Annotated in this window: 51 protein-coding genes, 1 tRNA gene and 1 riboswitch; of the genes, 26 read left to right on the top strand and 26 right to left on the bottom strand. The window is 59.6% G+C overall.

From position 1 onward, the window contains the following. Positions 1–179 precede the first annotated feature (179 nt). Positions 180–650, top strand: coding sequence for an RNA methyltransferase (locus QMX93_RS12050; RefSeq protein ID WP_007911337.1), 471 nt, complete (start codon positions 180–182; stop codon positions 648–650). A gap of 81 nt (positions 651–731) precedes the next feature. Next, positions 732–1,109, top strand: coding sequence for a DUF2892 domain-containing protein (locus QMX93_RS12045; protein ID WP_008087099.1), 378 nt, complete (start codon positions 732–734; stop codon positions 1,107–1,109). A gap of 112 nt (positions 1,110–1,221) precedes the next feature. Here QMX93_RS12045 and QMX93_RS12040 read toward each other — a convergent pair whose 3' ends face one another. Together QMX93_RS12040 and QMX93_RS12035 are read right to left on the bottom strand one after the other, a co-directional pair. Beyond that, positions 1,222–2,451, bottom strand: a complete 1,230-nt coding sequence (locus tag QMX93_RS12040) for a hypothetical protein (protein WP_282356047.1) — start codon at positions 2,449–2,451, stop codon at positions 1,222–1,224. Between the two features lie 86 nt (positions 2,452–2,537). Further along, positions 2,538–2,987: a YcgN family cysteine cluster protein gene (locus QMX93_RS12035; protein WP_053118104.1), complete on the bottom strand. Its 450-nt coding sequence runs from the start codon at positions 2,985–2,987 to the stop codon at positions 2,538–2,540. A gap of 165 nt (positions 2,988–3,152) precedes the next feature. Here QMX93_RS12035 and QMX93_RS12030 point away from each other — a divergent pair, with 165 nt between their 5' ends. After that, the gene (locus tag QMX93_RS12030) at positions 3,153–3,746 is read left to right on the top strand and encodes a nitroreductase family protein (protein ID WP_282356045.1); all 594 of its coding nucleotides are present in this window, start codon (positions 3,153–3,155) and stop codon (positions 3,744–3,746) included. Positions 3,747–3,869: 123 nt separating this feature from the next. On the opposite strand, the gene QMX93_RS12025 is transcribed toward QMX93_RS12030, so the two are convergent. The 4 genes from QMX93_RS12025 to QMX93_RS12010 form a co-directional block, all read right to left on the bottom strand. Then, the gene (locus QMX93_RS12025) at positions 3,870–4,802 is read right to left on the bottom strand and encodes a D-2-hydroxyacid dehydrogenase (protein WP_282356043.1); all 933 of its coding nucleotides are present in this window, start codon (positions 4,800–4,802) and stop codon (positions 3,870–3,872) included. A 105-nt stretch (positions 4,803–4,907) separates the two neighbouring features. Then, positions 4,908–5,201, bottom strand: coding sequence for a YcgL domain-containing protein (locus QMX93_RS12020; RefSeq protein WP_007911350.1), 294 nt, complete (start codon positions 5,199–5,201; stop codon positions 4,908–4,910). Then, positions 5,198–6,331, bottom strand: coding sequence for a ribonuclease D (gene rnd / locus QMX93_RS12015; protein ID WP_212545197.1), 1,134 nt, complete (start codon positions 6,329–6,331; stop codon positions 5,198–5,200). The genes QMX93_RS12020 and rnd overlap by 4 nt, the downstream gene beginning before the upstream one ends. A 243-nt stretch (positions 6,332–6,574) precedes the next feature. Then, positions 6,575–8,224, bottom strand: coding sequence for a phosphoethanolamine--lipid A transferase (locus QMX93_RS12010; protein WP_282356034.1), 1,650 nt, complete (start codon positions 8,222–8,224; stop codon positions 6,575–6,577). Between the two features lie 387 nt (positions 8,225–8,611). On the opposite strand from QMX93_RS12010, the gene QMX93_RS12005 reads away from it, so the two are divergent. Together QMX93_RS12005 and QMX93_RS12000 are read left to right on the top strand one after the other, a co-directional pair. Next, positions 8,612–9,796, top strand: a complete 1,185-nt coding sequence (locus QMX93_RS12005) for a cyanate transporter (RefSeq protein WP_282356032.1) — start codon at positions 8,612–8,614, stop codon at positions 9,794–9,796. 185 nt (positions 9,797–9,981) lie between these two features. Further along, on the top strand, positions 9,982–10,917 hold the full coding sequence (locus tag QMX93_RS12000; RefSeq protein WP_053118090.1) for a LysR family transcriptional regulator: 936 nt from the start codon (positions 9,982–9,984) through the stop codon (positions 10,915–10,917). A 3-nt stretch (positions 10,918–10,920) separates the two neighbouring features. On the opposite strand, the gene QMX93_RS11995 is transcribed toward QMX93_RS12000, so the two are convergent. Together QMX93_RS11995 and QMX93_RS11990 are read right to left on the bottom strand one after the other, a co-directional pair. Further along, on the bottom strand, positions 10,921–11,286 hold the full coding sequence (locus QMX93_RS11995) for a 5-carboxymethyl-2-hydroxymuconate Delta-isomerase (protein WP_212545200.1): 366 nt from the start codon (positions 11,284–11,286) through the stop codon (positions 10,921–10,923). A 217-nt stretch (positions 11,287–11,503) separates the two neighbouring features. Next, on the bottom strand, positions 11,504–12,424 hold the full coding sequence (locus QMX93_RS11990) for a LysR substrate-binding domain-containing protein (RefSeq protein ID WP_053118087.1): 921 nt from the start codon (positions 12,422–12,424) through the stop codon (positions 11,504–11,506). 237 nt (positions 12,425–12,661) lie between these two features. Here QMX93_RS11990 and QMX93_RS11985 point away from each other — a divergent pair, with 237 nt between their 5' ends. Together QMX93_RS11985 and QMX93_RS11980 are read left to right on the top strand one after the other, a co-directional pair. Continuing rightward, positions 12,662–12,853, top strand: a complete 192-nt coding sequence (locus QMX93_RS11985) for a DUF1508 domain-containing protein (protein ID WP_053118085.1) — start codon at positions 12,662–12,664, stop codon at positions 12,851–12,853. Between the two features lie 154 nt (positions 12,854–13,007). Continuing rightward, positions 13,008–13,214: a hypothetical protein gene (locus QMX93_RS11980; protein WP_053118083.1), complete on the top strand. Its 207-nt coding sequence runs from the start codon at positions 13,008–13,010 to the stop codon at positions 13,212–13,214. 150 nt (positions 13,215–13,364) lie between these two features. Here the strand turns inward: QMX93_RS11980 and QMX93_RS11975 are convergent. The 5 genes from QMX93_RS11975 to dapA form a co-directional block, all read right to left on the bottom strand. Next, a tRNA-Ser gene (locus tag QMX93_RS11975) sits at positions 13,365–13,454 on the bottom strand. 83 nt (positions 13,455–13,537) lie between these two features. Next, positions 13,538–14,251 (bottom strand): phosphoribosylaminoimidazolesuccinocarboxamide synthase, encoded by a 714-nt coding sequence (gene purC / locus QMX93_RS11970; protein WP_077571533.1) that lies wholly within the window; start codon positions 14,249–14,251, stop codon positions 13,538–13,540. A gap of 28 nt (positions 14,252–14,279) precedes the next feature. Further along, positions 14,280–15,041 carry an MBL fold metallo-hydrolase gene (locus QMX93_RS11965; RefSeq protein ID WP_159814173.1) on the bottom strand — a complete coding sequence of 254 codons (762 nt, stop codon included), beginning with the start codon at positions 15,039–15,041 and terminating at the stop codon, positions 14,280–14,282. A gap of 6 nt (positions 15,042–15,047) precedes the next feature. Next, on the bottom strand, positions 15,048–16,163 hold the full coding sequence (gene bamC / locus QMX93_RS11960) for an outer membrane protein assembly factor BamC (RefSeq protein WP_053118076.1): 1,116 nt from the start codon (positions 16,161–16,163) through the stop codon (positions 15,048–15,050). 17 nt (positions 16,164–16,180) lie between these two features. Next, positions 16,181–17,059 carry a 4-hydroxy-tetrahydrodipicolinate synthase gene (dapA, locus tag QMX93_RS11955; RefSeq protein WP_282356018.1) on the bottom strand — a complete coding sequence of 293 codons (879 nt, stop codon included), beginning with the start codon at positions 17,057–17,059 and terminating at the stop codon, positions 16,181–16,183. Positions 17,060–17,386: 327 nt separating this feature from the next. Between dapA and QMX93_RS11950 the strand changes: the two genes are divergently transcribed. Both QMX93_RS11950 and QMX93_RS11945 read left to right on the top strand, forming a co-directional pair. Then, complete coding sequence (locus tag QMX93_RS11950) at positions 17,387–17,947, top strand: glycine cleavage system protein R (protein ID WP_053118073.1); 561 nt, start codon at positions 17,387–17,389, stop codon at positions 17,945–17,947. Positions 17,948–17,957: 10 nt separating this feature from the next. Next, positions 17,958–18,431: a peroxiredoxin gene (locus QMX93_RS11945; protein WP_282356014.1), complete on the top strand. Its 474-nt coding sequence runs from the start codon at positions 17,958–17,960 to the stop codon at positions 18,429–18,431. 108 nt (positions 18,432–18,539) lie between these two features. Here the strand turns inward: QMX93_RS11945 and QMX93_RS11940 are convergent, their stop codons facing one another. Then, complete coding sequence (locus QMX93_RS11940) at positions 18,540–19,610, bottom strand: AI-2E family transporter (RefSeq protein WP_282356012.1); 1,071 nt, start codon at positions 19,608–19,610, stop codon at positions 18,540–18,542. A gap of 33 nt (positions 19,611–19,643) precedes the next feature. Further along, positions 19,644–19,883 (bottom strand): sulfurtransferase TusA family protein, encoded by a 240-nt coding sequence (locus QMX93_RS11935; protein WP_134178123.1) that lies wholly within the window; start codon positions 19,881–19,883, stop codon positions 19,644–19,646. 98 nt (positions 19,884–19,981) lie between these two features. Between QMX93_RS11935 and QMX93_RS11930 the strand changes: the two genes are divergently transcribed. Then, complete coding sequence (locus QMX93_RS11930) at positions 19,982–21,415, top strand: M48 family metalloprotease (RefSeq protein ID WP_282356003.1); 1,434 nt, start codon at positions 19,982–19,984, stop codon at positions 21,413–21,415. A gap of 81 nt (positions 21,416–21,496) precedes the next feature. Here QMX93_RS11930 and QMX93_RS11925 read toward each other — a convergent pair whose 3' ends face one another. The 4 genes from QMX93_RS11925 to rpoE all read right to left on the bottom strand — a co-directional run bounded on the left by QMX93_RS11925 (position 21,497) and on the right by rpoE (position 25,310). After that, complete coding sequence (locus tag QMX93_RS11925; RefSeq protein WP_159814177.1) at positions 21,497–22,930, bottom strand: DegQ family serine endoprotease; 1,434 nt, start codon at positions 22,928–22,930, stop codon at positions 21,497–21,499. 209 nt (positions 22,931–23,139) lie between these two features. Further along, positions 23,140–24,102, bottom strand: coding sequence for a MucB/RseB C-terminal domain-containing protein (locus QMX93_RS11920; protein WP_282355996.1), 963 nt, complete (start codon positions 24,100–24,102; stop codon positions 23,140–23,142). Between the two features lie 8 nt (positions 24,103–24,110). Beyond that, the gene (locus QMX93_RS11915) at positions 24,111–24,698 is read right to left on the bottom strand and encodes an RseA family anti-sigma factor (protein ID WP_053118059.1); all 588 of its coding nucleotides are present in this window, start codon (positions 24,696–24,698) and stop codon (positions 24,111–24,113) included. Positions 24,699–24,728: 30 nt separating this feature from the next. Then, a complete protein-coding gene (gene rpoE, locus QMX93_RS11910) occupies positions 24,729–25,310 on the bottom strand; it encodes an RNA polymerase sigma factor RpoE (protein ID WP_003172477.1) in 582 nt (193 codons plus the stop codon). Positions 25,311–25,868: 558 nt separating this feature from the next. Between rpoE and nadB the strand changes: the two genes are divergently transcribed. After that, on the top strand, positions 25,869–27,485 hold the full coding sequence (nadB, locus tag QMX93_RS11905; RefSeq protein ID WP_212545213.1) for an L-aspartate oxidase: 1,617 nt from the start codon (positions 25,869–25,871) through the stop codon (positions 27,483–27,485). Here the strand turns inward: nadB and QMX93_RS11900 are convergent. Next, positions 27,454–27,906, bottom strand: coding sequence for a protein YgfX (locus QMX93_RS11900; RefSeq protein ID WP_282355992.1), 453 nt, complete (start codon positions 27,904–27,906; stop codon positions 27,454–27,456). The genes nadB and QMX93_RS11900 overlap by 32 nt on opposite strands. Then, complete coding sequence (locus QMX93_RS11895) at positions 27,890–28,144, bottom strand: succinate dehydrogenase assembly factor 2 (RefSeq protein ID WP_053118052.1); 255 nt, start codon at positions 28,142–28,144, stop codon at positions 27,890–27,892. The genes QMX93_RS11900 and QMX93_RS11895 overlap by 17 nt, the downstream gene beginning before the upstream one ends. A gap of 150 nt (positions 28,145–28,294) precedes the next feature. On the opposite strand from QMX93_RS11895, the gene QMX93_RS11890 reads away from it, so the two are divergent. Together QMX93_RS11890 and QMX93_RS11885 are read left to right on the top strand one after the other, a co-directional pair. Next, positions 28,295–29,236, top strand: coding sequence for a folate-binding protein YgfZ (locus tag QMX93_RS11890; protein ID WP_282355988.1), 942 nt, complete (start codon positions 28,295–28,297; stop codon positions 29,234–29,236). Positions 29,237–29,270: 34 nt separating this feature from the next. Further along, complete coding sequence (locus QMX93_RS11885) at positions 29,271–30,092, top strand: HDOD domain-containing protein (protein ID WP_212545216.1); 822 nt, start codon at positions 29,271–29,273, stop codon at positions 30,090–30,092. A gap of 106 nt (positions 30,093–30,198) precedes the next feature. Here the strand turns inward: QMX93_RS11885 and QMX93_RS11880 are convergent, their stop codons facing one another. Together QMX93_RS11880 and QMX93_RS11875 are read right to left on the bottom strand one after the other, a co-directional pair. Next, on the bottom strand, positions 30,199–31,584 hold the full coding sequence (locus QMX93_RS11880; RefSeq protein ID WP_282355984.1) for a sensor histidine kinase: 1,386 nt from the start codon (positions 31,582–31,584) through the stop codon (positions 30,199–30,201). Then, positions 31,577–32,248 carry a response regulator gene (locus QMX93_RS11875; protein WP_053118046.1) on the bottom strand — a complete coding sequence of 224 codons (672 nt, stop codon included), beginning with the start codon at positions 32,246–32,248 and terminating at the stop codon, positions 31,577–31,579. Before QMX93_RS11875 ends, QMX93_RS11880 begins: the two co-directional genes overlap by 8 nt. A 236-nt stretch (positions 32,249–32,484) precedes the next feature. Here QMX93_RS11875 and QMX93_RS11870 point away from each other — a divergent pair, with 236 nt between their 5' ends. The 5 genes from QMX93_RS11870 (at position 32,485) to QMX93_RS11850 (ending at position 37,917) form a co-directional block, all read left to right on the top strand. Beyond that, a complete protein-coding gene (locus QMX93_RS11870; protein WP_282355979.1) occupies positions 32,485–33,777 on the top strand; it encodes an OprD family porin in 1,293 nt (430 codons plus the stop codon). 104 nt (positions 33,778–33,881) lie between these two features. Further along, positions 33,882–34,859, top strand: coding sequence for a tripartite tricarboxylate transporter substrate binding protein (locus QMX93_RS11865; protein WP_159814190.1), 978 nt, complete (start codon positions 33,882–33,884; stop codon positions 34,857–34,859). Between the two features lie 56 nt (positions 34,860–34,915). Beyond that, positions 34,916–35,374 carry a tripartite tricarboxylate transporter TctB family protein gene (locus tag QMX93_RS11860; protein WP_053118040.1) on the top strand — a complete coding sequence of 153 codons (459 nt, stop codon included), beginning with the start codon at positions 34,916–34,918 and terminating at the stop codon, positions 35,372–35,374. Position 35,375: 1 nt separating this feature from the next. Continuing rightward, positions 35,376–36,890: a tripartite tricarboxylate transporter permease gene (locus QMX93_RS11855; RefSeq protein ID WP_053118038.1), complete on the top strand. Its 1,515-nt coding sequence runs from the start codon at positions 35,376–35,378 to the stop codon at positions 36,888–36,890. Next, positions 36,883–37,917: an AbrB family transcriptional regulator gene (locus QMX93_RS11850; protein ID WP_282355972.1), complete on the top strand. Its 1,035-nt coding sequence runs from the start codon at positions 36,883–36,885 to the stop codon at positions 37,915–37,917. Before QMX93_RS11855 ends, QMX93_RS11850 begins: the two co-directional genes overlap by 8 nt. Positions 37,918–38,062: 145 nt before the next feature. Here QMX93_RS11850 and ung read toward each other — a convergent pair whose 3' ends face one another. Then, positions 38,063–38,758, bottom strand: a complete 696-nt coding sequence (gene ung / locus QMX93_RS11845; RefSeq protein ID WP_282355970.1) for a uracil-DNA glycosylase — start codon at positions 38,756–38,758, stop codon at positions 38,063–38,065. Between the two features lie 132 nt (positions 38,759–38,890). On the opposite strand from ung, the gene QMX93_RS11840 reads away from it, so the two are divergent. Next, a complete protein-coding gene (locus QMX93_RS11840; RefSeq protein ID WP_212545219.1) occupies positions 38,891–40,003 on the top strand; it encodes an enoyl-CoA hydratase/isomerase family protein in 1,113 nt (370 codons plus the stop codon). 54 nt (positions 40,004–40,057) lie between these two features. On the opposite strand, the gene QMX93_RS11835 is transcribed toward QMX93_RS11840, so the two are convergent. Both QMX93_RS11835 and QMX93_RS11830 read right to left on the bottom strand, forming a co-directional pair. Beyond that, positions 40,058–40,465, bottom strand: a complete 408-nt coding sequence (locus QMX93_RS11835; protein ID WP_212550568.1) for a hypothetical protein — start codon at positions 40,463–40,465, stop codon at positions 40,058–40,060. 180 nt (positions 40,466–40,645) lie between these two features. Then, positions 40,646–40,918, bottom strand: coding sequence for a hypothetical protein (locus tag QMX93_RS11830; RefSeq protein ID WP_282355963.1), 273 nt, complete (start codon positions 40,916–40,918; stop codon positions 40,646–40,648). Positions 40,919–41,203: 285 nt separating this feature from the next. Beyond that, positions 41,204–41,304, top strand: a riboswitch (guanidine-I (ykkC/yxkD leader). Between the two features lie 63 nt (positions 41,305–41,367). On the opposite strand from QMX93_RS11830, the gene QMX93_RS11825 reads away from it, so the two are divergent. From QMX93_RS11825 to atzF, 7 genes are all read left to right on the top strand, one after another. Next, positions 41,368–42,435 carry a putative urea ABC transporter substrate-binding protein gene (locus tag QMX93_RS11825; RefSeq protein ID WP_282355961.1) on the top strand — a complete coding sequence of 356 codons (1,068 nt, stop codon included), beginning with the start codon at positions 41,368–41,370 and terminating at the stop codon, positions 42,433–42,435. An 18-nt stretch (positions 42,436–42,453) separates the two neighbouring features. Then, positions 42,454–43,269, top strand: a complete 816-nt coding sequence (locus tag QMX93_RS11820; RefSeq protein WP_282355959.1) for an ABC transporter permease — start codon at positions 42,454–42,456, stop codon at positions 43,267–43,269. Next, entirely contained in the window at positions 43,266–44,054 is a 789-nt protein-coding gene (locus tag QMX93_RS11815; RefSeq protein ID WP_053118025.1) for an ABC transporter ATP-binding protein, read from the top strand. The genes QMX93_RS11820 and QMX93_RS11815 overlap by 4 nt, the downstream gene beginning before the upstream one ends. Before the next feature lie 25 nt (positions 44,055–44,079). Continuing rightward, positions 44,080–44,805, top strand: a complete 726-nt coding sequence (locus QMX93_RS11810; protein WP_282356051.1) for an urea amidolyase associated protein UAAP1 — start codon at positions 44,080–44,082, stop codon at positions 44,803–44,805. Positions 44,806–44,816: 11 nt separating this feature from the next. Then, positions 44,817–45,458 carry an urea amidolyase associated protein UAAP2 gene (locus tag QMX93_RS11805; protein ID WP_053118023.1) on the top strand — a complete coding sequence of 214 codons (642 nt, stop codon included), beginning with the start codon at positions 44,817–44,819 and terminating at the stop codon, positions 45,456–45,458. A 253-nt stretch (positions 45,459–45,711) separates the two neighbouring features. Further along, on the top strand, positions 45,712–49,374 hold the full coding sequence (gene uca / locus QMX93_RS11800; RefSeq protein ID WP_282355953.1) for an urea carboxylase: 3,663 nt from the start codon (positions 45,712–45,714) through the stop codon (positions 49,372–49,374). A gap of 24 nt (positions 49,375–49,398) precedes the next feature. After that, positions 49,399–51,171 (top strand): allophanate hydrolase, encoded by a 1,773-nt coding sequence (gene atzF / locus QMX93_RS11795; protein ID WP_282355951.1) that lies wholly within the window; start codon positions 49,399–49,401, stop codon positions 51,169–51,171. The last annotated feature ends 77 nt before the right edge of the window (positions 51,172–51,248 follow it).

Genomic DNA, 51,248 nt, shown 5'->3' with positions numbered 1-51,248 from the left:
CTGACGGGCCCCTTCGCGAGCAAGCCCGCTCCCACATTGGATCTGTGGCGTACACAAAACCAATGTGGGAGCGGGCTTGCTCGCGAAGGCGGCCGTCCAGACACCGCCAATCCATGATCTGACCACAACCGCCCAATCCCCGTATAATCGCGCTCTTTTTTCCCGAAGGCACCTCGCTCGTGGCAGACAAACGGTACAGCTGCATTGGTTTGTATAACCCCAAATCACCGGAGAACGTCGGTTCGGTGATGCGCGCCGCAGGCTGCTACGGCGTCGCATCGGTGTTCTACACCGGCAAGCGTTATGAACGCGCCGCCGACTTCGTCACCGACACCAAACGCGTGCACTACGACATCCCGCTGATCGGCATCGATGATCTGAAAAAAATCCTCCCGCTCAACTGCGTGCCGGTCGCCGTGGAACTGGTCGAAGGTGCCCGTCCGCTACCTGAATACACCCACCCGGATCGCGCCCTGTACATCTTCGGCCCCGAAGACGGTTCGCTGGATAAAGAGATCCGCGACTGGTGCGAAGACGTCGTGTACATCCCGACCACCGGCTGCATGAACCTCGCTGCCACCGTCAACGTCGTGCTCTACGACCGCATGGCCAAAGGCCTGAATACCCGCTCCGGGCCGAAATTCCGCTGAAGCGTCGCACATCCGATGGAACAAGCTGACCGCTCGCGCAGTCAGCTTATTTATCCATTACTCATAGCCTGGAGAAAGATCATGACCGAGCTCAAACGCGTCGAACGTATCGAATCCACCCCGTTTCAGAGCCGTTCCGAGCAGAACGTCGAAGGCTGGGAGCGCATCGGCTCGCTGGCCGGTGGCGTGATCATGGTCGGGAAGGGCCTGCGCCGTGGCGGTGTGTTCGGTTTGATTCAGGTGGCGATTGGCGGCGTGGCCATGGCTCGCGGTATTACCGGGCACAGCTCGGTGAAAAGCCTGATCGAGAAAAGCCGTCAGGACATGAATAACGTGCGGGCGAAGATCGAGCGTGCCGGGGAAGAGTTGAGCAAGCTGAAGGCGAATGCCGAAGCGGCGACCAGCTCGGCGACGGTGACCGGCAATGATTCAGTGAAATCGCCGAAAGCCGGGGTTTGATCCAGCATTTGCGCTGGGGCTGATGGCCCCTTCGCGAGCAAGCTCGGCTCCTACAAGGTTACTGCGTGCGCCACACATGCCGTAGGAGCAAAGCTTGCTCGCGATGGCGGTGTCACTGAAGTAACTCGGTATCAAGGACTTTAGAGGACTCGCCGAGCACGCTCTCAGCCAATTGCACAAACTCTTTAGTACTCACCGTCCCCAAATGCATCGCTCCCCGCAATACGTCATCCAGCGAACGTTTATTGCGGGTCTTCAAACGAATCTCGCGATCCAGTTCCTGCAACACAATCACGGCTTTTGCTACCTGCGCCGGGCTGATCTGTTCACCGCGCAGTGTCGTGACTTTCTGGCTGTCCCTGGCCAGTTTCGCCTGCAGACTCTGATAGCGCTCATCACTCATGCCACCGGCACGGCGCAGCAATTCGATCGCGTAATACTCGGCAAAGCCTTCGCTGATCCAGTCGCTGCGCTGCTCGTCGTGAATCCGCCCAAACACCTGCGCCAGTTCACGCACCAGCGCACTGCTGCCGCTTTCACTGACCAGCGGCAAGCGCGTGTTCACGTAGATCGATTCATGCGCACCGAGGCTGCCGCGCCACATCGGGTCGTTGGCGCCGACGATCAGCAGCTTGACCGGATGACGTGGATAAACCGCCTGCACCTGCGGCCAGACGAAGGTCAGCAACGTCAGTACGTCCATGCGCCTCATGCCCTGCCCTTGCGGTGAGGCGACGGTGACTTCGGTTTCGCCCAGACGCGTGCGACGGCTGCCGAGCTTGCCGACGAGCATCCAGCCGGTCGGGCGGTCGAACAGGCGTGAAGGGTTGTCGATGCGGAATTTGTTTTTGCCGATTCTTGGCCAGGCGGTTTCGACGCTTTTCCAGCCATCGGGCAATTCGAATTGCAGGCGCGAGACCAGTTCCGTGCCGTCCTGCTGATCGAGTTTGGCTGGCGGCACCAGTTCATCACCGCGCAGCAGCGCCCAGCTCGGCGTCATGCGGGTGTCGAAGCTGCCGTTTTTGCGACCGTGGCTGATGCGTACGCGGTAGGTCAGGCTGGCCTTGGCACTGGTCGGGCGCCAGACGCCGCGCGCGTGTTTGCCTGGAGTCAGCAGCCATTGGCCATCGGCTTTGAAGTCGCTGTAATGGCTGCCGTCGCCGAGGTCGAAATCGAGGCTGCGCACGGCTTCGCCTTTGGCCAGGGTCAGGCGCACTTCGGCCTGATCGCTCTGTGGCAACAGGCGTATGTGGTAATCGAGATCGACTTTTTTTGCTGCCCAGACGGGCGCACTGAACATCAGCAGGCCGATCAGCAACGCTCGCAGCAAACCCACAGCCATACCCACTCCTTGTGGCAGTCAGAATTATTGTGTGAGTGCTGCGCACTCAATATCGGGAGCAAGCTCCCTCGCTACAGGTTATCCCGTTAGCCAGCGCGGAAAATCAGGTGATCTTCCCAGTCATCTTCCGGCACGCTGCCCTCGGCGAGCATACGCCCGGATTGTGAAATTCGTTCGTGGTGCACCGCCTCGCGATCGCCACTCACCAAGTGATGCCACGACGGCAGATCCTTGCCCTCGCTGACCAGTCGATAACCGCAGGTCGGCGGCAGCCATTTGAATTCTTCGGCCTGGCCCGGCGTGAGCTGGATGCAATCCGGGACAAACTTGATGCGATTCGGGTAATCGCTGCACTGGCAGGTGTTCAGATCCAGCAGTTTGCAGGCGATGCGCGTGTAATAAACGCTGTTGTCTTCTTCATCCTCGAGTTTTTGCAGGCAGCACAGACCACAGCCGTCGCACAGCGACTCCCATTCCTGGTGATCAAGTTGATCAAGGGTTTTGTGTTTCCAGAACGGTTCGACTTCGGCGGCCATGGCTCAAGCATCAACATCAGGTGGTGAAAGGCCGCCAGTCTAGTGCCCCGGGCCGCGCGGGCCAAGCGCTGGCGACTGTCGGTAAATCGCGCTTGTCAGCCTCAGCGCTGCCGAGTAGGGTTTTGCCTCAAATTCATTTACTCAAACGTAGCCAGGAATCTCTTGATGAGTGCCAACCCTCGCGTTGCCGAATACGCCATTCACCCGCAGTTCACCGCCCGTTGGTCGCCGCGCGCCTTCACCGGTGAAGCGATCCCGGAAGAGACCCTCCTGAGCTTCTTCGAAGCCGCCCGCTGGGCACCGTCGGCGTACAACTCGCAGCCATGGCGTTTCCTCTACGCGCGCCGTGACACGCCGAACTGGGAGCGTTATCTGGGTATGCTCAATGAATTCAACCGGAGCTGGGCGCAACATGCGTCGGCACTGGTGATCGTGATTTCGAAAACCACCTTCACTGCACCGGGCGCCACCGAAGAAACCCCGGCGCTGTGGCACACCTTCGACACGGGTTCGGCGTGGGGCCATCTGGCGCTACAAGCGAGCATCAGCGGCTGGCACACCCACGGCATGGCCGGCTTCGATCAGGAGCTGACGCGCAAGGAGCTGAATATTCCTGAAGGTTATGCGCTGCATGCCGCTGTTGCGGTAGGCAAGCTGGGAGACAAGGCGACGCTGGCGGATTACCTGCAGGCACGCGAAGAGCCAAGCCCGCGTCGCCCGCTGAGCGAACTGGCAGCTGAAGGCGACTTCACCCTCTAAGCCACACCGCAAAACCAATTGTAGGAGTGAGCCTGCTCGCGATGAGGCCGTAACATTCAAAATCATCATTGACTGTTACACCGCTATCGCGAGCAGGCTCACTCCTACATTGTTTGTGGTGAATCAATACCCGCGATTGAAATCCACTTCCCCGCGCAACGCCTCGCTCGCCTGATAGGCCTTCAGGTTGTCGACAAACAGTTGCACCATCAGCGCCGGTGAAGTCGGTGCCGAGCTGTGCCCGGTCAGCAGCAAGCCCCACGCCGTCCAGAACGGGTGACGCTGCGGCAACGGCTCCTGACGGCAAACGTCAATCACCGCACCCGCCAGGTGCCCTTCCTTCAGCGCCTCGACCAGATCCGCATCAACCACCGCCACACCGCGCCCGACGTTGATGAACAATCCGGTCGGCTTGAATTGCTTGAACAGCGCCGCGTCGTAGATATCGTGGGTATGTTCGGTGTTCGGCAGCAGATTGACCACGTAATCCACTTCGCCAACCAGCCGTGGCAGATCCGCCATCGAAGCGACTTCAACGAACGGCGCCTGCTCGCGCGCGCTGCTGGCGATGCCGTACAACTCGACGCCGAACGGCAGCAGGAACTGCGCCACGCTCTGGCCGATGTCGCCAGTTCCGACGATCAAGACTTTGCGCCCGACCAGACTCTGGCCGGTGCGGTTGTCCCACTTGCGCTCGACCTGGCTGACCAGTCGCGCCAATACCTCGCGCTCGTGACCGAGCATATAGGTCAAAACGTATTCAGCCATCACTTGGCCGAAAATGCCTACGGCGCGGGTCAGGCGATAATCGCGGCGCAAGCCATCGGCAAGCAGCGGCGTGATGCCGGCCCAGGTCGATTGCAGCCATTGTGGCTGGTGGCCCTGACGCAACAGGGTCGCCAGCAGATCCGGCTGCCCCAGCCACACCGGGCAATCAGCGGCCAGCCGCGCCAGTTCGGCGGAGTCGCCGCTGGTCAGCACTTCAAGCTCGGGCACTGCCTGACGCAGCAGCCGGGCGTATATCGCGTGGTCGTGTTCGGCAATCAGAACGCGCATCTTCAAACCTTTCGCAAACCGTGCAGACGGTCGCCGGATGTCGGGCGAACGTCGCGGTAAAAACAGTTCCTGGGTTAATCGAGGCCCAGAACAGGGCCTCGCAGATCAGACCGGGTCGTTGCGTCGCAGCAACTCTTCGGGCAAGTGCTCGATGTACTCGTCCTCGGCCGGCGGCATTTGCAGGTGATAGCCCTGCTTGTCGAGGTTTTCCAGCACGACGACGATGTCTTCGCTGGCCAATTTGCGCTCAGGCGACAGCACCAGGTCAAATGAATGTTTCGGCTTGCCGAACGCCAGCATCAGCGCTTCCGGCACGCGCTCGAGTGCATCACTTTTCAGCACGTAAAGGTACATGCCGCTGCGCTTCGAGCTTTGGTAGATGGAACAAATACGTTTCAAGGCTGTTCTCCGGCGGTGGCCAAGCTGTCGAGCAGCGTCTGACCCATGAGTTCGCGGCGCCAGCCACGCAGCGACTCAGGCAATTGGTAAGGACCCTCGGGGTAGCCACTTTTGACCAGCGCTTCGAGGGTTTTCTTGCGTAGCATCAGTTCCGGCGCGATGTCGAGGCGCTCGGCCTCGGCCTGACCCAGCGCACGCAGTTGTTTGATCAACGCAGCAGCTTCGATCGGCAACGGCTCCGGCACGGCAGGCGGCCATTGATCAGGGCCCACACTGCCAGAGCGCTTGATCAGATCAAGCAGAAATTGACCGTCCTGACGCACGGTACGCGGGTGCATGTCTTCGATCTTGCCCAGCGCGGCGAGGTTGTCCGGTTGCGTGCGAGCCAACGGCCACAGCGAATGCTCACGAACGATGCGGTTGCGCGGCAAGTCACGTGCACGCGCTTCGGTTTCACGCCATGCGCACAGCTCACGCAATACCGCGAGCTGAGCACGGGAGAGTTTCCACGCCAGTTTGGCTTCGCGGTAAACCTCGTACGGATCGGTTTCGCGGCGCAGGTTGGCCACCAGTTCGGCGCCGTCCTCCAGCACCCAGGCGAACTTGTCGTCGGACAGCTTCGGTCGCAGCTGTACGAAAACTTCCGCGAGATGCACGGCATCTTCAGCGGCGTAGCTGATCTGTGTGTCGGACAACGGACGCTGCAACCAGTCGGAACGGGTTTCGCCCTTCGGCAGTTCGATGCCCAGCACCGCTTGCACCAGACGCGAGTAGCCCATGGAGAAACCGAGGTTCAGATAAGCCGCGCCCAATTGTGTGTCGAACATCGGTGCCGGCAGGCTACCGGTCAGACGCAACAGCACTTCGAGGTCTTCGCTGCAGGCGTGCAGGACTTTCAGCACCGCCGGATTTTCCAGCAGTGCTGCCAGCGGTTGCCAGGCATTGATGGTCAGCGGATCGATCAGGTAGGCGCGTTTACCGTCGCCAATCTGCAACAGGCCGGCAATCGGGTAGAAGGTGTCGACCCGCATGAATTCGGTGTCGAGGGCAACGAACGGCAGCTGCTGCCACTCGGCGCAAAACTGCGCGAGGCTTTCGTTGTCGCGAATCCAGTGAATATCGATGGCCACACGGCTCTCCCTTGAAGAATGGCGCGCAGTATATATCGCCACCGGCGATTTACGCGCCTGCGAAGGGCAAGAGCTGTAACGAAATGTCCTGCCAATTAGCAAGAATAGTCTGACAGAAGGATCAAACGGGGCCATTACCTGTAGGAGCTGCCGCAGGCTGCGATCTTTTGATCCTGTTTTTGAAGATCAAAAGATCGTCCGATCGCGGCCCGAGCCTTCGGCAGCTCCTACAGCGGGAATGCTTCAGTCCTTGGCTAACACGCCGTCGATCACTGACCCGCGGCAACCGGCAAATATGTCCAGATCCGGTTGATACACCGAACTCTTCACTTCGAGCAAACCGAGCATCGAGTGGAACAGGTTGTCCTGACTCAGCGGTTTATCGCGGCTCATTTGCAGGCAATGGGTGTCGACCGAGTAGGACTTTTGATAGTTGTCGGAGAACCACGCCAGCATCGCCACGTGCTTCTGTTGTTCCGGCGCCAGCATATACGGCGTGCCATGGAGGAACAGGTTGTACTCACCCAGCGACTCGCCGTGATCGGACAGGTACAACATCGCGGTATCGACTTTGTCCTGATTATTGCGCAGCACATCGATCAGACTCGACAGCACATGGTCGGTGTACACCAGCGTGTTGTCGTAACCGTTGACGATACTTTCGCGGCTGCAATTGTTCAGGGCGTTACTTTCACAGACCGGCGTGAAGTGCTCGTACTCCTTTGGATAACGCTTGAAGTATTCCGGACCGTGACTGCCCATCTGGTGCAGAACCAGCACGGTGTCTTTGTCCAGGTGATCGATAAAGCTTTGCAGCCCTTGCAGCAGAATTTCATCGCGGCATTCGCTGTTGGCGCACAGCGTCGGGTCTTTCAAGTTGCTGACATCCTGCACGGTGACGCGATCACACGTGCCTTTGCAGCCGGACTGGTTATCGCGCCAGATCACATCGATGCCGGCCCGTTTGAGTACGTCGAGCAGGCCTTCCTCGTTCTTTGCCTTGCTCGCATCGTAGTTCTTGCGGCCCATGTTAGAGAACATGCACGGCACCGAGACGGCAGTTTCCGTGCCGCAGGAATGCACGTCGGTAAACGCGATAAGCCCGGCTTCCTTGTCGAGTTTTGGTGTGGTGTCACGGTTATAGCCGAGGATGCCGAAGTTCTCGGCGCGGGCACTTTCGCCGACCACCAATACAGTCAGGGATTTGCGCGGCTCAAGTTTTACATCGGGATTGCGCTCGGCGTCCTCGCCGATTTTGACGAACGGTTGCTCTGCCGACGCCACTTGCTCACGCAGGTAACCGGCCGCCGCACCAATGTAGTTGCTCGGCACCAGCATCAAGCGAATTTCGTGGTGATTACGAAACAACGATGACAAACCCTGGTAGTTGGCCAATGCCACACCACCAATCACCGCCACCGACGCCACACTGACAATAACCTTGCTCAACAATTCGCGGTGCCAGCGTCGATAATTAATCGGCAATTTCCACAACAATAAAGACGGTAAAACACCGAGAAAGAAAATATAAATAAACAACTTCAACGAGAGCAGATCGCGCACTTCCGTGGCATTGGTTTCGGCAAAGTTACGTAACATGCCCGGGTCAATCATGACGCCATACTGGCTCATGAAATAAGCCACGCCAGCGCTTATCAAAAACATCAGCGTCAGCACGGGTTTAAGCAGCGGGCGGAAGGCCAGAAAGGTCAGCACGATGTTGAACGCCGCGAAGATCATCACCCCAAACGCCACGCGCATGGCAATGCCCTTGCCGTCTGACGCGGTGATGTCGAACAGGTGCTGCCAGAGCACAACGTTAAAACCGATCAAAAGAAAGGCACTGGCAATCAACGTCACCCATTCCGGGCGCACGGCTTTTAACTTCAACATGATGAGGGGCAGTTCCTGAAAAGAACCCTCGGTTAGTTGTGAAAAATTCATTAACCAAGGCATGACAAACTTTAGGCAGGCAACCATCAATTTTTTGTGAAAAAGACGCCAACGATTAGTTGGACTGAGAGCAAAGTCTGAAACTTGTGGAGTATTTGGGAATGGTTCAGCTTTTATTCAGCCAACAACCCCTGTAGGAGCTGCCGAAGGCTGCGATCTTTTGATCTTGCCGTTAAGACAAAGTCAAAAGATCGCAGCCTCGTTTCACTCGACAGCTCCTACAGGAACCGGTGGGTATTTGATTTTTAGGTAAGGGCCTGGATTTTCTGGTTTGCCCGAATCATAGGGCGCCGCGCCTAATCATCTGCCCTGCCCCAAGGTTTGATGATGGAAAACGTCCGCGCCACTGCCCGCCCCGCTGTCTGGCTGATGCTCGCCATCATGCTGGTAACCCTCAATTTGCGCCCTTCGATGGCGGCGGTCGGGCCATTGCTGTCGGCGATTCGCGGCGACATCCCGTTGAGCTTCAGCCTCGCCTCACTGCTGACCATGCTGCCGGTGATGGCGATGGGACTGGCGATGTTTTTTGGCATCGGTATCAGCCAACGACTGGGCGAACGACGCACGGTGCTGTGGTCGCTGTTGATCATCGGTCTGGCAACGTTTTCACGGCTATTTATCGATTCCGCCGCCGAGTTGATTGTCAGCGCAATTCTGGCCGGTATAGGCATTGCGCTGATTCAGGCGTTGATGCCGGCGTTGATCAAATCGCGTTTCCCCGACAACGTCGCCCTGTGCATGGGTTTGTACGTCACCTCGATCATGGGCGGCGCCGCCATTGCTGCGTCGTTCGCGCCGCTGGTGCTTATCAGTACCGGCAGTTGGCGGATGGCACTGGCCGTTTGGGCAATCCTGGCAATGTTGGCTTTGCTGTTCTGGTGGGCACAACGCGGCAACTTGCCTGCGACCGCGAACACTTCAGTCAGAAAAGAAACCTTCTTCAAACATCCCCGCGCCTGGTTACTTGCAATCTTCTTCGGTCTCGGCACCGCGTCCTACACCTGCGTCCTCGCCTGGCTGGCGCCGTACTACGTGGAGAAAGGCTGGAGCGAACAAAACGCCGGGCTGCTGTTAGGTTTTCTGACAGCCATGGAGGTGATTTCCGGCCTGGTAGTGCCAGCCATCGCCAATCGCAGCCGCGACCGACGCATCGTACTGATGGCCCTCCTTGGACTGATCATCGCCGGTTTCTGCGGCCTGATCCTTAGCCCGCAACACTTCAGCCTGCTGTGGCCCTGCCTGTTGGGTTTGGGCATCGGCGGACTGTTTCCGATGAGCCTGATCGTCTCGCTCGATCACCTCGACAACCCGCAACGCGCTGGCGGCCTGACCGCTTTCGTGCAAGGCATCGGCTATCTGATTGCCGGCCTGTCGCCGCTGCTCGCCGGGATGATCCGCGATCAACTGGGCAGTTTCGAATGGGCATGGTGGTCGCTGACCGGCGTGATGCTGATCATGGCGTTGATGGTGTTGCGCTTCGATCCGCGACATTATTCGCAACACTTCCAGTGATCGGGCTACAGGCCTCTGGCCAGCTTTCCACGGTTTCATCGGTAACGTCGTATTGCTAAAACTATCTGTCCCACAACTGTCCGTGAAACGTCCTACAAGCCTTTGTCCTTGCACCATCGTTCCGTTAGGATCGTTCGCACACGTTTGCGCAGATTCAGCGCAAGGAGCACAGCGGGACGGAACGGATGCTGAACAGTAACTTGCTTCGAAAGCTCGACATGCAGGATCTCATGGTGTTTATCGCCGTGTATGAGCAGAGCAGCGTCACCGAGGTCTCGGAAACGTTGTTCGTCAGTCAGTCCACCGTCAGTTACTGCCTGAAAAAACTGCGCACCAGTTTTGAAGACGAACTCTTCATCAACACCCGCACCGGCATGCGCCCGACCTACAAGGCCAGCAGCATGTACGGCCATGTGCAGAAAATCCTCGAAAGCATCAACCTCTGCCACGCCGGCGCACCGACATTTGACCCGAGCCAGCAAGCGGTCACTTTCAACATCTGCGCCCCGGAATACTTCGAACAACTGATTTTGCCGCGCCTGTTGAAGCGCTTCGACTTCGATGACTTGCCAGTGATGGTCAACATGCACAAGTTCGAAACCGATGTGCCCGCCGATGAGTTGCGCGATGGCAGCCTCGATCTGGTCATCAGTTTCGGCCCCAACTTTCACCGCCACCACACGGACTTGAAGTCACGCATGTTGCTGGAAGATGACCTGGTCTGCGTTTTCGATAAACGCGCGACGCCGCTGGAACCGCGCCTGAGCCTGCAAGCGTTTACCGAGCGCAGGCATGTGTTCCCGACGCCGTGGACGTCGACGACGAATATGGTTGATGGCTGGCTGGCGCGACAGGCGCAAAAACGTCAGATCGTCGCGCGTTCGAACAGTTACAGCGCGGCGTTGAAGATGATCACTGGCACCGACTTCATCCTCACCCTGCCCCGGCGGATTCAGCGGTTACTGACCAACGATGCGGTGTTCAATCACTGTGAGGCGCCGAACGGTTTGCCGGGGTTCACCCTCGACATGCAATGGAGCCAGAGCGTTGATCAGGACAGCGCCAACGTCTGGCTGCGCGAACAAGTGGTCAAGGTGTGCAGTGAACTGCAAGCGGCCTGATTCCTACACGCCGATGGCAGTTTTTGTGTAGGACTCGCGATCGATATCGATCAGCTCGACACTCAACTGCACCTCGACACCGGCCGGCCATTCACAAAGATCCTGCAGCACGGCCAAGAGACTTTGCGACAGCTGTTTTTTGGTCTCCGCTGAACGCCCGCTGAGCAACGCCAACTTCACCGCCACAAAACCGCGCTCGCTCATGGCCGTGCCAACCTTGAAGGTTTCGACCTTCAACGCACGGCTCTTGATATCAAACTCCGCCGCGAACTGACCAGAACCCACCAGCGTGTTATTGAGGCGAATCAACGCGACGTCGGCGTTCAGCTGCGGCAGGTTGGCGGTGTATTCCATGTGCAGGTGTGGCATCGGGAGGCTCCAGTCGAGCGGCAGAAAGGTCGTACGTATAACACAGCTGACTTATCGCAATTCGCCGTGTTGCAAACGCGAGTTAGCTACGCCGGCGGCGATGTGCCAAAGGCCATCTATCACGGTAGGAGCTGTCGAGTGAAACGAGGCTGCGATCTTTTGATCTTTCAAATGCCAAATCAAAAGATCGCAGCGTGCCGCAGCTACTACCTGTCAATCAAAAGGCGGTGACGGGCCGTTCACTCATGAACTGCTCCAGCCGGGAACGCAGCCAGCGCTCGGCCGGGTCGCTGTCGACGTGGCTGAGCCAGACCATCGACAAGTCCAGCGTCGGCGTCTTGAACGGGAACGGCTCTTTGAACAGCAACCCCGAAGTGGCCATCGCTGCCGCCGTGTAATCCGGCAGGCTGGCGATCAGATCGGTGCCCGCCAACAACGCCGGCAACGCGCTGTACTGCGGCACCGACAGCACCACCTGCCGGGTGCGGCCCAGTTCCGCCAGCCATTCATCCGCAAACCCACTGACATTCGCCGTGTGGGAAACCAGCACATGCGGCCGCGCACAATATTCATCGAGGGTCAGCGGCGTGTCAGACGCATCCGCACGCAGGATGCTCGGTTGAATGTGCCGCAGCAATTTGCGCTTGGCATTCGCCGGCAAGCCACGGGTCTGGCTGATGCCGACGGTGATGTCACCGGCGGCGAGCAGATCGGGAATGCGCCAGTAATCGACGTGCTGTACCACAAACACCACGTTCGGCGCTTCCTGACGCAAGGCGCGCAGCAGCGGTGGCAGCAGACCGAACTCGACGTCATCGGACAGACCGATACGGAAGGTCATGGTGCTCACGGCGGGATCAAAATCGCGGGTCAGGCTCAACGCCACTGAAAGCGAATCCAGCGCCGGTTTGAGGTGGCGGAAAATATCTTCAGCGCGAGCCGTCGGTTCCATGCGATGGCCGACGCGGATGAACAGCGGATCGTTGAGCATCGTGCGCAGGCGATTGAGTGCCGAACTGATGGTCGGCTGGCCAAGAAACAGCTTCTCGGCCGCCCGGGTTACGTTGCGTTCCAGCATCAAGGTCTCGAACACCACCATCAGGTTGATGTCGGCCTTGCGTAGTTCATTGCGGTTCATCCATTGCTCCCCGATCCCCAGACTGCCGGCAGTGTAGAAAGCAGTTGGGGGCGGCGTCCATCGCCACGATGCGTCCGCTGACCGTCAACCGGTTCGAGGGCTCTGGTCTGTGCCTTTCAGAAACATCCGCCAACGATTGGAAACAAATGTCCGGTAGCCAAAAAACCCGCCTGCGCTAGGCTTGCGTCGATGCGCCACACAGGCTGGCGCACACGTCTATCGCATGGAGCGAACTGAATGTATTTCGAGATTTACAGGCAATCCCGCGGCACCCCGACCACCGGCAAAGGCCAATGGCGCTGGAGGCTGCGCGCGGGCAATCACGAAACCATCGCCAGCGGCGAATCGTACGTGAACAAAGCGGATTGCTTGCACGTGATCGAGCTGATCAAAGCGGTACAGGGCGAAACCCCGGTCAAGGAAATTTAAGCGCGTGAATCGGAAAAAGGCAGCGTCCTACAGCTCCTTCCTTTTTTGACCGAATGACTGGCGGGCTCCGTTTGCACCCCTACGCTCAGCAACGCAGGGGGCCATCCGGCCCTGTTTTCTCCCGATCATTCACACTCAAAAAGGAGCCGCAGACATGGCCAGAGACAAAGCGAAAGACGACATGCACTTTAACTGCACACAAGCACACGAAGCCGACTACGTCGCCAGCCTCTACCCGCACGCCAAGGAAGAAGTGAAAACCTTCCTCAGCTCGGCCTGCAAGGACAAGACGCTGCACAACTCGACGCATAAGGATGTGTATGAACTGATCAAGCGCAAGTTGGGCCACTCGCAGCCTTGACGGGCTGGAAGTGCGGGGTGATGTAGATCCCGCAGAAATGCAAAAGCCCCACAGGCTTTGGGTCTGTGGGGCTTTTTCATATTTACTCGTTAACGCGATGCAAACAAAAAAGCCCCGTAGATTTTCATCTACGGGGCTTTTTCTATGTAATGGCGGAGAGATAGGGATTCGAACCCTAGGTACCGGTGAAGGTACAACGGATTTCGAATCCGTCCCATTCGGCCACTCTGGCATCTCTCCAACGGCGCGCATCATAACAACACTTTTACCGAAAGCAAACCCTCTTTCGAAAATTTCTTCGTGCTATCAGATGCTTGCGTCGATTAAAGCGGTACGCCCAGACGATTGGCGACTTCTTCGTAGGCTTCGATGACGTCACCGAGGCCCTGACGGAAGCGGTCTTTGTCCATCTTCTTCTTGGTGTCCTTGTCCCACAGACGGCAGCCGTCCGGGCTGAACTCGTCGCCGAGGACGATGGAGCCGTCGCTGAACACGCCGAATTCAAGCTTGAAGTCGACCAGCAACAGACCAGCGTCATCGAACAGCTTGGACAGGACTTCGTTGACCTTGAGCGACAGTTCTTTCATGCGAACCAGTTGCTCGGCAGTGCCCCAACCGAATGCCACAACGTGGGATTCGTTGATGAACGGGTCGCCTTTGGCGTCGTCCTTGAGGAACAGTTCGAAGGTGTAAGGATTGAGCTTCAGGCCTTCTTCGACGCCCAGACGCTTGACCAGGCTGCCGGCGGCGTAGTTACGCACGACGCACTCGACCGGGATCATGTCGAGTTTCTTCACCAGGACTTCGTTGTCGGCCAGCAGTTTGTCGAATTGGGTCGGAATGCCGGCCGCTTCGAGTTTCTGCATGATGAAGGCGTTGAACTTGTTGTTGACCATGCCTTTGCGGTCGAGCTGCTCGATGCGCTTGCCGTCGAACGCCGAGGTGTCGTTGCGAAACAGCAGGATCAAGCGGTCAGCGTCGTCGGTCTTGTAAACCGATTTGGCTTTGCCGCGGTAGAGTTCTTCACGTTTTTCCATGATGGGCTCCGCTTGCTAAGTAGGTGGGCTAGGCGATGTGGCGCCAGTCGAGCCCTGAATCTTGATCGGCCAGTTGCAGCCAGTCCGGGTCGCACCCGAGGGTGTCGACAAAACATTGCCGGGCCAGCTGCGGCATGTTGTTCTTGCTGCTCAGATGAGCCAGGACAAGGTGTTGCAAGCCCTGCCAGCCCAACTCGGACACCAGGAAAGCCGCCTGATGGTTGTTCAAATGTCCCAGCTCGCCGCCCACCCGCTGCTTGAGAAAGTACGGGTAGTGCCCACGGGCCAGCATGTCACGACAATGGTTGGACTCGATCATCAACGCATCGAGATCCCGATAACCGTCCAGCACCCGCTCGCAGTAGGAACCCAGATCGGTCAGCAGGCCGAAGCGCCGCTGCTCTTGATCACTGAACACATACTGGGTCGGTTCCTGCGCATCGTGGGCCACGGCAATGACCCCGATGTTCAGTGCACCGATCTGCAGTTGCTCGCCGCCGGCCAGCAAGCCTGCGGGTTCAATCGGTTTGCGCATCCCGCGCAGTGTGCCGCGACTGAGGTAGACCGGCAGATTGTAGCGCCGAGACAGTAAACCCACGCCATGCACGTGGTCGGCATGTTCGTGGGTTACGAGTATCGCGCTCAGTTGCGCCGGGTTCACACCCAGGCGCAACAGGCGTTTTTCGGTTTCCCGCAGGGAAAAACCACAATCCACCAGCACATACGTATCAGCACTGGCGATCAGCGTGCCGTTCCCTTGGCTACCGCTGCCGAGAACGGCAAAACGCATGGTTGATCAGCCCAGGTTGTCCTGAATCACGCTCAGCACTTTACGCGCCACTTCAGCCGGCGCGACGGTGTTGATGTTTTTCTCGACGGTCACCTGAATGTTCTCGCCAACCTTGCTCAGGCGAACCTGATAACGCTCGGCACGGGATTCAACTTCTTCCTTGGTCGGCGCACTGCCGAACAGGCTGCTGAAGAAACCAGGCTTGTCGTCTTTCTTCTCGGCTTTTTCGGCCAGGTTGATGTAGTACAGACCGAGGCTGCGGTTGATGTCTTCAACGCGCCATTCGCCTTGTTCCAGTGCACGGCCAACGCTCGACCAGGCACGATCCAGATCGGTACCGACGTTCAACACCGGGTTGCCGCTGCCGTCTTCGCTGAGGCTGACGCGGCTCGGCGTATCGAAATCACGCGAAGCGAGCATCGACACCGAACCGCCCTTCTCGGAGATACGGCTCATGCTTGCGAGCATGTCGTCGACCAGCGCAGCGTCCAGGCCAGTGTTGACCGAGCGGTTGGTGAAATCGACATCGGCGGTGCTGCCGGCAGGACGCTCGGCGCTGACCACGTAGATTTCACTGGTGTTGCGCTGCACGCCTGGCTCGATACGCACACGGACGCGGGTTTCGCTGTCGGTGGCGACGCCAGCCGCGCTCAGGCGCTTGGCCATCGACGCAGACAGCTCGTCGGAATGCTGCCAGGTGGTGGTGAATTCGCCGGTTTGCGGACGCTGTTCATCCAGACGGAAACCGTTGTCCTGGAAGAATTGCACCGCCACTGGCCAGACTTCGGCCGGTGGATGCTGGGCCATGACCCAACGCGAATCGCCGCTCTTCTGCAACGAGTAGTCGGTGGCATCGGCGATGGCCGACAGTGGCTGAGGACGTGGAACCACGTATTCGCCCTTGGCGGTGTCATCAGCGACGTTGCGCGGGATCGGCAGCAGCGGATCCAGACGCTTGGAGGTGCTGACATCCGGTGGCAGTTGCATCGGTGCAGTCTGTTGCGCTTCCAGGTAATCGCTACCACGGTCACGGAAATAACCTTCCGGGCCCCAGACCCATCCGCAGCCACTGGTGCTGGAGATAATCAAGGCAAGTGCGGAAAGTCCGGCCATTCGCTTCATGCGTTGTACTTCCTCAATTAAACCAGGACGCTGCACTGGCGCAGGGCCGAGCGCAGCGTTTCATGACAAGGTGTGCTCAGCCAGGTCAGCGGCAAGCGGATGCCTTCGTGCATCAGGCCCATTTCAACCAAAGCCCACTTCACCGGAATCGGGTTGGCTTCGATGAACAGGTCTTTGTGCAGCGGCATCAGTTTTTCGTTGATGGCCCGTGCGGTGTCGGCGTCGCCTTTCAGCGCGGCCTCACACAGATCGGCCATTTCGCGCGGCGCGACGTTGGCGGTCACGGAAATGTTGCCTTTACCACCCAGCAGGATCAGTTCAACGGCGGTTGGATCATCGCCGGACAGCACGATGAAATCTTTGCTCACACCATTGATGATCGCTTTGGCGCGTTTCAGATCGCCGGTGGCTTCCTTGATACCGATGATGTTCGGCACGGTGGACAGGCGAATCACGGTCTCGGCCTGCATGTCGCAAGAGGTGCGGCCCGGAACGTTGTAGAGAATCTGTGGAATGTCGACCGATTCAGCAATGTGTTTGAAGTGCTGGTACAGGCCTTCCTGAGTCGGCTTGTTGTAGTACGGAACGACCAGCAGGCAGGCATCGGCGCCGGCTTCTTTGGCGTTGCGGGTCAGCTCGACGGCTTCACGGGTCGAATTGGCGCCAGTGCCGGCGATGACCGGAATGCGCCCGGCAACCTGTTTGACCACGGCTTTGATGACGGCGATGTGTTCTTCTACATCAAGGGTTGCCGACTCGCCGGTAGTACCGACCGCGACAATGGCATGGGTGCCGTTCTTGAGATGGAAGTCCACGAGTTTGCTGAGGCTGTCCCAGTCAAGACGCCCTTGTGCATCCATGGGAGTGACCAGTGCCACCATACTGCCCGCAATCATGAAACCGCTCCTGCCGGAAAAAGAGAGCGGTAATGGTACTGGCGCCAAGATGCTTGCACAAGCGAAGTACTGCGCTGCCGCCATTCCCCTTGGCCGCGCTTTTCGCTACCCTTCAGACTTTGATCGGTACCGATCAGCTTGTACGCCGGGTTTCAGCCTCCCTTTTCGGCCTCCCAGACCCCGTTCCTGCGTCGCATCGACGCGCTCCCGCTATAGTGGAGCGAGCCGCGAGCGCTTGCCGGGTCTATTGCATGGCAGCCAGAACAGGCGCGCCCCGGCCGCTAGCGTCCGTCACCTACCGACCGCTCATCGCTTTAGGAATGCTGCATGTCCACCCCCACAGTTCGCGAACAATTCCTTGTCATCAGTGCCCTCGGCGCCAACCCCATGGAGCTGACTAACGTCCTGTGCCGCGCCAGCCATGAAAATCGCTGCGCCGTGGTCACCTCCCGCCTGACTCGCCACGGCGAGTGCAGCGCGTTGATCCTCGAGATCACCGGCAGTTGGGACGCCCTCGCCCGCCTCGAAGGCAGTCTGCCGAGCCTGGCGAAGAAACACGCTTTCACCGCCAACGTGGTGCGCAGCGCGCCGCTGGAAAATCGTCCACAAGCCCTGCCGTACGTGGCTTATGTGAGTTCAGCGTATCGCCCGGACATCATCAATGAGCTGTGCCAGTTCTTCATGGATCACAACGTCGAGCTGGAAAACCTGACCTGCGACACCTATCAGGCGCCACAGACCGGCGGCACCATGCTCAACGCCACGTTCACCGTGACCCTGCCGGCAGGCACCCAGATCAGTTGGCTGCGCGACCAGTTCCTCGATTTCTCCGACGCAATGAATCTCGACGCACTGATCGAGCCTTGGCGCCCACAGAACCCAATGTAAGGAAGCTTTAATGGCCGTTGTCATCGACCAACCGGTTGCCGATTTCGAAGCACCTGCCACCAGCGGGCAGACCGTCAAGTTGTCTGCCCTCAAGGGCAAGCAAGTGGTGATCTACTTCTATCCGAAGGACAGCACCCCGGGCTGCACCACTCAAGGTCAGGGCTTTCGTGATCAGTACGCCGCGTTCCAGGCAGCCAATACCGAGATTTTCGGTATTTCCCGCGACAGCCTGAAGTCCCACGAGAACTTCAAGTGCAAGCAGGAGTTTCCGTTCGAACTGATCAGCGACAAGGATGAAGCCGTTTGCCAGTTGTTCGACGTGATCAAGTTGAAGAAGCTGTACGGCAAGGAATACCTGGGCGTTGATCGCAGCACCTTCCTGATTGATAAGGACGGTGTGCTGCGTCAGGAATGGCGCGGTGTGAAAGTGCCGGGGCATGTGGATGCTGTTCTGGCTGCTGCTCAGGAACTGAACAAGGCCTAAGATCAAAAGATCGCAGCCTGCGGCAGCTCCTACAGGAGTCGTGCCATCGCGAAATATGCGATCGGGTATCGAATCTGTAGGAGCTGCCGAAGGCTGCGATCTTTTGCTTTAAAGCAGCGGCGCCACTTCCGGTTCCTTGCGCGGCCAAGCATCCAACACTGCTTTAAACAGCGTCGCCAGCGGAATCGCAAAAAACACACCCCAGAATCCCCACAACCCGCCAAACAACAGCACCGCGCAAATAATCGCCACCGGATGCAAGTTGACCGCCTCGGAAAACAGCAACGGCACCAGCACGTTGCCATCCAGCGTCTGGATGATCCCGTACACCGCCATCAAATAGATGAACTGATCGCTCCAGCCCCACTGGAACAGCGCAATCAGCAGCACCGGCACGGTCACCACCACCGCACCCACATACGGCACCACCACCGAAATCCCGACCAGCAACGCCAGCAGCGCCGCGTAATTGAGCCCGAGCGCGACGAACGCGATGTAGGTCACGCCGCCGCAAATCACGATCTCGATGACCTTGCCGCGAATGTAATTGGCGATTTGCCGGTTCATTTCCTGCGCGACCCGCGTAATCAACGCGCGCTCACGCGGCAGATAACCGCGCACCCACTCGCCGATCATGGCCCGGTCTTTAAGGAAGAAGAACACCAGAATCGGCACCAGCACCAGATAGATCATGATGTTCACCAGCAGCGGCAAACTCGACAGCGAAAACGTCAGCGCCCACTGACCGAACTTGCCGATCTCGCCGCGCGCCGCTTCGATGGCTTGCAGTACTTGCTCGTCGGAGACCAGATGCGGATAGCGCTCCGGCAGCAACAGCAGCAGCGACTGCCACTTGGCAAGCATGCCCGGCAGTTCATTGAACAGCGTGATCAACTGATGCCAGAGCAGCGGCATGACCACGACAATAAACAGCATCAACACGCCCATAAACAGCGCAAACACCAATCCCACGGCCACGCCACCCGGCACGCGCAGGCGTTCGAGCGTGACCACCAGGCCTTGCATCAGATACGCCAGTACCATCCCCGCCAGCACCGGCGCGAGCATGCCGCCGAGGGTGAGCACGGCGGTGAAGGCAAGAATCAGCAACACTGCCAGCACCACGGCTTCTTCGTCGGAGAAGTAGCGCTGAATCCAGTCGCGTAACACTTTGAACATCAATAATCCTTAGGTTGTTTTACGCTGTCGGCTTCAGGCTTTTTTCAACCAGTAACGGTAAACGCCCGCGTCGTCTTCTTCGAGCAGCAGCGTATGACCGGCCAATTTGGCAAAGGTGCGGAAGTCGCGTTGCGAGCCGGCGTCGGTGGCGATCACCTTGAGCACCGCGCCGCTTTGCAGTTTATTTAATTCCATTTTCGCCTTGAGCAACGGCAACGGACAATTCAGGCCACTGGCGTCCAGTTCCACGTCATGGGCTACAGCGTCAGTCATTGCGTCACTCCGATCGAGATAGTCGAGCTGCCTAGAATATCTGGTCGCAAGCCCGGTGTCCGGCTACAGTAAGGTCTTTGTCTTCTAAGGCTTTGTGCATGACTTTTCTGCGCCCTACCCTGCTGACGCTCGCTTGCCTGCTCGCCTCACCAGGCTTTGCCGACGATCTGCCGTCACTCGGCGACGCCAGTTCTGCCATCGTCTCACCGCAACAGGAATACCAACTCGGCCGGGCCTGGCTGGCGATGTTGCGCAGCCAGGTCTCGCAGCTCAACGATCCGCAACTCAAGGATTACGTCGAGTCCAGCGTGTACAAGCTGGTCGAGACCAGCCAGGTCACTGACCGACGCCTCGAATTCATTCTGATCAACAGCCCGCAGCTCAACGCCTTCGCGGCGCCGGGCGGCGTGGTCGGGGTCAACGGTGGTTTGTTCCTCAATGCCCAGACCGAGGGCGAATACGCTTCGGTACTCGCGCACGAATTGGCTCACTTGTCGCAACGCCACTTCGCGCGCGGCGTCGAAGCCTCGCAGCGTATGCAAGTGCCGATGATGGCCGCGCTGCTGGCCGGTATCGTCATTGCAGCGGCCGGTGGCGGTGATGCCGGAATCGCGGCCATCGCCGGCACCCAGGCAGCGGCGATTCAGTCGCAACGCACGTTCTCGCGCCAGAACGAACAGGAAGCCGACCGCATCGGCATCCTCAATCTGGAAAAGGCCGGTTACGACCCACGCTCGATGCCGACAATGTTCGAACGCTTGATGCGTCAGTACCGTTTCGACGCCAAGCCACCCGAATTTCTGCTGACTCACCCGGTGACAGAATCGCGTATCGCCGACACCCGCAACCGCGCCGAACAGGCGAAACCGGGCGGCATCGAAGACACCATGCGCTATCAATTGATTCGTGCGCGCGTGCAGTTGATCTACGAAGAAACCCCGGGCCTTGGCGCCAAGCGTTTCCGCGCGCAGCTGGACGAAAACCCGAAAAACGATGTGGCGCGCTACGGTCTGGCCATCGCGCAGATCAAGGGTGGACAGTTGAATGAGGCTCGCGAGAATCTGAAACAACTGCTGACTAAATCGCCGAACGAGATCATCTACAACCTCGCGCAGGTTGATCTGGACATCACCAACAATCGCCTGCCTGACGCGCAATCGCGTGTTGACCGCATGCTCACGCAGTATCCGGGCAACTATCCGCTGAATCAGGTTCGCGTAGATTTACTGTTGAAGCAGAATCGCTCTGCCGATGCCGAGAAAGCACTGGAAGGTCTGTTGAAGTCGCGCCCGAACGATCCGGACGTCTGGTACCAGGTTGCCGAGACCCGTGGTTTGTCCGGCAACATCATCGGTTTGCATCAGGCTCGCGCCGAATACTTCGCGCTGGTTGGCGATTACCGCCAGGCGATTCAGCAGCTCGACTTTGCCAAGCGCAAGGCCGGCAACAACTTCCCGTTGTCGTCACGCATCGATGCCCGTCAGCGCGAGCTGATGGAGCAGGAGCGCATGATCAAGGACATGATGGGCTGAGTTTCATCCAGCGACACAAAACCTGCAGACACAAAAAAACCGCCTCTTTCGAGGCGGTTTCTTTTTTACCTTGCCGCTGGCTTATTCAGCCAGTTTGAAGGTGATGAAGCTCGCACGACCCTGACGCAGAACGCGCATCGACACCGAACGATTCTTCGGCAACGCTTTGGCGATCTCGCCGAACTCCTTGGTGGAGCCGATGGCCTGGTTGTTCAGGTGCGTGATGACGTCACCCGGTTGCAGACCGATCAGGGCAGCCGGGCCGTCCTGCACCTCCTTGATCACCACACCACCTTTGAGGTCGTAGGTTTTCTTCTGCTCGGCGGTCAGCTCGCCCACGGCAACACCGAGACGGTTGCTGGTGGTTTCAGCGCCGGACTTCGGCAGTGCATCCAGTTCTTTGTCTTCGTCCGGGATAGCGCCAACAGTCAGTTCGACGTTCTTGCGCTTGCCTTCACGAATCACTTCCAGATTGGCTTTGGCGCCAGCCTTCAGTGCGCCGACCAGGTGCGGCAGGTCAGCGGACATAACGATCGGCTGACCGTTCATGCTCAGAATCACGTCGCCGACTTGCAGGCCGCCCTTGGCTGCCGGGCCGTCATCCTGAATCTGTGCAACCAGCGCACCGGCCGGTTTTTCCAGACCGAACGACTCGGCCAGATCCTTGTTCACTTCCTGGATGACCACACCCAACCAGCCACGGCTGACTTTGCCGCCGCTTTTCAGCTGATTGGAAACATCCATCGCCACATCGATCGGGATGGCGAACGACACGCCCATGAAGCCACCGGAACGGGTGTAGATCTGCGAGTTGATGCCGACCACTTCACCGTTCAGGTTGAACAGCGGGCCACCGGAGTTGCCCGGGTTGATCGGCACGTCGGTCTGGATGAACGGCACGTAGTTTTCGTTCGGCAGGCTGCGGCCGACGGCGCTGACGATGCCTTGGGTCACGGTGTGGTCAAAGCCGAATGGCGAACCGATCGCGACAACCCACTGGCCGGCTTTCAGATCCTGGGATTTGCCGAGTTTGAGTACTGGCAGGTCTTTGCCTTCGATTTTCAGCAGGGCCACGTCGGAACGCGGGTCGGTGCCGATCAGCTTGGCTTTCATTTCGCTGCGATCAGCCAGACGCACGAGAATTTCGTCTGCATCAGCGATCACATGGTTGTTGGTCAGGATGTAGCCATCCGGAGAGATGATGAAGCCCGAGCCCAGCGACGTCGCTTCACGCTGACGACCACCACCGCCCGGCGAGCGCTGCTGAGGCGGCATGCCGCGCTCGAAGAACTCGCGCAGCATCGGCGGCAAGCCTTCCAGATCCGGCATCTGCTGGTTCACTTTGCGATCCGGCAGTTTCTGCGTGGTACTGATGTTCACCACAGCCGGCGACGCTTGTTCGACCAGTTGCGTGAAGTCCGGCAAGTCGGCCGCTTGCGCAGCAGGCACTGCCTGACCGAGCAACAGCACGGTGGCGAAAATGGACAGATAAGATTTCAAGCTAGGTATCGACATACAGCTCCCGTTACGACGAGCAGGTTTAAGCGATATGGAACAAGAATCACCGGCAACCACAAGCTGGCGCTTTTATTCCAGGAACAACAACAAGGCCAGAGCCGTGAGGCTCTGACCTATAAAAAATTTTCGGGTTATTTGCAAATGAAAATGCTCAGCAAACATTTCATCCCCGTCTCGACGAAGAAGTGGTAGTGACTGGAATCAGCTCACTGCTTGCTGGTGGCGGCACTGTCGTTTCGCATCGACAAGGCGATCCGTTCGGCGGTGCCGATTGGAATCTCGCCAACCACGGTCACCATCATTTCGCCTTCGGGTGTAGTCAGGCGACGGGAAACGGCAACGGTCGGGCCCAGTTGAGTCCGGGTGTCGGTGACGGTCGCGCCGTTCAACGGTTCAAGGAACACCGAAAAACGTGCCAGGCCATCGTCATACATCAGGCTGTTGACCTGTGTTTTGGTTTGCGGATCTTTGTGCGAGGTGCTGCTGGTCAGTTCGAAACCGGGCGGCAACCAGTCCGAACGCCAGACCTGGGCGGTCTTGACGGCGGAGGCCTTGTCGCTGTCCAGCGTCACAGCCTTGCAACCGGCATCGGCTTGCAAGTCTTTGTCGGACGGGACTTCGTCGGTATCGAGACTGGTGAACTGGAAACGTTCGAGCAACTGGCCCTTGTCATTCAACAGCAATGACTTGAGCGGCAGGCCCGTCTGTTTATCCAGATGCAATTCAAAACCGTAACGGTGCTGATCGCGAGGCGTCAGTGAAACGATCACTGCATCGCGACCGGCCACGCGCGACTTGCCGATGACAGCAAGGTCATACCAGTTTTTCAGCTTTTTAGGATCCAGGGCACGAGCGGTCGAGTTGGGAGAGTCCCCCAGCCCCGCGATCAGGGTGCCGCTGACGCATTGAGTGTGTCCATCAATGCGCACGACTTCCTGAGCCGAGCCGTCGAGCTGAAGCAAACGCTCGCGGACTTGACCGTTCTGGACGCGATGCCAGATGTTGTGGGTAGAAAAACTACCGTTACGCTCGTAAACAAAAGTACCGTGAAAGCTTTGCTGCTGCTCGGCCTGGCCCAGACGGGTCAACCAGTCCTGGGCCTCATCGGCATTGGCTGGAACAATGAACCAGCCACTGAGCAGAAGCGAAAGTAGAGGTATGGCGCGCATGATCCTCCTTAACGGTTTTCCAGGCTTGCGGCACGTGCGTATGGCAGCGCGCTTTCAGTACCTTTCAATGCAGCCTGCTGAGCGTGCTGACGCAGGTAACCTGGCAGACGCTGATCGTGCCAGCCTGGCTGACCTTGCAGTACGCCGTTGGCCATAGGGCCAGTGGCTTCCGAGCTCTCGCTGTAGCCTGCCAGAACAGCCGGGCCTTTCACCTGAGGGGTGGCCAGGGTTGTCTGGTTGCTTTGCTGAGCCAGTTCAACACCAGCGATTTCGTCCTGGTTGTACAGGCGAACACCGGCCAGAACGGCAACAGTTACCGAGGCTGCAACAGCCAGACGGCCAAGGTTGCGCCATGGGCTGCGGGATACTTTGGCCGGAGCCGTTTCGTCTTCCAGCGCAGCAGACACAGCCGCAGCGATATCCAGACGTGGCAGCAGCAGATCCTTGTGCATGGCTGCCCGAGCGATCTGGTAACGAGCCCAGGTCTCACGGGTTTCGACGTCATCAAGTGCATTAATCACTCGACGCAATTCCAGTTCGTCCGCTTCGTTATCCATCACTGCGGACAGCGATTCCTGCAGGGCTTCACGACTCATGGCGTTCCTCTCTTGGCTATCGCCGCTGTCTCAGTTTTCCTGCAACAACGGCTGCAGGGCTTTATCGATGGCCTCCCGAGCGCGGAAAATCCGGGAGCGCACGGTACCCACCGGACACTGCATGACGCTCGCAATGTCCTCGTAACTCAGACCATCGAATTCACGTAAAGTTAACGCCGTACGCAAATCCTCTGGCAGTTGCTGGATGGTTCGATGGACGGTGCCTTCGATCTCATCCCGCAGCAACGCACGTTCTGGTGATTCGAGATCCTTGAGGCCGTGATCGCCGTCGTAGAACTCCGCATCCTCTGAACTTACATCGCTATCTGGCGGCCGACGGCCGCGAGAAACCAGGTAGTTCTTTGCCGTGTTAATGGCAATACGGTACAGCCACGTATAAAACGCACTGTCGCCGCGAAAGTTTCCAAGTGCTCGATACGCCTTGATAAAGGCTTCCTGAGCCACGTCCTGGGCTTCATGGGTGTCGTGCACAAAACGCACGATCAACCCGAGAATCTTGTGCTGATATTTCAGCACCAACAGATCGAAAGCTCGCTTGTCGCCGCGTTGAACGCGCTCGACCAGCTGCTGATCCTCTTCCTGGGTTAGCATGAACACTCCTCGATAAGCCCGAAGGAGACTTGCATAACTAAACGACCAGACTTGCAAACATAGACTCGGGCTTTTCGCAAAAGTTCTCCCCCTCCAGGCAAGTTTCCTGCGGGCTCTGATTTGGCACGCACGAAAAACGCAGCACGGGATGAACCGGCTGCGCGAATAATCTTGTTATCGGTTTCGCCGGGCAGGAATCCAACCGCAGATTCCGCACTGAAGCCGACACGTCCCTTGTTTCTGGCACCGACTATTGATCTTGGGCCTTTGGCAAAAGTTCCAATTATTTATAGCCGTACCCACCCGACATTGGGCAACCCTGGGCGGAAAAAGGCTGTTTCAGCGCCGATACAGTCGTCTTTTCCCAAAACCGGCGAAAAAAACTTCCGACGAAGCACCCGGTTTTTCCCGTCACAGTAGTTTCACAATGCCATATAGGCCCGGCTATTGTGCCGCCCCACCCCTCTATATACTAGTGGGCTGTGTGGCTGACTTGACTCGCCGATCCAGGCGAATCGCGCCACCCCCGACCCGGGTCGCTTTGAGCGGAATCCTGTAATGAGCCAACAATTCCAACATGATGTTCTGGTCATTGGCAGCGGCGCTGCCGGTTTGAGTCTCGCGCTGACCCTGCCGGGTCATTTGCGCATTGCCGTATTGAGCAAGGGCGATCTCGCCAACGGTTCGACCTTCTGGGCCCAGGGTGGCGTTGCCGCCGTGCTGGACGATACCGATACTGTCGAATCCCACGTCGACGACACCCTGAATGCTGGCGGCGGTCTGTGCCACGAAGACGCCGTGCGTTTCACCGTCGAACACAGCCGTGAAGCCATTCAGTGGCTGATCGACCAAGGTGTGCCATTCACCCGCGACGAACAGTCCGGTACTGAAGACGGTGGATTTGAATTTCACCTGACCCGCGAAGGCGGCCACAGCCATCGGCGCATCATTCATGCCGCTGATGCCACCGGTGCAGCCATCTTCAAAACCCTGCTGGCCCAAGCCAAAGAGCGCTCGAACATCGAACTGCTCGAACAGCGCGTTGCCGTTGATCTGATTACCGAACGCCGCTTGGGCATGGACGGCGATCGTTGCCTCGGCGCCTATGTGCTGAACCGCAAGACTGGCGAAGTCGACACCTACGGCGCACGATTCGTGATCCTCGCGTCGGGCGGCGCCGCCAAGGTCTACCTCTATACCAGTAACCCTGACGGCGCTTGCGGCGACGGCATCGCCATGGCCTGGCGTTCGGGCTGCCGCGTGGCGAATCTGGAATTCAACCAGTTTCACCCGACCTGCCTGTATCACCCGCAAGCGAAAAGCTTCCTTATTACCGAAGCCCTGCGTGGCGAAGGCGCTCATCTGAAGCTGCCCAACGGCGAACGCTTCATGTATCGCTTCGACAAACGCGCCGAACTGGCCCCGCGCGACATCGTCGCCCGCGCCATCGACCATGAAATGAAGCGTCTGGGCGTCGACTGCGTCTATCTCGACATCAGCCACAAACCCGAAGAGTTCATCAAAACGCACTTCCCGACTGTGTATGAGCGCTGCCTCGGTTTCGGCATCGACATCACTAAACAGCCCATCCCGGTCGTCCCCGCCGCGCATTACACCTGTGGCGGCGTGATGGTCGATCAGCAAGGCCGCACCGATGTGCCGGGTTTGTATGCGATCGGCGAAACCAGTTTCACCGGCCTGCACGGCGCCAACCGCATGGCCAGCAACTCGCTGCTGGAGTGCTTCGTCTATGCCCGTTCGGCGGCGGCGGACATTCTTGCGCAACTCGACGATATCGATGCACCAAGCGCCCTGCCCGTCTGGGATGCCAGCCAGGTCACTGACTCCGACGAAGACGTGATCATTGCGCACAACTGGGATGAGCTGCGCCGGTTCATGTGGGACTACGTTGGCATCGTGCGCACCAACAAGCGCCTGCAACGGGCGCAGCACCGCGTGCGTTTGCTGCTGGACGAGATCGACGAGTTCTACAGCAACTATAAAGTCAGCCGCGACCTGATCGAGCTGCGCAACCTTGCTCAAGTAGCTGAACTGATGATCAGCTCAGCCATGGAGCGCAAGGAAAGTCGCGGTCTGCATTACACCCTCGACTACCCGAACCTGCTGCCCGAAGCGCTCGACACTATTCTGATACCGCCCACCTACGCCGGCTGAACTTGAGCCGCACTCGCAGGCGTCGATGCACATCGGCGACCTGCGAGTCCCGTGGCACACAGATCGATCTGACCCGCCACTCGCCGCGCAAACGAAAGCGCAGCACCACGATCAATGGCAGCGCCAGACTGTCCGGGCGCAGTTGCACCGCCTGCCAGCCAGCCGCCTGATTCCACAATTGCCAGCCATCGGCATCACGGCGCAATCCGCAGAATGCTCGTGGATGACTCAGCAGAATCTGCCGTGGCAACACCCAAACGCCATGCAGCAGACAAGCAGAAGCCCCGAGCAGACTGGCCCAGAGTGGAATAGATAGAAGAAACAAAGCACCCAGTGCGAACGCCTGGGCCAACAGATACGCCGCCAGCAACTGCCGTGAGGCATGCCAGCGGCATTCGAACGTATTACTTGGGCTGGACACGATCCAGGATCATGCGAACCATGCGCTGCAATTCCGGATCTTCAGACTCGCTGCGCTCCATGAACCAGCCGAACATGTCCTGATCCTCGCACGTCAGCAGACGCACATACAGATCGCGATCCACCTGATTCAACGTCGCGTAGACCTCCTTCACGAACGGCACCAGCAACACGTCAAGCTCAAGCATGCCGCGACGGCTGTGCCAAAAGAGGCGATTCAGTTCAACTTGTTCGACCATGGGGCCCTCCTCAAATTTGGCGGCAAGTATACAGCCCCCAAGCGGGTCGCACAGTCGGCTTTGGTCGGGCACCACCGATCCTTTATCAACTACCCATTTCAACAACGCACCCTTATGATGTGCCCCAGACTTTTTACCCTGCGAAGACCCATGGCCGATTCTGCTTTTTTCTGCACCCTGTCTCATGAAGGCGTTCTCGCGGTTCGCGGCGCGGATGCCGGAAAATTCCTGCAAGGCCAGCTGACCTGCAACCTCAATTACCTCAGTGACACCAAGGCCAGCCTTGGCGCGCGCTGCACGCAGAAAGGCCGGATGCAGTCGAGTTTCCGCATTCTGCTCGAAGGTGACGGCGTGGTGCTGGCGATGGCCAGCGAGTTGCTCGAGCCGCAATTGGCCGATCTGAAAAAATACGCGGTGTTCTCCAAATCGAAACTGACCGACGAAAGCGCCGCCTGGGTGCGTTTTGGTCTGGCGCACGCTGACGCCGCCCTGAACAGCCTTGGTCTGGACTTGCCGGCAGAAACCGACAGCGTCGTGCGCAACGAAGGGTTGATTGCGATTCGCGTCTCGCCGGATCGCGCCGAACTGTGGGTACCGGCCGATCAAGCCGATGCGATCAAATCCAGACTGTCCGCCGCACTGCCAGAATCCGCATTGAATCAATGGCTGCTGGGCCAGATCCGCGCCGGCATCGGTCAGGTCATGCCGAGCACCCGTGAGCTGTTCATTCCGCAGATGCTCAATCTGCAAGCCGTCGGTGGGGTGAGCTTCAAGAAAGGCTGCTACACCGGCCAGGAAATCGTCGCGCGCATGCAGTACCTCGGCAAACTCAAACGTCGCCTGTATCGCTTGAGTCTAGACGCGAGCGAACTGCCAGAGCCCGGCACACAGCTGTTCGCGCCAAGCCACAACAGCTCCATCGGTGAAGTGGTGCTGGCCGCCAACGCCGAGCAAAACATTGAACTCCTGGCGGTGCTGCAGGCCGAAGCTGCCGAAGCGGGCGATCTGCATCTGGGCAGCCTTGAAGGGCCTGCGTTGCAAGTGCTCGATTTGCCCTACGAACTGGATCGCGACCGCGAAATCCAGCGTTGATCGCAGCCTGGTTGCAACACCCTAGAGAGTCCAAATGAGCGAACTGGCGGAAAAGGTCCAACGGGATTTGGTTGAGGCCATCGATAACGATGACCTGGTTCTGCCAACGTTGCCGGAAGTGGCCCTGCAAATTCGCAAGGCTGCCGAAGATCCGGAAATCAGTGTCAGCGACCTGAGCAAAGTCATCGGTCGCGACACCGCGCTGTCGGCGCGCCTGATCAAAGTGGTCAACAGCCCGCTGCTGCGCGCCGCGCAGGAAGTCACCGACCTGCACACCGCGATCACGCGGCTGGGCATCAACTACAGCAGCAACCTGGCGATCGGTCTGGTGATGGAGCAGATTTTCCACGCCCGCTCCGAGGTGGTCGAACAGAAAATGCGTGAAGTCTGGCGCAGCAGTCTGGAGATCGCCGGGGTCAGCTACGCGCTGTGCCGTCGCTACACCCAGCTCAAGCCGGATCAGGCAGCGCTGGGCGGGCTGGTGCATCAGATTGGTGTGCTGCCGATTCTGACTTATGCCGAAGATCACTACGAGTTGCTGTCGGATCCGGTCAGCCTCAACCATGTGATCGACCGCATTCATCCGTTGCTCGGTGACAAATTGCTGCGGGTCTGGGAGTTTCCGGAACGGCTGGTGGAATTGCCGGGGCGTTATCAGGATTTCAAACGCGATTCGACGCAGATTGATTATGTCGATCTGGTGCAGGTGGCGAATCTGCATTGCCGTAAAGGCACCGATCATCCGTTTGCGCGGATTGATCTGGCGAGTGTGCCTGCGTTCAGGAAGTTGGGGATAGATCCGGAGAACAGAGCGCTGTGCGTGGATCTGGAAGAATCGCGGTCGATGTTTTACTGATCTGAAACCTTGGTGAAGCCATCGCGAGCAGGCTCACTCCTACAGGAGACCGCATTCCAATGTAGGAGTGAGCCTGCTCGCGAAGAGGCCATCAAAGGCGCCGCAATCACCCGGCAACAAAACTCACCCGCACCTTCAACCCCGCCTCCTCGCCATCATGCAGACTGATCTGCGCCAGATGCGCCCGGCAAATCTCGCCGACAATCGCCAGTCCCAACCCTGACCCGGCCACCTGCTGATTGCGCCGGTAAAACCTTTCAAACACGCGATCACGCTCTTCCAGCGGAATTCCCGGCCCGTCGTCTTCAACCTCAAGCACCGCCGGCGCCGTCACGCGCAGAATCACATTGCCGCCCGGTGGTGTGTGCGCCAAGGCGTTGTCCACCAGATTGCTCAGCAACTCATTGAGCAACGTCGGCTCACCGCGCAACCACACCGGCTCGTCCGCTTCCAATGCCAACGCAACACCGCGTTTGTGCGCCAGCGGCGCCATGGCCATGCCCAACTCTCGCGCCAACTGGCTAAGGTCGAGTAACTGCGCGCCACCCTCGGCAATCGCCCGCGCACCGTTTTCAACACGGGCCAGCGACAGCAACTGGTTGGCCAGATGCGTCAGGCGATCGGTGCTTTGCGCTGAAGATTCCAACGTCGTGCGCCACGTCTCGGGCTCGTTCGAGCGCAGCCCCAACTCAAGCCTCGCCTTCAACGCGGCCAGCGGCGTGCGCAACTCATGCGCGGCATCGGCAATGAACTGCGCCTGGCGCTCGAACTGCACGCGCAACCGCTCGGTGAAATGGTTGAGCCCGCGCACCAACGGCCACAACTCATGCTGCACTTCCACCAGCGGCAATGGCCGCAAATCATCGGGCTGACGCTCTTCCACCGCCGTGCGCAAACGCTCCAGCGGGCGCAACGCCGCACTGACGGCGAACCAGACGAGCAGCAACGCGCCAATCGCCAACATGCCCAGACGCAGCAAAGTATCGGCGGCCAGACTGCGCGCCATGCTTACGCGCGCCTCGTCGGTTTCGGCCACACGGATTTCCGCCATGCCGTTCATGTTCGGTTCGGTAACGGCTTTCAGCAGGCTGACCACGCGAACGTTTTGGCCCTTGTAAGTGGCGTTGTAAAAACGTGCCAGCGCCGGATAACTGTCAGTTCGAGGCGTGCCCGGTGGCGGGCCTGGCAGATTTTCGTAACCGGAAATCAGCTTCTGGTGGATGTCGTTGACCTGATAATAAATGCGCCCGGCGCTGTCGTAGGCGAAGGTGTCGAGGGCCACGTAAGGCACATCGGCACTGAGGCTGCCATCGCGTTGCGACAACCCTGCGGCGATGGTGCGCGCCGAGGCCAGCAGCGTGCGGTCGTAGGCAGTGTCGGCGGCTTCGCGACCGTTCCAGTAAGCGCTCAATCCGCTGGCGAGCATCAACACCACCAGCAACAACGCGAGGTTCCACAGCAACCGCCAGCGCAGGCTGCTGGGCTTATGCATCACGGCTTTCCAGCAGGTAACCGAGGCCGCGGAAGGTGACGATCGCTACGGGTTGACCATCCAGTTTTTTGCGCAAGCGATGCACGTAGATTTCGATGGCGTCGGGGCTGGCTTCTTCGTCGAGACCGAACACCTGCGCGGCCAGTTGCTCCTTGCTCATCACGCGGCCCGGTCGGGCGATCAGCGCTTCCAGTACGGCTTGCTCACGGGAGGTCAGCGTCAGCAATTCTTCGCCGAGACTGAAGCGTCGCGTGTCGAGATCATAGGCCAGCACACCGCAGCGCTGCTGGCGTTCGCCACCGAGCACACTGCGGCGCAGCAAGGCTTTGACTCGCGCCTCGAGCTCTGTCAGTTCGAACGGTTTGGCGAGGTAATCGTCAGCGCCGAGATTGAGGCCGTGCACACGATCTTTCACATCGCTGCGCGCAGTCAGCATCAGCACCGGCAGGTTTTTTCCGCGTGCGCGCAAACGCGCCAATACTTCAAAACCGTCCATGCGCGGCAGGCCGACATCGAGGATCGCCACCGCGTATTCCTCGCTGCTCAAGGCCAGATCGGCGGCCACACCATCGTGCAACACGTCCACGGTCAGACCTGTGCTCTTGAGCGCCTGGGCAACACTTTCGGCCAGTTGCAGATGGTCTTCGACGAGCAGGACACGCATGGATTTTTACCTCGTTCAGGGATGGCCGACGCCACTCTTTGCCGCGGAGTTTACAGCCGCAACCGCCGCTGTGAAGCCCGAAAACCGTGAAAGTCAGCTGAAAGGTTAGTGAAAGGTTAGCCGGTTAGAGTCGGCCCACGGACAGTCCCGACTGCCGTCGCTGCTGCCACACAGCGATACGAAAAACGCCAAGAAGCGTTTTCGACCAATAAGAACAATAAACGGAGTACACCCGCATGCCGTCCATGCAGCCTCAGGCATTCACGCCTGTTCGCCCTTCCCGTTTCAGCCACACAGCCCTCGCCAGTGCCGCCGCCCTTGCCGGTTTTTCGCCACTGAGTTTTGCCGACTTCATTGAAGACAGCAGCGCCACCTTCGAAACCCGCAACATGTATTTCAACCGCGACTTTCGCGATGGCACCAGCGCCCAGCAATCCAAGCGTGACGAATGGGCTCAGGGCTTCATGCTCAATCTGCAATCGGGATACACCGATGGCACCGTCGGTTTTGGTGTCGATGCGCTGGGCATGCTCGGCGTCAAACTCGATTCCAGCCCGGATCGCACCGGCACCGGCCTGCTGCCGACCCACGATGACGGACGCGCGGCGGACGAATACTCCAAGCTCGGCCTGACCGGCAAAGTGAAAATCTCCGCCACCGAACTGAAAATCGGCAGCCTGATTCCTGAGCTACCGATCCTCAAACCGAACGACGGACGCATCCTGCCGCAAACCTTTGAAGGCGGTTTGCTGACCTCCAAAGAGATCAAGAACCTGACCTTCACCGGTGGCCGACTGGAGAAAGCCAAGGATCGCGACAGCACCGATTTCGAGGACATCGCCCTTAACAACAAGAACAGCCGTTTCGCCGGTACCGCTGCCGGCAAGCACTTCGACTTTGGCGGCGTCGATTACAAGTTCACCGACAAGATCACCGGCAGTTACCACTTCGCCCAACTCGACGAAGTCTACAACCAGCACTTCTTCGGCCTGGTCGCCTCGCGGCCGATGGGCCCGGGCACGTTCGTCACTGATCTGCGTTTCGCCGTCAGTGATGATCAGGGCGCGGCCCGTGGTGGCGAGATCGACAACCGCTCGCTCAACGGTCTGGTCAGCTATGCACTGAGCGGCCACAAGTTCAGCGCCGGTTATCAACACATGTCCGGCGATAGCGCGTTCCCGTATGTCGATGGCAGCGACCCGTATCTGGTCAACTTCGTGCAGATCAACGACTTCGCCGGCGCGGAAGAACGCTCCTGGCAGGCACGTTACGACTTCGACTTCGCCAAACTCGGCATCCCCGGCCTGAGCTTCATGAGCCGCTACTTGAGCGGTGACAACATCAAGCTCAAGACCGGCGAGGAAGGCAAAGAGTGGGAGCGCAACACCGAGATCAAATATGTAGTACAAAGCGGCGCTTTGAAGGATGTCGCCGTGCGTTTGAGGAATGCCACTTACCGCTCCAACTACTCGGCTCGCGATGCGGATGAAGTGCGGTTACTGGTGAGCTATAGCGTTGCTCTTTGGTAATTGATTGAAATGCTTAGGCGCTGTGATCGGAAGATCAACAGATCGCAGCCTTCGGCAGCTCCTACACAAACAGTCCTTACAACAACAAATCTGTGGAGAGACCAATGAATTTTTCACTGCGTAAAGTTGCTTTGGCGGCCGGCATGATGCTGGTGGCCGGGCAGTTGATGGCCGAACCGAAACGTCCGGAGTGTATCGCCCCGGCCTCGCCCGGCGGTGGTTTTGACCTGACCTGCAAACTGGTGCAGAGCGCACTGGTCAACCAGAAGCTGCTGAGCAAACCGATGCGCGTGACCTACATGCCCGGCGGTGTCGGCGCGGTGGCGTACAACGCGGTGGTCGCTCAGCGTCCGGCCGATGCCGGCACGCTGGTCGCGTGGTCGAGCGGTTCGTTGCTGAACCTGGCGCAAGGCAAGTTTGGTCGTTTCGATGAAACCAACGTGCGTTGGCTGGCAGCCGTCGGCACCAGCTACGGCGCCATCGCAGTGAAAAGCGATTCGCCCTACAAGACCCTCGACGATCTCGTTCAAGCGCTGAAGAAAGATCCAGGCTCGGTGGTGATCGGTTCCGGCGGCACCGTCGGCAGCCAGGACTGGATGCAAACCGCGCTGATCGCCAAGGCTGCCGGGATCAACCCGCGTGAGTTGCGTTACGTCGCCCTCGAAGGTGGTGGTGAAATCGCTACCGCCCTGCTCGGCGGCCACATCCAGGTCGGCAGTACCGACATCTCCGACTCCATGCCGCACATTCAAAGTGGCGACATGCGTTTGCTCGCGGTGTTCTCCGACAAGCGTCTCGACGAGCCGGAAATGAAAGACATCCCGACCGCTCGCGAGCAAGGCTACGACATCGTCTGGCCGGTGGTGCGCGGGTTCTACCTGGGGCCAAAAGTCAGCGACGAAGACTACGCCTGGTGGAAAGACTCGTTCGACAAACTGCTGGCCTCCGACGAGTTCGCCAAGCTGCGCGATCAGCGTGAACTGTTTCCGTTCGCCATGACTGGCCCGGAGCTGGACACCTACGTGAAGAAGCAAGTTGCCGACTACAAAGTGCTGGCCAAAGAGTTCGGCCTGATCCAGTGATCGCCTCTGTCTAGCGGCTGCGTTCCCGATTGCGGGGACGCGGCACAGGAGCTCCCATGCTTATTCAACGCATTTTCGCCTCGGTGCTGTTGCTGGTCTGTGTCGGCCTGGCACTGATGGCATGGCCGTACCAAGCGGCTTTTTCCTACGAACCGGTCGGCCCGCGCGCCTTCCCGCTGCTGATGCTCGGTCTGATGGGCGCGGCACTGTTGTACATGGTATTTCGCCCGGCACCGATCAAACACAGCGAGGACGAGCCGCCACTGGATCGCGAAACCCTGACCAAGATTGCTATCTGCGTCGCCCTGCTGCTGGTGTTCGCCGGTCTGTTCGAACCGCTGGGTTTCATCCTCAGCAGCATCCTCATCGGCATTCCGATGGCGCGCCTGTATGGCGGTCGCTGGATGCCGAGCATCGTAGTCACCACGCTGATGGCCATCGGTCTGTACCTGCTGTTCGACCGTGTGATGGACGTTCCGCTGCCCCTTGGCCTGCTCGACGTGCTGGAGAACTGATATGGATACCCTCGGTTATTTGGGCCAAGGCTTCGGCGTCGCGCTGAGCCCGTACAACCTGGTCACGGCCCTGACCGGCACGCTGATCGGCACCGTCGTTGGCTTGCTCCCGGGCCTCGGCCCGATCAACGGCGTGGCACTGCTGATCCCGATCGCTTTCGCCCTCGGCCTGCCGCCGGAATCGGCGCTGATCCTGCTCGCGGCGGTGTATCTGGGTTGCGAATACGGCGGCCGGATCAGCTCGATTTTGCTGAATATTCCGGGCGAAGCATCGACCGTGATGACCACCCTCGACGGTTACCCGATGGCCCGCAAAGGTCTGGCCGGTGTAGCGCTGTCGTTGTCGGCGTGGAGTTCGTTCATCGGTGCATTTATCGCCACTTGCGGCATGGTGCTGTTCGCCCCGCTGCTGGCAAAATGGGCGATAGCCTTCGGCCCGGCGGAATACTTCGTGTTGATGGTGTTTGCGATTGTCTGTCTCGGCGGCATGGCCGGTGATCGACCGTTGAAGACGTTTATCGCGGCGTTGATCGGCCTGTTCCTGTCGAGTGTCGGCATCGACGCCAACAGCGGCGTGTACCGCTTTACCGGCGACAACATTCACCTGACTGACGGCATTCAATTCGTCGTGCTGGTGTTGGGCCTGTTCTCGGTCAGTGAAATTCTGTTGCTGCTGGAGAAAACCCATCGCGGCCAGGAAGCAGTGAAGGCGACCGGGCGGATGATGTTCAACTTCAAGGAAGCGTCTTCGGTGTTCGTGGTGAACATTCGCTGCGGCCTGCTTGGTTTCATCATGGGCGTGTTGCCGGGTGCTGGCGCGACGCTGGCCAGCGCCGTGGCGTACATGACCGAAAAACGCATCGCCGGTGCCAGCGGCAAATTCGGTCAGGGTGATGCCCGTGGCCTCGCCGCGCCGGAAACCGCTATTGGTGCGTCGGCTTGTGGTGCTTTGGTGCCGATGCTGACGTTGGGTGTGCCAGGTTCGGGCACCACGGCGGTGATGATCGGCGCCCTGTCGCTGTACAACATCACCCCGGGCCCGCTGCTGTTCCAGCAACAACCGGACATCGTCTGGGGCCTGATCGCCTCGTTGTTTATCGCCAACATCATGCTGGTGATCCTCAACATCCCGATGATCCGCATCTTCACCCGCATCCTTGCCGTGCCGAACTGGGCACTGGTGCCGGTGATCGCGATCATCACCGGGATCGGCGTCTACGCGGTGCACGCCACCACGTTCGACCTGTTCCTGATGGTCGGCATCGGCATCTTCGGTTACATCCTGCGCAAGCTCGACTTCCCGTTGTCGCCGGTACTGCTGGGCTTCATCCTCGGCGGTCTGATGGAGCAGAACCTGCGTCGTGCGTTGTCGATCTCTAATGGCGCACTGGAGATCCTCTGGTCGAGCCCGATCACCTTCGGTGTCTGGGTGCTGACCGCGCTGATGCTGGCCTTCCCGCTGATCCGCATCTGGCGCAAACGTTCGGTCGCGCGTCGCGCCATTGCCGATGTTTGATCGCGCCTCACTGAAATCCTGGTGGGGAACCCCGCTGGTCGGTCTTCTCGGCGGTTACCTCGCCAGCCAGATCGGCTGGCCACTGCCATGGATGGTCGGCTCGTTGCTGGCGATCATCCTCGTGCGCTGCCTGACGCCGTGGCAGCTCACCGAGATTCCTGGCGGCCGCAAGTGTGGCCAGTGGATCGTCGGGATTGGCATCGGGCTGCACTTCACCCCGGTGGTGATGGAGCAGGTGCTCAGTCATTTCGGCTTGATCTTCTTCGGTGCGCTGGTCACCAGTGTGTCGGCAGTGGTCGGCGTGTGGTTGATGCGCCGCACCGGTGAGGATCGCGCCACGGCGTTTTTCTCGAGCATGCCCGGCGGTTCCGGCGAGATGGTCAACCTCGGTGCGCGCAATGGCGCGATGCTTAGCCATGTGGCGGCGGGGCAAAGTTTGCGGGTGTTGGTGGTGGTGCTGTGCGTGCCGGCGGCGTTCAAGTATTTGCTCGGTGACGGCAACCCAATTTCTCATGCTGGCAGCGTCGATTGGCGCTGGCTGGCGATTCTGTTTCCGGCGGGCGCTTTACTCGCGTGGCTTTGGCAGCGTTTGCGCCAACCCAATCCGTGGCTGTTCGGGCCGTTGCTGGTGAGTGCGACGGTCAGCATTGCCTGGGATTTGCACATCGGTTTGCCGGATGGTGGCAGTCAGATTGGCCAGTGGTTGATTGGTAGTGGCTTGGGTTGCCACTTCAACCGGCAGTTCTTCCGGCGTGCGCCTTCATTCATGGGGCGGACGTTGATTGGCACGGCGCTGACCATGTTGATCGCGTCGTTGGCGGCGTTGGGGTTGAGTGCGCTGACGCATTTGGATCTGCGTTCGCTGACGCTGGGCATGATGCCGGGCGGGATTGCCGAGATGAGTCTGACGGCGGAGACGCTGCAATTGTCAGTGCCGCTGGTAACGGCGATGCAGGTGATGCGGTTGTTGTTTGTGCTGTTTCTGGCGGAGCCGTTGTTCAAGTACTGGAATCGTAATCCGGAGTAAGACCACGTCGCCCTTTTCGCGAGCAAGCTCGCTCCCACATGATCGTTCCCACGCTCTGCGTGGGAATGCAGCCCGGGACGCTCCGCGTCCCAAGCGGACGCAGAGCGTCCATTGAGGCATTCCCACGCAGAGCGTGGGAACGAGATTACGCGACAGGCGGCAAGCGCCACTCAATCGGCGTTTCGCCATTCTGTTCAAGAAACTTGTTAGTCCGGCTAAAGTGCCCACACCCCAAAAACCCGCGATAAGCCGACAACGGCGACGGATGCACCGACGTCAGCACCAGGTGCTTGGTCGCGTCGATCAGCTTCTGCTTACTCTGTGCATGCGCGCCCCAGAGCATGAACACCAGATGCGGTTGGCGCTCGCTGACCAGTTCAATGATCCGGTCAGTGAAAAACTGCCAGCCCTTGTCCTTGTGCGCATTGGCGTTGGCGCGTTCGACGGTCATGGTGGTGTTGATCATCAACACGCCCTGATCCGCCCAACTCTGCAAGTAGCCGTGAGCGGGAATGTCAATGTTCAGGTCGCGTTTCAACTCTTTATAGATGTTGACCAGCGATGGCGGCGCCGGCACGCCCGGTTGCACCGAGAAGCACAAGCCATGGGCCTGACCCGGGCCGTGATACGGATCCTGGCCGAGGATCACCACCTTCACTTTTTCCAGCGGCGTCGAGTTCAAGGCATTGAAAATCATCGGCCCCGGCGGATAGATTTCCTTGCCGGCCGCCCGCTCCTGCTGCAGAAAATTGCGCAACTCTGCCATGTAAGGCTGGTCGAATTCAGCACGCAGTGCCTCCTTCCAGCTCGGTTCGAGTTTGATACGGTCGTCAGCAGTCATGGTCATACCCGGCAAAAACAATGGGGCGAACCCTAGGAAAGCCGGCCACGCTTGTCAATTGATCTGACGCAGATCCGGCACTTTCCCCCACAGCGATCATACTGATCGTTCAAATTCCCGATCGAGGTCACGATGAATCTGCACTTCGAAGAACTCACCGGCACCGACGGCGCCCGCATCGGTATCGCCAGCCTGGATGCTGAAAAGTCGCTGAACGCGCTGTCCCTGCCGATGATCAACGCCCTGAGCGACAAACTCGACGCCTGGGCCAAGGATCCACAAATCGTCTGCGTATTGCTGCGCGGCAACGGCGCCAAAGCCTTCTGCGCCGGCGGTGAAGTGCGCAGCCTGGTTGAAGCCTGCCGTGCCCACCCCGGAGAAGTGCCGCCGCTGGCCGCGCAGTTTTTCAGCGCGGAATATCGATTGGATTACAACCTGCATACTTATCCGAAACCGCTGATCTGCTGGGGCCACGGTTATGTGCTGGGCGGCGGTATGGGCCTGTTGCAAGGCGCGAGCACGCGGATCGTCACGCCGAGCAGCCGCTTGGCGATGCCGGAAATCACCATTGGTCTGTATCCGGATGTCGGCGCCAGTTGGTTTCTCGCGCGGCTGCCGGGCAAGCTCGGTTTGTTCCTCGGCCTGACCGGCGCGCACATGAACGGTCGCGATGCGATCGATCTGGATCTGGCCGACCGCTTTCTGCTCGACGAACAGCAACCGGAACTGATCGAAGGCCTGCTCCAGCTCAACTGGCAGGAACAGATCGATCGGCAGCTCAACAGTCTGCTCAAAGCGCTGCAACAGGAAGCCGTGGCGCAAATGCCCGAAGCGCAGTGGCTGCCGCGTCGTCAGCAGATCGACGAATTGCTCGACGTCAGCGATGTGGCCTGCGCCTGGAAAGCCATCAGCCTGCAACGCGACAGCAGCGATCCATTGATCGCCCGGGCCGCGAAGACCATGAGCGAAGGCTCGCCGCTGACCGCGCATCTGGTCTGGGAACAGATCATTCGTGCGCGGCATCTGTCGCTGGCCGAGGTTTTCCAGATGGAATACACCCTGAGCCTCAATTGCTGCCGGCATCCGGAGTTCAGCGAAGGCGTGCGCGCGCGGTTGATCGATAAGGATCAAAAACCGCACTGGCACTGGCCGGACATCAACAACGTGCCGGACGCGGTGGTCGAGGCGCACTTTCACAAGGTTTGGGAAGGGCGGCACCCGTTGGCGGATTTGACGCAGTATTAAAATTCGCGCACAAAAAAAGCGGCGCTTCATGCGCCGCTTTCTGTTTGCGGGTGATTACCAGCGGTTGCCACGTCCATTGTGATCGCCGCGGCCGCTGTGTCGGTCGTAGTTGCCACGACCGCGGCGATCATTGTCCCAGCCGCCGCGACGGTGGCCGTCCCAGTTGCCGCGGTCATTGCCGTGCCAGCGACGGCTTTCGTAGTAGCGTGGGGCCGGTTGATAGTGGCGCGGCGCCGATTGGTAATAACGCGGTTGCTGGTAGTACCGCGGTGCAGGTTGGTAGTAACGCGGCTGGGCGTAATAGCGGCTGCCGCCGTTGTAATAAGTGCCGCCTGTGTTGTAGTAGGCCGGTGCCGGTGACGTGTAAACCTCGGAGCTGTAATACGAGTCCGCGTAGGAGTAAGGGGCGCAACCGGCAACGGAAAACATCAACGCAGCAAGCAGAAGAATTCGTCTATACATGGCGGCCTCCTGGACCGCGGGTTGGCCGTACCAGCGACGCTGGCAGGCGACAGTCATTTAATCGGTGACTGTCGAAAAATCAGACAGCGTTTTCCGAATCTGGTGCGACCCTGCAACAAGTTGAAACAAGTGATTTATGAAAGCTTGTTCATCCGCCAGACGCGGTCATTCAGCCGCTGATTAATGGTGGCCACCGTGATATCCGCCGCCGTGATAACCGCGTCCGTAACCGCCACGATAACCGTAGCCATACCCGCCGTAGTAATAACGCGGGCCGCCGTAAAAGTAGCGCGGGCCGTAATAACCACCGTAGTAATAGGGCGAGTAGTAACCCGGATAGTTTGAAGGGGCGTAATACACATCGGCGGGCGGCCCGTAGTAATAACAACCGGACAGCCCCAGACCGAGCACTGCGCACAGCAGCACCCGACGCAACGTTTTGTGAGTGAGCATGGCGGCCTCCTGAAAGACCTGCGAGCGCAGTCGGCGCAGGCCGGCTGACACCTGTTTTGACTGGCATTCGCAAACCAAGTGCCAGCCGCAAGATGACATCGGATCAGCGGCATTCACGCTGCATCGCGGTGCATCGGCGCACCAACACAAAGCGCCGCCCCGTCCTCGCCTCAAACCTCGTTCATCCCATAGCCCCGTGCCAGAGCGCTCTCCGTGACTTGGCACGCCTCTCGCTTTAGCAAACCCGTGCAGGAGTCATATCACAGGTTCGCGGCACCACAATTTGCAATGGCTGACTAGGGTTCCGGCTCGCAATCGCGAGTGGCTGGTCCGAGAGTTGGCGACCTCCAGTTGAGGTTACACGGCGGGACAAAAGCCCGGGAGACAAGCCACCGTTCGCGGTGCCGCGTTGCCTTCCTGTCCGCCCTTGATCAACTGGAGAATCCGCCATGACCCGACTACGTTTGCCCGCCCTGCTCGCCGCCGCGTTCGCCGCGCTTATCAGCAGCCAAGCCCCCGCCGCTCAGAAAGATCACTTCAGCGTCTGCTGGACGATTTACGCCGGCTGGATGCCATGGGAATACGCCGGCAGCCAAGGCATCGTCGATAAATGGGCGAAGAAATACGGGATCAAGATCGACGTCGTGCAGCTCAACGATTACGTCGAATCGATTAATCAATACACCGCTGGCCAGTTCGACGGCTGCACCATGACCAACATGGATGCGCTGACCATCCCGGCTGCCGGCGGCGTCGACAGCACGGCGCTGATTGTCAGCGACTTCTCCAACGGCAACGACGGCATCGTCCTCAAGGGCGACGGCAAAAAGGTCACCGACCTCAAGGGCATGGATGTCAATCTGGTCGAGTTGTCGGTCTCGCATTATCTGCTGGCCCGCGCGCTGGATTCGGTCGACCTCACCGAAAAAGACCTGAAAGTGGTCAACACCTCCGACGCCGACATCTCCGCCGCTTTCAACACCGACCAAGTCAACGCAGTGACGACCTGGAACCCGATGCTCTCGGACATCAAGGCCAAACCGGGCGTGACCGAAGTGTTCAACTCCAGCCAGATTCCCGGCGAGATCATGGACATGATGGTGGTCAACAGCGCCACCCTCAAAGACAACCCGGCGCTGGGTAAAGCGCTGACCGGCGCGTGGTTCGAAGTGGTCGAGTTGATGAACGCCAAGAACGCCGCGAGCAAGGCTGCGCTGGAGCACATGGCCAAAGCTTCGGGCACCGACCTCGCTGGATTCCAGGCACAACTCGACACCACCAAACTGTTCGCCACGCCAAGCGAAGCGCTGAACTTCGCCACCAGCCAACAGCTGCCGGAAACCATGCGCAAAGTCGCCGAATTTTCCTTCCAGCACGGCTTGCTCGGTGAAGGCGCAAAAGACACCAGCGCGGTCGGCATGGCCTTCGCCAACGGCGTGACCAGCGGCGACACCGGCAACCTCAAGCTGCGTTTCGATCCGACTTACGTGCAGATGGCTGCCGACGCCAAGCTGTAAGCCACGGAGGATTTGGCCATGCGCCTGATCAATCGCCACCCGGATCGCCCCAGTCGCCTGTTGTTGGTGATCCTCCCGTTCGCACTGCTGCTGTTCGCCTACTTCATGGGTTCGGCCGAGCGCCTGGCGGACAACCCTAACGACAAACTGCTGCCCAGCGCCGTGCAGATGACCGATGCGGTCCAACGTCTGGCCTTCAATGCCGACAGCCGCACCGGTGACTACCTATTGTGGCAGGACACCGCGTCGAGTCTGCGGCGCTTGGCCATTGGGCTCGGCATCGCTGCACTCGCCGGGCTGTGCCTGGGCATCGCCGCCGGCACACTGCCGCTGTTCGGCGCGCCGTTGTCGCCATTATTGACGGTGTTGTCGATGGTGCCGCCGCTGGCGATCCTGCCGATTCTGTTCATCGTTTTCGGTCTGGGCGAGTTGTCGAAAGTCATGCTGATCGTGATCGGCATCACCCCGGCGCTTGCTCGTGATCTGGAGCAGCGTGCCCGCGAAATCCCCGTCGAACTGCTGATCAAGGCGCAGACCCTCGGTGCTTCGACCTGGACGCTGATGCTGCGCGTGGTGCTGCCGCAACTGTTGCCGCGCTTGCTGATCTCGTTGCGGCTGATGCTCGGCTCGGCGTGGTTGTTCCTGATTGCCGCTGAAGCAATCGCCTCCACTGACGGCCTCGGCTACCGGATTTTTCTGGTGCGGCGTTATCTGGCGATGGACGTGATTCTGCCGTACGTGGTGTGGATCACCCTCCTCGCCTGGCTGATGGATTGGGGCCTGAAATACCTGACGCGGCGGGCGTTCCCTTGGTATGAGGGGGCGGCCAAATGAGCTTCATCACCGTGAAAAATGTCTGGCAGCAATACGCCGATCAAGTGGTGCTCGAAGGCTTGAATCTGAACGTCAACGAAGGTGAGTTTTGCACCTTGGTCGGCGCCTCCGGTTGCGGCAAATCGACCTTCCTGCGTCTGTTGCTCGGCCAGGAAACGGCGAGTCGCGGCGAGATTCTGCTCGACGGTCAAGCGCTGGCCAGCGAACCGGATGCCAGCCGTGGCGTGGTGTTTCAGCGCTACTCGGTGTTCCCACATTTGAGCGTGCTCGACAACGTCGCCCTCGGCCTAGAATTGCCGCGTGCGCCGCTGCTGGGGCGGTTGTTCGGCAGCGGCAAACGTGACGCGCGCGAACAGGCTGCGGCGCTGCTGCACAAAGTCGGCCTCGGTCATGCGCTGGACAAGTACCCGGCGCAGTTGTCCGGCGGTATGCAGCAGCGGCTGGCGATTGCTCAGGCGCTGATCATGAAACCGCGCGTGTTGCTGCTCGACGAGCCGTTCGGCGCACTCGATCCGGGCATCCGTAAAGACATGCACGCCTTACTGCTGGAGCTATGGCGCGAGACCAGACTGACCGTGTTCATGGTCACCCATGATCTGTCCGAAGGCTTCAGCCTCGGCACGCGTTTGCTGGTGTTCGACAAAGTGCGCCTCGACCCGCACGCCCCCGGCGCCTATGGCGCGCGCATCACCTACGACATCCCTTTGAACAGCGACCGCCGCGCCCAACGCGCCGCCGTCGACGCCCTGCCGTTGCCACTGGCAGGCGCCCTTCGCACCGCTTGAGAGGACTGCTCTGATGAATAAGCCGATGACTGATTCGAGTCAACTGTTTCCACCCTTCGCCGAAGAAATGCTCCCCGGTGGCGGCCACCGTTCCTTCGTGTTGAAGCGCGGCCAATTGCTGCGCCTGACCGATCTGCGCGGCGGCGCCAACGTCAGCCTGACCCTGCTCAACGCCAACGAAAAAACCGAGCGGCTGAACCTGCCCGACAGCCTCAAATGCCAACACACCGCCAAGCTCACCAGCGGTCACTGCCTGTACTCGGACATGGGCCGCGTGCTGGCCGCAATCACCGCCGACACGTGCGGCTGGAGCGACAGCCTCGGCGGTGTGCTCTGCGCCGAAGAGGTCGCGCAAAAGTACGGTCAGGGCCGCTATCAGGAACTGCGCAACGGCTTCTTCCGCAACGGCACCGACAACCTGTTGGTGGAACTCGGCAAGTGGGGCCTGGGCCTGTCCGACCTGTTGATGACCCTCAATTTGTTCAGCCGCGTCAACGTCGATGAGGCCGGGCGTTTCCACTTCGTCGAGGGCAATTCCAAGGCCGGCGACTACATCGAACTGTACGCGCCGATGGACACGCTGGTGGTGCTCACCGCGCTGCAACACCCGATGGATCCGGCGCCGGAATATGCACCAAAACCGCTGAAGCTGAGCTGGATGAACGCCGACGCCAGCGTCGCCGAACACTGCCGCACTTCGCGCCCGGAAAATGAGCGCGGCTTTATCAACACCGACCGTTTGTTCGCCTGAGGATCGCTGCCATGTCAGTTGCTATCGCCACTTCGCAAAAACAACCCGACGCTGCGGTGTACCGCGCCACGATCCCGGCCGGTGAGCCGTGGCTGATGGAGGTCAAGGCCGGGCAGACCCTGCGCATCCTTGATCTGGAAGGAAATCAAGCGGTCGATACGTTGTTCTACAGCGTCGCCAATCCCAAGGAACGCTACGACGTGCAACGCACTTTGCGCCGGCAGAACAGCGTCTACCTGAGCACCGGCAGCGTGCTCTATTCCAACCTCGGCCACGCGATGCTGACCATCGTCGCCGACACCTGCGGACGCCACGACACCCTCGGCGGTGCCTGCGCGCAAGAGAGCAACACCGTGCGTTATGCCCTGGAAAAACGCTACATGCACAGCTGCCGCGACAACTACCTGCGCGCCTGTGTGCATGACGGACGCTTGGGCAAAAGCGACATCGGGCCGAACATCAATTTCTTCATGAATGTGCCGGTCACGGCGGATGGCGGACTGACGTTTGAAGACGGCATTTCGGCGCCGGGCAAGTATGTGGATTTGCGCGCGGAGATGGACGTGATCGTGCTGATTTCCAATTGTCCGCAGTTGAATAATCCGTGCAATGCCTACAACCCGACACCTGCGGAGCTGCTGGTATGGAACTGACTATCCGCCGTTTACGCCGCTTGCTTTTCGCCCTGTGCCAGGCACGTTCCGGGCAGTGCATCAAATAACCGCTCCCCTGTAGGAGCTGCCGCAGGCTGCGATCTCTTGATTTTGCTTTTTGAAAATTCAAGATCAAAAGATCGCAGCCTGCGGCAGCTCCTACAGGTGCAGCGTGGATTTAAGTCATCCGGGACGGCCCGGATGTCTGTCGAAAAACGGCGGGACGGCCCGCTTCCCCTTCAGGGGTTATGCCATGTTCGAAAAAATCCTTATCGCCAACCGTGGCGCCATCGCCTGCCGCATCCTGCGCACCCTCGCGTCATTGCAGGTCAAAGGCGTGGCCGTGTACTCCGAAGCCGACGCCGCCAGCCTGCACATCCTGCAAGCCGATGAAGCGCACAGTCTCGGTGAAGGCGCCGCTGCCGGCACCTATCTGGCCGTCGACAAGATCCTCGCCATCGCCAAGCAAAGCGGTGCCACGGCGATCCATCCCGGGTACGGATTTCTGTCCGAGAACGCCGCGTTCGCCGAAGCATGCGAGGCGCAGAACATTGCCTTCATCGGCCCGACACCGGAGCAGCTGCGCGTGTTCGGCCTCAAGCACACCGCTCGCGCCCTGGCCAAACAACACGGCGTGCCGATGCTCGAAGGTACCGAACTGCTCGACAGCCTCGACGCCGCGCTGATCGCTGGCGAACAAGTCGGCTACCCGGTGATGCTGAAAAGCACCGCTGGCGGTGGCGGCATCGGCATGCGCGTGTGCCGCAGCGCCAGCGAATTGAGCGAATCGTTTGAGGCAGTCAAACGCCTCGGTCAGAACAACTTCAGCGACGCCGGCGTGTTCATCGAGAAGTACATCCAGCGCGCCCGCCATTTGGAGGTGCAGGTGTTCGGCGATGGTCGCGGTGAAGTCATCGCCCTCGGCGTGCGCGACTGCTCGGTGCAACGGCGCAATCAGAAAGTCCTCGAAGAAACCCCGGCACCAAACCTGCCCGACGGCATGGCCGAAGAGCTGTGCGCGGCGGCGATCAAACTGGCGAAAGCCGTTAACTACCGCAGCGCCGGCACCGTGGAATTCGTCTTCGACAGCGAGGCACAGCGCTTCTATTTCCTCGAAGTGAACACGCGTTTGCAGGTCGAGCACGGTGTCACCGAACAGGTCTGGGGCGTGGATCTGGTGCGCTGGATGGTGGAGCTGGCCGCCGGTGATCTGCCGCCGCTGAGCGAGTTGTCTCGTCAGTTGAAACCCGAAGGCCATGCGATTCAGGCGCGGCTGTATGCGGAAGATCCGGGGCGTGATTTTCAGCCGAGCCCGGGCCTGCTGACGGCGGTGCAGTTTCCGCCGGCCAACGGTATTCAACTGCGCATCGACACGTGGGTTGAGGCGGGTTGCGAGATCCCGCCGTATTTCGATCCGATGATCGCCAAGGTCATTACCTGGGCGCCCACTCGTGAACAGGCGCGGGCCGAATTGCATCAAGCGCTGGGCGACAGTCTGTTGTACGGCGTGGAAACCAACCGTGATTACCTGCGGCAGATTCTCCTCGACACGCCGTTCGCCAGCGGTGAGCCGTGGACGCGTTGTCTGGAAGGTCTGGTCTATCGCGCCAACACTTTTGAAGTGCTCAGCGCAGGCACGCAAACCAGCGTGCAGGACTATCCCGGCCGCCTCGGTTACTGGGCGGTCGGTGTGCCGCCGTCGGGGCCGATGGACAGCCGCGCGCTGCGTCTGGGCAATCGCTTGCTCGGCAATGCTGAAGGCGCGGCGGCGCTGGAAATCACCATGAGCGGGCCGTTGCTGCGCTTCAATTGTGCAGCGGTGATCGCGGTGACCGGTGCGCCGATCGCGCTGACGCTTGAGGGTGACAGCGTGCCGATGAACACCGCCCTGCTGATCCCGGCGGGTGCGACGTTGCATCTGGGTAGCATCAGCGGTGCCGGAACTCGCAGCTATCTGTGCCTGCGCGGTGGCTTGCAGGTGCCGGATTATCTGGGTAGCAAAGGCACTTTCACGTTGGGTCAGTTTGGTGGGCATGGTGGTCGCGCGTTGCGCGCGGGTGATGTGTTGCATGTGCCTGCTCTGACTGATCACAGCAGCGGTCAACAACTGGCCGAAGCACACGTCACCGCGTTACCTGCGGTGCGGCAGATTCGGGTGATTTACGGCCCGCACGCTGCGCCGGAATACTTCACTGAGCACTACATCGGCACGTTCTTTGAAACCCAATGGGAAGTACATTTCAACTCGAGCCGCACCGGCGTTCGCTTGATCGGGCCGAAGCCGGAATGGGTACGCGCGGACGGAGGTGAAGCCGGCTTGCATCCGTCGAATATTCACGACAATCCGTACGCCATCGGCGCGGTGGATTTCACCGGGGACATGCCGGTGATCCTCGGCCCGGATGGCCCGAGCCTTGGCGGATTTGTCTGCCCGGTGACGGTGATCGAGGCGGATCTGTGGCAACTGGGGCAGCTCAAGGCGGGCGATAAAGTCCAGTTCATCCCGATCGACCTCAAAACCGCCCGCAACCTCGCCCTGAAATGGGATTCCCACTGTGGGAGCGGCGGTGCGACGATTCGACTTGCTCGCGAAGAGGCCGTGTCAGTCAACATTGATGTGTCTGACACACCGCATTCGCGAGCAAGCTCGCTCCCACAGGGTTTGGCATCGCCTGTGGTGTTGGCGTTGGGTCAGGGTGATCAGCGGCTTGTTGCGAGGGTTTCCGGGGATACGCATCTATTGCTGGAAATCGGCGAGCCGGAGCTCAATCTCGTCCTGCGCTTCCGCGCCCACGCCCTCATGCAGGCGCTGGAACACAAAGCCCTGCACGGCGTGATCGACCTCACCCCCGGCATCCGCTCGCTGCAAATCCATTACCAGCCTGAGCAACTGCCGCTCGCCGATCTGCTCGGCATCATCGCCGGCGAATGGGACGCGGTGTGCGCCGCCAACGACCTGCAAGTGCCGTCGCGCATCGTCCATCTGCCGCTGTCCTGGGATGACCCGGCTTGCCAACTGGCGATCGAGAAATACATGACCACCGTGCGCAAGGACGCGCCGTGGTGCCCGAGCAATCTGGAGTTCATCCGCCGCATCAACGACCTGCCGAACCTCGACGAAGTGCAGCGCACTGTATTCGATGCGAGCTATCTGGTGATGGGCCTCGGCGATGTCTACCTCGGTGCGCCGGTGGCCACGCCGCTCGATCCGCGCCACCGTTTGGTGACCACCAAATACAACCCGGCGCGCACCTGGACGGCCGAGAATTCGGTGGGCATCGGCGGCGCTTATATGTGCGTGTACGGCATGGAAGGCCCGGGCGGTTATCAGTTTGTCGGGCGTACCTTGCAGATGTGGAATCGCTACCGCGAAGTCGCCGCGTTCGACGGTAAACCGTGGCTGCTGCGCTTCTTCGATCAGATCCGTTTCTACCCGGTCAGCGCTGAAGAACTGCTGCGCATCCGCCGCGATTTTCCGCTGGGGCGCTTCGATCTGAACATCGAACACAGCCAGCTCAACCTCGCCGATTACCAAGCGTTTCTCAGTCGTGAAGCCGAGGGCATCAGCGCCTTTCGCGCTCAGCAACAGGGTGCCTTCAATGCCGAACGCGAACGCTGGATCGCCAGTGGTCAGGCGCATTTCGACAGTGAAGAAGCGGTGGTCGAATCCAGCGAGGACGCGCTGCTGGCGGAGGGTGAACACAGCGTCGACAGCCACATCGCCGGCAATCTCTGGCAGGTGCAGGTCGAGGCTGGCAGCCGTGTTGCGGCCGGCGATGTGCTGGTGATTCTCGAGTCGATGAAGATGGAGATTCCGCTGCTCGCGCCGATGGCCGGGGTGGTGCGCGAGATTCGTGTGCAACCCGGTTCGGCGGTGCGTGCGGGACAACGGGTCGTGGTGCTGGAACTCGACTGAAGCCAATTGAATAAGGATCAACTCATGAATCTGCAACTCGATGTTCTGCGCCAGGCGTACCGCAATGGTGACACCACACCGCGTCAACTGCTGCCGACACTGCGCGACAAAGCAGCCGCGCTGAACCCGGATTATCACCTGTTCATCCACCTGCTCAGCGTCGCCGAACTGGAGCCGTATCTGGCGGCCCTCGATGGTCGTGATCTCGACAGTCTGCCGCTGTACGGCGTGCCGTTTGCGATCAAGGACAACATCGATCTGGCCGGCATTCCGACCACCGCCGCGTGCCCGGATTTTGCTTATGTGCCGGAGCGCTCGGCGACCATCGTCGAGCAACTGATCGCGTTGGGCGCGATTCCGCTGGGCAAGACCAACCTCGATCAATTTGCCACGGGCCTTAATGGCAGCCGCTCGCCTTACGGCGCTTGTCCGAACAGCGTATTGCCGGAATATCCATCGGGCGGTTCCAGCGCCGGTTCGTCGCTGGCGGTGGCCTTGGGCGTGGCGAGTTTTGCTTTGGGCACCGACACCGCAGGCTCCGGTCGGGTGCCGGCGGCGTTGAATAATCTGCTCGGATTGAAGGCCAGCAAAGGGCTGATTTCCACCGCCGGTGTGGTGCCGGCGTGCCGTACGCTGGATTGCGTGACCACGTTTACCGCAACGGCGCGCGAGGCCAGTCAGTTGCTGGCGTTAACCGCGAAACTCGATCCGCGCGATGAGTACAGCCGCCGCAATCCGTCGTGGAATGACGGCTCGGCGTTTGGTGCGCCACGGCCATTTCGTTTCGGTGTGCCGCGTGCGCAGGATCTGCAGTTTTTCGGCTGTGTCGAAGGGCCGCTGTTGTTCGGCGATGCCATCGACCGACTCAAGGCCTTGGGTGGCGAAGCGGTTGAACTGGATCTGACGCCATTTCTTGAAGTGGCGCGTTTGCTTTACGAAGGGCCGTGGGTCGCCGAGCGTTACAGCGTTGCCGGCGAATTGATGGAACAGAATCCGCAAGCCGTTTTGCCGGTGATCCGCGCCGTGCTGGCCAAAGCCCCGGCGGTGAGCGGCGTGCAGACTTTCCGCGCGCAGTACCGACTGCAAGCGTTGAAAGCGCTGTGCGATCAAGCACTCGAAGGTCTCGACTGTGTACTGACGCCGACCATCGGCCGCCCGGTGACACTCGCCGAACTGCACGCCGAACCGGTGCTGCGCAATTCGGAACTGGGTTACTACACCAACTTCATGAACCTGCTCGACTACGCCGCCGTCGCCGTGCCGAGCGGGTTTATGGCCAATGGATTGCCGTGGGGCGTGACGTTGTTTGGGCGGGTGTTTACCGATCAATATCTGTTGAGTGTGGCGGATGCGATGCAGCGTCAGCAGGACACTGCATTGCCGACGCCCGCGAACGTAGCGCGCAATGATCGTGCGCGAATAGTGGTGTGTGGCGCGCATCTGCAAGGGTTGGCGTTGAACTGGCAACTGACGCAGCGCGGTGGGCGGTTGCTGGAAACCACGCTGAGCTCGCCGGATTATCAACTGCATGCCTTGGCCGGCGGCCCGCCATTGCGTCCGGGGATGGTGCGGGTGAAGGACGGCGGCGTGGCGATTGCGGTGGAGGTGTGGGAGTTGCCGAGCAGCGAGTTGGGTTCGTTTCTGACCGGGATTCCGGCGCCGTTGGGATTGGGTAAGGTGCAATTGGCGGATGGGCGCTGGGAGAGTGGGTTTATCTGTGAGCCGTATGGTCTTGAAGGCGCCAAAGACATCAGCCACCTCGGCGGCTGGCGGGCCTACCTGAAAACCCTGGCCTGACCGCCATCTGTAGGAGTGAGCCTGCTCGCGATAGCGGTATGACATTCACCAAAGATGTGACTGATCTACCGCTATCG

Source organism: Pseudomonas sp. PS01303 (assembly GCF_029959385.1).
Classification (GTDB): Bacteria; Pseudomonadota; Gammaproteobacteria; order Pseudomonadales; family Pseudomonadaceae; genus Aquipseudomonas; species Aquipseudomonas rustica.
The sequence above is the reverse complement of the archived record's forward strand: the minus strand, read 5'-3'. Positions and strand labels throughout refer to the sequence as shown.

What these genes read in the sequence shown, in the direction of transcription:
- ung (WP_282355970.1), bottom strand. Translation starts at nt 38,758, where the DNA reads ATGACTGCTGACGACCGTATCAAACTCGAACCGAGCTGGAAGGAGGCA.
- uca (WP_282355953.1), top strand. Translation starts at nt 45,712, where the DNA reads ATGTTCGAAAAAATCCTTATCGCCAACCGTGGCGCCATCGCCTGCCGC.
- QMX93_RS11870 (WP_282355979.1), top strand. Translation starts at nt 32,485, where the DNA reads ATGCCGTCCATGCAGCCTCAGGCATTCACGCCTGTTCGCCCTTCCCGT.
- QMX93_RS11880 (WP_282355984.1), bottom strand. Translation starts at nt 31,584, where the DNA reads ATGCATAAGCCCAGCAGCCTGCGCTGGCGGTTGCTGTGGAACCTCGCG.
- QMX93_RS12030 (WP_282356045.1), top strand. Translation starts at nt 3,153, where the DNA reads ATGAGTGCCAACCCTCGCGTTGCCGAATACGCCATTCACCCGCAGTTC.
- QMX93_RS12040 (WP_282356047.1), bottom strand. Translation starts at nt 2,451, where the DNA reads ATGGCTGTGGGTTTGCTGCGAGCGTTGCTGATCGGCCTGCTGATGTTC.
- dapA (WP_282356018.1), bottom strand. Translation starts at nt 17,059, where the DNA reads ATGATTGCGGGCAGTATGGTGGCACTGGTCACTCCCATGGATGCACAA.
- QMX93_RS11915 (WP_053118059.1), bottom strand. Translation starts at nt 24,698, where the DNA reads ATGAGTCGTGAAGCCCTGCAGGAATCGCTGTCCGCAGTGATGGATAAC.
- QMX93_RS12035 (WP_053118104.1), bottom strand. Translation starts at nt 2,987, where the DNA reads ATGGCCGCCGAAGTCGAACCGTTCTGGAAACACAAAACCCTTGATCAA.
- QMX93_RS11995 (WP_212545200.1), bottom strand. Translation starts at nt 11,286, where the DNA reads ATGCCACACCTGCACATGGAATACACCGCCAACCTGCCGCAGCTGAAC.
- QMX93_RS11920 (WP_282355996.1), bottom strand. Translation starts at nt 24,102, where the DNA reads ATGCGCGCCATACCTCTACTTTCGCTTCTGCTCAGTGGCTGGTTCATT.
- QMX93_RS11875 (WP_053118046.1), bottom strand. Translation starts at nt 32,248, where the DNA reads ATGCGTGTCCTGCTCGTCGAAGACCATCTGCAACTGGCCGAAAGTGTT.
- purC (WP_077571533.1), bottom strand. Translation starts at nt 14,251, where the DNA reads ATGGAAAAACGTGAAGAACTCTACCGCGGCAAAGCCAAATCGGTTTAC.
- atzF (WP_282355951.1), top strand. Translation starts at nt 49,399, where the DNA reads ATGAATCTGCAACTCGATGTTCTGCGCCAGGCGTACCGCAATGGTGAC.
- QMX93_RS11860 (WP_053118040.1), top strand. Translation starts at nt 34,916, where the DNA reads ATGCTTATTCAACGCATTTTCGCCTCGGTGCTGTTGCTGGTCTGTGTC.
- QMX93_RS11950 (WP_053118073.1), top strand. Translation starts at nt 17,387, where the DNA reads ATGTCCACCCCCACAGTTCGCGAACAATTCCTTGTCATCAGTGCCCTC.
- QMX93_RS11945 (WP_282356014.1), top strand. Translation starts at nt 17,958, where the DNA reads ATGGCCGTTGTCATCGACCAACCGGTTGCCGATTTCGAAGCACCTGCC.
- QMX93_RS11890 (WP_282355988.1), top strand. Translation starts at nt 28,295, where the DNA reads ATGGCCGATTCTGCTTTTTTCTGCACCCTGTCTCATGAAGGCGTTCTC.
- QMX93_RS12005 (WP_282356032.1), top strand. Translation starts at nt 8,612, where the DNA reads ATGGAAAACGTCCGCGCCACTGCCCGCCCCGCTGTCTGGCTGATGCTC.
- QMX93_RS12045 (WP_008087099.1), top strand. Translation starts at nt 732, where the DNA reads ATGACCGAGCTCAAACGCGTCGAACGTATCGAATCCACCCCGTTTCAG.
- QMX93_RS11820 (WP_282355959.1), top strand. Translation starts at nt 42,454, where the DNA reads ATGCGCCTGATCAATCGCCACCCGGATCGCCCCAGTCGCCTGTTGTTG.
- QMX93_RS12010 (WP_282356034.1), bottom strand. Translation starts at nt 8,224, where the DNA reads ATGTTGAAGTTAAAAGCCGTGCGCCCGGAATGGGTGACGTTGATTGCC.
- QMX93_RS11980 (WP_053118083.1), top strand. Translation starts at nt 13,008, where the DNA reads ATGGCCAGAGACAAAGCGAAAGACGACATGCACTTTAACTGCACACAA.
- QMX93_RS11985 (WP_053118085.1), top strand. Translation starts at nt 12,662, where the DNA reads ATGTATTTCGAGATTTACAGGCAATCCCGCGGCACCCCGACCACCGGC.
- QMX93_RS11830 (WP_282355963.1), bottom strand. Translation starts at nt 40,918, where the DNA reads ATGCTCACTCACAAAACGTTGCGTCGGGTGCTGCTGTGCGCAGTGCTC.
- QMX93_RS12025 (WP_282356043.1), bottom strand. Translation starts at nt 4,802, where the DNA reads ATGCGCGTTCTGATTGCCGAACACGACCACGCGATATACGCCCGGCTG.
- QMX93_RS11930 (WP_282356003.1), top strand. Translation starts at nt 19,982, where the DNA reads ATGACTTTTCTGCGCCCTACCCTGCTGACGCTCGCTTGCCTGCTCGCC.
- rpoE (WP_003172477.1), bottom strand. Translation starts at nt 25,310, where the DNA reads ATGCTAACCCAGGAAGAGGATCAGCAGCTGGTCGAGCGCGTTCAACGC.
- QMX93_RS11990 (WP_053118087.1), bottom strand. Translation starts at nt 12,424, where the DNA reads ATGAACCGCAATGAACTACGCAAGGCCGACATCAACCTGATGGTGGTG.
- QMX93_RS11965 (WP_159814173.1), bottom strand. Translation starts at nt 15,041, where the DNA reads ATGCGTTTTGCCGTTCTCGGCAGCGGTAGCCAAGGGAACGGCACGCTG.
- QMX93_RS11855 (WP_053118038.1), top strand. Translation starts at nt 35,376, where the DNA reads ATGGATACCCTCGGTTATTTGGGCCAAGGCTTCGGCGTCGCGCTGAGC.
- QMX93_RS11895 (WP_053118052.1), bottom strand. Translation starts at nt 28,144, where the DNA reads ATGGTCGAACAAGTTGAACTGAATCGCCTCTTTTGGCACAGCCGTCGC.
- QMX93_RS11940 (WP_282356012.1), bottom strand. Translation starts at nt 19,610, where the DNA reads ATGTTCAAAGTGTTACGCGACTGGATTCAGCGCTACTTCTCCGACGAA.
- QMX93_RS11865 (WP_159814190.1), top strand. Translation starts at nt 33,882, where the DNA reads ATGAATTTTTCACTGCGTAAAGTTGCTTTGGCGGCCGGCATGATGCTG.
- bamC (WP_053118076.1), bottom strand. Translation starts at nt 16,163, where the DNA reads ATGAAGCGAATGGCCGGACTTTCCGCACTTGCCTTGATTATCTCCAGC.
- QMX93_RS11850 (WP_282355972.1), top strand. Translation starts at nt 36,883, where the DNA reads ATGTTTGATCGCGCCTCACTGAAATCCTGGTGGGGAACCCCGCTGGTC.
- QMX93_RS11885 (WP_212545216.1), top strand. Translation starts at nt 29,271, where the DNA reads ATGAGCGAACTGGCGGAAAAGGTCCAACGGGATTTGGTTGAGGCCATC.
- QMX93_RS11935 (WP_134178123.1), bottom strand. Translation starts at nt 19,883, where the DNA reads ATGACTGACGCTGTAGCCCATGACGTGGAACTGGACGCCAGTGGCCTG.
- QMX93_RS11825 (WP_282355961.1), top strand. Translation starts at nt 41,368, where the DNA reads ATGACCCGACTACGTTTGCCCGCCCTGCTCGCCGCCGCGTTCGCCGCG.
- QMX93_RS11815 (WP_053118025.1), top strand. Translation starts at nt 43,266, where the DNA reads ATGAGCTTCATCACCGTGAAAAATGTCTGGCAGCAATACGCCGATCAA.
- QMX93_RS12000 (WP_053118090.1), top strand. Translation starts at nt 9,982, where the DNA reads ATGCTGAACAGTAACTTGCTTCGAAAGCTCGACATGCAGGATCTCATG.
- QMX93_RS11840 (WP_212545219.1), top strand. Translation starts at nt 38,891, where the DNA reads ATGAATCTGCACTTCGAAGAACTCACCGGCACCGACGGCGCCCGCATC.
- QMX93_RS11925 (WP_159814177.1), bottom strand. Translation starts at nt 22,930, where the DNA reads ATGTCGATACCTAGCTTGAAATCTTATCTGTCCATTTTCGCCACCGTG.
- QMX93_RS11810 (WP_282356051.1), top strand. Translation starts at nt 44,080, where the DNA reads ATGACTGATTCGAGTCAACTGTTTCCACCCTTCGCCGAAGAAATGCTC.
- QMX93_RS11835 (WP_212550568.1), bottom strand. Translation starts at nt 40,465, where the DNA reads ATGTATAGACGAATTCTTCTGCTTGCTGCGTTGATGTTTTCCGTTGCC.
- QMX93_RS11805 (WP_053118023.1), top strand. Translation starts at nt 44,817, where the DNA reads ATGTCAGTTGCTATCGCCACTTCGCAAAAACAACCCGACGCTGCGGTG.
- nadB (WP_212545213.1), top strand. Translation starts at nt 25,869, where the DNA reads ATGAGCCAACAATTCCAACATGATGTTCTGGTCATTGGCAGCGGCGCT.